The organism is Rhizobium sp. AP16 (assembly GCF_000281735.1).
GTDB lineage: Bacteria > Pseudomonadota > Alphaproteobacteria > Rhizobiales > Rhizobiaceae > Rhizobium > Rhizobium rhizogenes.
Genome location: NZ_AJVM01000074.1, coordinates 1 through 57,671, shown reverse-complemented (window position 1 = coordinate 57,671; position 57,671 = coordinate 1). Strand labels below are relative to the sequence as shown.

Annotated in this window: 38 protein-coding genes (1 of these 38 running past the window's edge); 8 read left to right on the top strand and 30 right to left on the bottom strand. The window is 60.8% G+C overall.

The window, feature by feature from the left end; genetic code table 11:
* From PMI03_RS25320 to PMI03_RS25290, 7 genes are all read right to left on the bottom strand, one after another.
* Positions 1-414 carry the 5' portion of a proline/glycine betaine ABC transporter permease gene (locus PMI03_RS25320; RefSeq protein WP_007700345.1) on the bottom strand. 435 nt of this gene lie to the left of the window's left edge, so only the first 414 of its 849 coding nucleotides appear in the window; the start codon lies at positions 412-414; the stop codon falls past the left edge of the window.
* Positions 415-442: 28 nt separating this feature from the next.
* Positions 443-1,534 carry a glycine betaine/L-proline ABC transporter ATP-binding protein gene (locus PMI03_RS25315; RefSeq protein WP_007700342.1) on the bottom strand — a complete coding sequence of 364 codons (1,092 nt, stop codon included), beginning with the start codon at positions 1,532-1,534 and terminating at the stop codon, positions 443-445.
* A gap of 94 nt (positions 1,535-1,628) precedes the next feature.
* On the bottom strand, positions 1,629-2,480 hold the full coding sequence (locus PMI03_RS25310) for a glycine betaine ABC transporter substrate-binding protein (RefSeq protein ID WP_007700339.1): 852 nt from the start codon (positions 2,478-2,480) through the stop codon (positions 1,629-1,631).
* Positions 2,481-2,560: 80 nt separating this feature from the next.
* Positions 2,561-3,907 (bottom strand): FAD-binding oxidoreductase, encoded by a 1,347-nt coding sequence (locus PMI03_RS25305; RefSeq protein ID WP_007700336.1) that lies wholly within the window; start codon positions 3,905-3,907, stop codon positions 2,561-2,563.
* The gene (locus PMI03_RS25300; protein WP_007700332.1) at positions 3,904-5,421 is read right to left on the bottom strand and encodes an aldehyde dehydrogenase; all 1,518 of its coding nucleotides are present in this window, start codon (positions 5,419-5,421) and stop codon (positions 3,904-3,906) included. Before PMI03_RS25300 ends, PMI03_RS25305 begins: the two co-directional genes overlap by 4 nt.
* A complete protein-coding gene (locus PMI03_RS25295) occupies positions 5,414-6,325 on the bottom strand; it encodes a dihydrodipicolinate synthase family protein (protein ID WP_007700329.1) in 912 nt (303 codons plus the stop codon). Before PMI03_RS25295 ends, PMI03_RS25300 begins: the two co-directional genes overlap by 8 nt.
* Positions 6,322-7,032 carry a GntR family transcriptional regulator gene (locus PMI03_RS25290; RefSeq protein WP_007700326.1) on the bottom strand — a complete coding sequence of 237 codons (711 nt, stop codon included), beginning with the start codon at positions 7,030-7,032 and terminating at the stop codon, positions 6,322-6,324. Before PMI03_RS25290 ends, PMI03_RS25295 begins: the two co-directional genes overlap by 4 nt.
* Positions 7,033-7,482: 450 nt before the next feature.
* On the opposite strand from PMI03_RS25290, the gene PMI03_RS25285 reads away from it, so the two are divergent.
* The 3 genes from PMI03_RS25285 to PMI03_RS25275 all read left to right on the top strand — a co-directional run bounded on the left by PMI03_RS25285 (position 7,483) and on the right by PMI03_RS25275 (position 9,822).
* Positions 7,483-7,860: a nuclear transport factor 2 family protein gene (locus tag PMI03_RS25285; RefSeq protein WP_007700323.1), complete on the top strand. Its 378-nt coding sequence runs from the start codon at positions 7,483-7,485 to the stop codon at positions 7,858-7,860.
* 265 nt (positions 7,861-8,125) lie between these two features.
* Positions 8,126-9,058 carry an NAD(P)-dependent alcohol dehydrogenase gene (locus tag PMI03_RS25280; RefSeq protein WP_007700319.1) on the top strand — a complete coding sequence of 311 codons (933 nt, stop codon included), beginning with the start codon at positions 8,126-8,128 and terminating at the stop codon, positions 9,056-9,058.
* 62 nt (positions 9,059-9,120) lie between these two features.
* Positions 9,121-9,822: a YafY family protein gene (locus tag PMI03_RS25275; RefSeq protein ID WP_007700316.1), complete on the top strand. Its 702-nt coding sequence runs from the start codon at positions 9,121-9,123 to the stop codon at positions 9,820-9,822.
* Positions 9,823-9,891: 69 nt separating this feature from the next.
* Here PMI03_RS25275 and PMI03_RS25270 read toward each other — a convergent pair whose 3' ends face one another.
* From PMI03_RS25270 to PMI03_RS25235, 8 genes are all read right to left on the bottom strand, one after another.
* Entirely contained in the window at positions 9,892-11,856 is a 1,965-nt protein-coding gene (locus PMI03_RS25270) for a methyl-accepting chemotaxis protein (protein ID WP_007700310.1), read from the bottom strand.
* Positions 11,857-12,428: 572 nt separating this feature from the next.
* The gene (locus PMI03_RS25265; protein WP_007700307.1) at positions 12,429-13,328 is read right to left on the bottom strand and encodes a carbohydrate ABC transporter permease; all 900 of its coding nucleotides are present in this window, start codon (positions 13,326-13,328) and stop codon (positions 12,429-12,431) included.
* Between the two features lie 15 nt (positions 13,329-13,343).
* Complete coding sequence (locus PMI03_RS25260; protein WP_007700304.1) at positions 13,344-14,279, bottom strand: carbohydrate ABC transporter permease; 936 nt, start codon at positions 14,277-14,279, stop codon at positions 13,344-13,346.
* A gap of 66 nt (positions 14,280-14,345) precedes the next feature.
* Positions 14,346-15,659 carry an ABC transporter substrate-binding protein gene (locus PMI03_RS25255; protein WP_007700301.1) on the bottom strand — a complete coding sequence of 438 codons (1,314 nt, stop codon included), beginning with the start codon at positions 15,657-15,659 and terminating at the stop codon, positions 14,346-14,348.
* A 153-nt stretch (positions 15,660-15,812) separates the two neighbouring features.
* Positions 15,813-16,880 carry an ABC transporter ATP-binding protein gene (locus PMI03_RS25250; protein WP_007700298.1) on the bottom strand — a complete coding sequence of 356 codons (1,068 nt, stop codon included), beginning with the start codon at positions 16,878-16,880 and terminating at the stop codon, positions 15,813-15,815.
* Between the two features lie 104 nt (positions 16,881-16,984).
* Positions 16,985-17,761 (bottom strand): SDR family oxidoreductase, encoded by a 777-nt coding sequence (locus tag PMI03_RS25245; RefSeq protein WP_007700294.1) that lies wholly within the window; start codon positions 17,759-17,761, stop codon positions 16,985-16,987.
* Between the two features lies 1 nt (position 17,762).
* Positions 17,763-18,746 carry a D-erythronate dehydrogenase gene (gene denD, locus PMI03_RS25240; protein ID WP_007700291.1) on the bottom strand — a complete coding sequence of 328 codons (984 nt, stop codon included), beginning with the start codon at positions 18,744-18,746 and terminating at the stop codon, positions 17,763-17,765.
* 5 nt (positions 18,747-18,751) lie between these two features.
* On the bottom strand, positions 18,752-19,519 hold the full coding sequence (locus tag PMI03_RS25235; RefSeq protein WP_007700288.1) for a FadR/GntR family transcriptional regulator: 768 nt from the start codon (positions 19,517-19,519) through the stop codon (positions 18,752-18,754).
* Between the two features lie 594 nt (positions 19,520-20,113).
* On the opposite strand from PMI03_RS25235, the gene PMI03_RS25225 reads away from it, so the two are divergent.
* On the top strand, positions 20,114-22,285 hold the full coding sequence (locus PMI03_RS25225; protein ID WP_309574482.1) for an adenylate/guanylate cyclase domain-containing protein: 2,172 nt from the start codon (positions 20,114-20,116) through the stop codon (positions 22,283-22,285).
* Positions 22,286-22,321: 36 nt separating this feature from the next.
* Here the strand turns inward: PMI03_RS25225 and PMI03_RS31205 are convergent, their stop codons facing one another.
* From PMI03_RS31205 to PMI03_RS25195, 6 genes are all read right to left on the bottom strand, one after another.
* The gene (locus PMI03_RS31205; RefSeq protein WP_007700279.1) at positions 22,322-23,347 is read right to left on the bottom strand and encodes a FecR domain-containing protein; all 1,026 of its coding nucleotides are present in this window, start codon (positions 23,345-23,347) and stop codon (positions 22,322-22,324) included.
* A gap of 638 nt (positions 23,348-23,985) precedes the next feature.
* Positions 23,986-24,936 (bottom strand): aliphatic sulfonate ABC transporter substrate-binding protein, encoded by a 951-nt coding sequence (locus PMI03_RS25215; RefSeq protein WP_007700278.1) that lies wholly within the window; start codon positions 24,934-24,936, stop codon positions 23,986-23,988.
* Entirely contained in the window at positions 24,933-25,679 is a 747-nt protein-coding gene (locus tag PMI03_RS25210) for an ABC transporter ATP-binding protein (RefSeq protein ID WP_007700276.1), read from the bottom strand. Before PMI03_RS25210 ends, PMI03_RS25215 begins: the two co-directional genes overlap by 4 nt.
* Positions 25,676-26,509, bottom strand: coding sequence for an ABC transporter permease (locus tag PMI03_RS25205; RefSeq protein ID WP_007700275.1), 834 nt, complete (start codon positions 26,507-26,509; stop codon positions 25,676-25,678). The genes PMI03_RS25210 and PMI03_RS25205 overlap by 4 nt, the downstream gene beginning before the upstream one ends.
* The gene (locus tag PMI03_RS25200; protein WP_007700274.1) at positions 26,502-27,635 is read right to left on the bottom strand and encodes an LLM class flavin-dependent oxidoreductase; all 1,134 of its coding nucleotides are present in this window, start codon (positions 27,633-27,635) and stop codon (positions 26,502-26,504) included. The genes PMI03_RS25205 and PMI03_RS25200 overlap by 8 nt, the downstream gene beginning before the upstream one ends.
* A gap of 2 nt (positions 27,636-27,637) precedes the next feature.
* Positions 27,638-28,489 carry an ABC transporter substrate-binding protein gene (locus PMI03_RS25195; RefSeq protein ID WP_007700273.1) on the bottom strand — a complete coding sequence of 284 codons (852 nt, stop codon included), beginning with the start codon at positions 28,487-28,489 and terminating at the stop codon, positions 27,638-27,640.
* Between the two features lie 58 nt (positions 28,490-28,547).
* Here PMI03_RS25195 and PMI03_RS25190 point away from each other — a divergent pair, with 58 nt between their 5' ends.
* Positions 28,548-29,024, top strand: a complete 477-nt coding sequence (locus PMI03_RS25190) for a metalloregulator ArsR/SmtB family transcription factor (RefSeq protein WP_234906946.1) — start codon at positions 28,548-28,550, stop codon at positions 29,022-29,024.
* 120 nt (positions 29,025-29,144) lie between these two features.
* On the opposite strand, the gene PMI03_RS25185 is transcribed toward PMI03_RS25190, so the two are convergent.
* From PMI03_RS25185 to PMI03_RS25175, 3 genes are all read right to left on the bottom strand, one after another.
* On the bottom strand, positions 29,145-30,419 hold the full coding sequence (locus PMI03_RS25185) for a tetracycline resistance MFS efflux pump (RefSeq protein WP_007700266.1): 1,275 nt from the start codon (positions 30,417-30,419) through the stop codon (positions 29,145-29,147).
* Positions 30,419-42,904 carry a hybrid non-ribosomal peptide synthetase/type I polyketide synthase gene (locus tag PMI03_RS25180; RefSeq protein WP_007700263.1) on the bottom strand — a complete coding sequence of 4,162 codons (12,486 nt, stop codon included), beginning with the start codon at positions 42,902-42,904 and terminating at the stop codon, positions 30,419-30,421. The genes PMI03_RS25185 and PMI03_RS25180 overlap by 1 nt, the downstream gene beginning before the upstream one ends.
* 113 nt (positions 42,905-43,017) lie before the next feature.
* Positions 43,018-47,355 carry a non-ribosomal peptide synthetase gene (locus tag PMI03_RS25175; RefSeq protein WP_007700260.1) on the bottom strand — a complete coding sequence of 1,446 codons (4,338 nt, stop codon included), beginning with the start codon at positions 47,353-47,355 and terminating at the stop codon, positions 43,018-43,020.
* 223 nt (positions 47,356-47,578) lie between these two features.
* On the opposite strand from PMI03_RS25175, the gene gntB reads away from it, so the two are divergent.
* From gntB to PMI03_RS25160, 3 genes are all read left to right on the top strand, one after another.
* The gene (gntB, locus tag PMI03_RS25170; RefSeq protein ID WP_007700257.1) at positions 47,579-48,589 is read left to right on the top strand and encodes a guanitoxin biosynthesis L-arginine gamma (S) hydroxylase; all 1,011 of its coding nucleotides are present in this window, start codon (positions 47,579-47,581) and stop codon (positions 48,587-48,589) included.
* Positions 48,590-48,667: 78 nt separating this feature from the next.
* Positions 48,668-49,423 (top strand): thioesterase II family protein, encoded by a 756-nt coding sequence (locus PMI03_RS25165; protein ID WP_007700251.1) that lies wholly within the window; start codon positions 48,668-48,670, stop codon positions 49,421-49,423.
* A 69-nt stretch (positions 49,424-49,492) separates the two neighbouring features.
* Complete coding sequence (locus PMI03_RS25160) at positions 49,493-49,879, top strand: tautomerase family protein (protein ID WP_007700248.1); 387 nt, start codon at positions 49,493-49,495, stop codon at positions 49,877-49,879.
* A gap of 42 nt (positions 49,880-49,921) precedes the next feature.
* On the opposite strand, the gene PMI03_RS25155 is transcribed toward PMI03_RS25160, so the two are convergent.
* From PMI03_RS25155 to nac, 6 genes are all read right to left on the bottom strand, one after another.
* Positions 49,922-51,067: an acyltransferase family protein gene (locus PMI03_RS25155; protein ID WP_309574481.1), complete on the bottom strand. Its 1,146-nt coding sequence runs from the start codon at positions 51,065-51,067 to the stop codon at positions 49,922-49,924.
* 171 nt (positions 51,068-51,238) lie between these two features.
* Complete coding sequence (locus PMI03_RS25150) at positions 51,239-51,940, bottom strand: HpcH/HpaI aldolase/citrate lyase family protein (RefSeq protein ID WP_007700242.1); 702 nt, start codon at positions 51,938-51,940, stop codon at positions 51,239-51,241.
* Between the two features lie 10 nt (positions 51,941-51,950).
* On the bottom strand, positions 51,951-52,760 hold the full coding sequence (locus tag PMI03_RS25145; protein ID WP_007700239.1) for an SDR family oxidoreductase: 810 nt from the start codon (positions 52,758-52,760) through the stop codon (positions 51,951-51,953).
* Positions 52,761-52,769: 9 nt separating this feature from the next.
* Entirely contained in the window at positions 52,770-54,446 is a 1,677-nt protein-coding gene (locus tag PMI03_RS25140) for a hydantoinase B/oxoprolinase family protein (RefSeq protein ID WP_007700235.1), read from the bottom strand.
* A gap of 10 nt (positions 54,447-54,456) precedes the next feature.
* Positions 54,457-56,520 carry a hydantoinase/oxoprolinase family protein gene (locus PMI03_RS25135; RefSeq protein ID WP_007700233.1) on the bottom strand — a complete coding sequence of 688 codons (2,064 nt, stop codon included), beginning with the start codon at positions 56,518-56,520 and terminating at the stop codon, positions 54,457-54,459.
* Between the two features lie 154 nt (positions 56,521-56,674).
* Positions 56,675-57,613: a nitrogen assimilation transcriptional regulator NAC gene (gene nac / locus PMI03_RS25130; RefSeq protein ID WP_007700231.1), complete on the bottom strand. Its 939-nt coding sequence runs from the start codon at positions 57,611-57,613 to the stop codon at positions 56,675-56,677.
* Positions 57,614-57,671 lie beyond the last annotated feature (58 nt).

The following is a 57,671-nucleotide window of genomic DNA, read 5'->3' as shown; positions in this document are numbered from 1 at the left end:
GGGAGGCATGGTCTGGATGAGATCGAGGACCGGCTCGAGTATCCGATCGAGCGCCGGTACAAACCCTGCAATAACACCCGCGGGAATTGCAACAAACAACGCCAGGAATGTCGCGGTAATGACGAGGGCCAGCGTGCTCATGGTCTCGGGCCAGAGGCCGATCGCTGCGCAGAACACCAAGGCCACGGCGGCGAATATGCCGAACCATACGTTGACCAACCGCCAACCCAGGGCAGCGATGACGATCGCAACGACGTAGAAGGGCGCAAATTGCAACGCCAAGAGGACACCATCGTACAATCCTTCAAGGACGGTTCGAAAGAAGTCGAAAACAAACCCGCCATTGTCGCTGACCCATTCGAGTGCGGCGTCCGTCGTCGTGTCGAAGGCATCTGCAAAACTTGAACTGTCCATCTCGGAACGCTCCAACTAGAGATACGGATTATGCCGCGCCAAGTTCGTCGGGTTGCGTGCCTTTGACGCCTCGCAGGAGACTTCGGGTGGTGACGACACCGATGATAGAACCGCTATCGACCACCGCGATGCCATCGCGATCGGATTGCATGGTGAGGCTGATCAGCTCGTCGATGTCCGCTTCCGGCGTCGTGGTCGTCAGCGTAGCGATGTCGGAGTTCAGATGTACCCGCTGATACTCGGCGACCGAACTCATGACCGAGTGGGCCTTTACGAGATGGAGACGGGATATCCCGGCAACGAATTCCGCCACGTAATCATCAGCGGGATTGAGCACGATCTCCTCGGCCGTACCAACCTGGATAATGACACCATCCTTCATGATCGCGATCCGGTCTCCGATGCGGATCGCTTCGTCCAGATCGTGGGTGATGAAAACCGCCGACTTTCCCAGCTCCTTCGTAAGCTGCCGAAACTCGTCCTGAAGCTGGCGTCGGATCAACGGATCAAGCGCGCTGAACGGCTCGTCCATCAGAATGATTTCCGGATTTGCCGCAATTGCACGAGCCAGGCCCACGCGCTGCTGCATGCCGCCCGACAGCTCTGCCGGGTAACGGGACAGCCAGTCGGCAAGGCCCACTTTCTCAAGTGCCTCGATCGCAATCTTGTTTCGCTCCGATTTGCCGATCCCCTGAACTTCCAGCCCAAAGGCGGCGTTCTCGAGAACCGTTCGGTACGGCAGAAGTGCAACGCTTTGAAAGACCATTCCGATGTGGCGGGCTCTCGTCTGGCGGAGGTCCGCGGCACTCAGCGTGGCAAGGTCATGCCCCTTTACGATCACCTTGCCAAGGCTCGGCGCAATCAGCCTGTTGAGAAGCCGGATGAGCGTGGATTTTCCGCTGCCGGACAATCCCATGATGCAGAAGATCTCACCGCGACGGACCTGAATGCTGGCATTGGAGACGCCGACCACGCAGTTGTAGTCCTGAAGGACCTGCTTTTTGGTCAACCCTTTTTCCACTACGGCTTTTACAGCCACGCCGGCCTTGTCGCCGAAGATCTTCCAGATCGACTGGCAGTCGATCAAAATGTCGCTGTTGCCGATATCCGATTTGTTCATCTCGATCCCCTGGAACCAGTTCAAAGCTGGCTTCTCTTGTCGACTGATGTTGGGATTGACCGCCCGGAAAAGGACCGGGCGATCAATCCGTCGGTTAGTTCTTCTTGATGTTCTCCCAACGCTTCAGGAGATCCGCGTGGCTGTCCGTCCAGTCCTTCACGGCCTGGTCCATGGTCTTGCCGTCCTTGACCTCACCGTTGATGGAGGTGATGTCTGCAAGCGGAATGTAGACGCTGGCCATCACTTCGCGCGCATGCGGGTAATCCGCCGAGAAGCCTTTGTGGCCGATCCAGTAGTAGCTTTGCGGCGGCGGGAAGATGCCCTTCGGATCCTTGAGGAACTTCACCTCGTATTTCTGGGCCATCCATGACGGCTCCCAGATCGTGGTGACGATCCATTCCTTGCGGTCGATCGCCGACTTCAGGGCTGCGGTCATTGCCGCCGTACTGCCTTCGACGAGCTGAAGCTTCAGGTCATAAGCTTTGACAGCGTTCGCCGCATCGCGCATCAGGCCGGATCCCGGCTCGATGCCGATGATCTTGCCGCCGAACTTGTCGGCGTTTTCGTTGAGTTGCTCTACCGAGTCGATCGGCACGTACTTCGGAACGACGAGTGCCTGATAGAGACCGTGCGAGACAGGCGAAATCTTCTCAAGGCGGTTCTTGTTCTTGTCCCAGTAGTCCTGGGCCACATAATCGGTTTGCGAGGCCAGGACCTGAATGTCGCCCTTGCTGAGCGCAGCATAGGCAATGCCCCATTCGGAGAATTCTGTCACCTTGACGGTGTAACCAGAGTCCTCGAGCACTTTCTTGGTGATCCCGGTGATCGGCGTCAGGTCTTCCCACGACAGGGTCCCCATCGTAATCGTCTTTTCTTCAGCGCGAGCGGGCAGCATGGTCATTCCGACCATCGCAGCGGCGCATAATGCTTTCCACAATGTCTTCACGGTTTCTCTCCTAGTTTTTGTTCCCATTTTTATCGAAGACCCGCAGCGTGCTCGGTCTTCGCCATTGCGCGGCTGAAAGGTCATCCTTCGCGGCCAGCACGCAATTCCTGCAATCGGATCACCGAGTTGATGCCGAGCCATGCGAACGGCTCCGGCGGTAGCCTCGCAGGCTGCGGGTGATCCATGTACTGTTCGAGATGCCGGGACGTGGTCCCGGTCGCCAGTTCGGCCGCCATCATGCCAGCCAGGGTGCTCTTCACGGTTCCGAGCCCGTTTTCACAGCAGGCGGAGTAAAGCCCTTCCTCGATCTCGCCGAAGGCGGGTACGTGGTTCCGGCTAAGGCAGAGACGCCCCGCCCAACTATGTGCAAACGGTATGCCCTTCAGACCCGGAAACCGCGCATCGAGCGAACTCCTGTGCTCTTCGGCCATCCTGGCCATGCGCCGATCCGTTACGCTGGTGGTCGTCTCGTAGGTGTATTTGGTGCGGATCGCGATGCGCGACTGTCCGCCGGAGGTGATCTTACGAACCGTCGCCCCCATCGCGTCAGCGGGAAGCAGCGCCCATCTGTCGCGCCCCGAGACATCGCGGCCGAAATCTTCCGCCGGAAACGGCGCAGTCATCGAGGCGTAGGCGAAGATGTGCATCAGGCGGCCGCGGAAATGGCCGAAATCTTCTATATGGCTGTTCACACCCAGTATCACCTTGGGCGCAGTGACCGTTCCGCGCGCGGATGCAGCCGTCCAGGTCCCATTCTCACGCCTCAACGAGGTGACGGGCGAACGCTCGAGGATCTCCACCTTGCTCAAAAGCCCGGCGGCAAACTGGCGGATATAGTCCGCCGGCTGGATCAGAACCGCACCCGGCGTGTAAAGCCCGCCGAGATAGTAGTCTGATCCGGTGATTTCGCGCATCTCGGCCGCGTTGAGGAAAGCGTGCTTCTCGCCCGCACCCTTCAGGGACTGGCCGAAACTTAGATTCAGCTTCATGCCCCGCGCCGTCGCCGCAGCATTGATCTTGCCCGAGGGATCGAAAGTCTCACGCGACATTCCGTATTCGTCAGCCGCCTGTGTGGCGAAGGCGATCGCAGAGCGGTTTTGGGCCATCTCCAGTCGAGTGGCATCCGTGCCGCCACTCGAATATTCGCTGGAAGAGAGATTGTGCGGAACATCAATCATGAAGCCCGAATTTCGGCCCGCGGTGCCCTTACCCGCTTCGCTCGCCTCCAGGATGACGATCCTGTCGTCCGAGCGAAGTTCGAGCAGACGACGCGCCGCGGATAGGCCCGCAAAACCCGCGCCGATGATCAGCCAGTCCGCCGTCACGTCGCCTCCCAGGCTCCGGACCGGAAACAAACGCTGACTGATCGCCTCCCAGCCCGAAATGCCGCTTTCCACCGGCAGGCGTTTGACGGACTTGGTGGTCATCTGACCGTCTCGTCCACCGACCGATCCGAGACGTCGATCCAGATCGTCTTCAGCTCGGTGTACTGGTCGTGTGCATGGATCGACTTGTCGCGGCCGCCAAAGCCGGACTCCTTGAAACCGCCGAACGGCGTGGTCGCATCGCCTTCGCCAAAGCAATTCACCGTCACCACACCCGCGCGGATTTCGCGGGACAGCTTGATCGCATTGCGAAGGCTGCCGGTATAAACCGACGCCGCCAGGCCGTAGGGCGTGTCGTTGGCCAATGCGATAGCTTCCGACAGGGTGGTGAAGGTGGTGACCGACAGGATCGGCCCGAAGATCTCCTCCTGGAACAGGCGACTGTTTCGATCGACGCCATCGATCACCGTCGGCTCCACGAAGATCGACTTGTCCGTCTGGCCGCCAAACACCACGGAGAGCTTCTCCTTGGCGGCGTGATCGAGATAGGATTTCACCTTCTCGAAATGCACGGGGCTCACCAGCGAGCCGACGCGGTTTTCCGGATCGAGTGGATCTCCCATCTTCCAGTCACGCAGATAGGCGCCGACACGCGTCAGCAACTCGTCCTTGATCGACGCGTGAACGATGAGCCTTGAGGTCGCCGAGCAGTTCTCGCCCATGTTCCAGAAGGCCCCGGCCACGACCTGTTCGGCAACGAGATCAATGTCTTCGCAATCGTCCATGACGACGGCAGGGTTTTTGCCGCCGCATTCAAGGACGACGCGCTTCAGGTTGCTGTCGGCGGCGTAGCGGAGGAACCGTCTTCCGGTCACCGTCGAGCCGGTGAAGCTGACCATGTCTACATGCTTGTGCAGGCCGATCGGCTCCCCGACATCTTTGCCGGTCCCGGTGACGATGTTAAGAACCCCCGCCGGAACGCCGGCTTCATGGGCCAGTTCGGCAACACGCAAGGTCGTCAGCGAGGTCTGCTCGGCTGGCTTCACGATCACCGAGCATCCCGCGGCAAGTGCAGGCCCGATCTTCCAGGCCAGCATCAGCAGAGGAAAGTTCCAGGGCAGAACACAACCGACGACGCCGATCGGTTCGCGGACGACAAGCGTCAAGGCGTTTGCGCCGACCGGAGCGGTGTTGTCGTAGATTTTGTCGATCAGTTCCGCATGCCAACGAATCGTGTGGATCGTATCCGGTACGTCCACCGTCTGGCATTCGCGGATCGGCTTTCCGCTATCAAGGCTCTCCAGGACCGCCAGCTCATGGCTGTTTTCTTCCAGGAGCTTTGCGAATTTGAGAAGGACCGTCTTGCGTTCTCCAGGCGAGCGCAGGTGCCAGCGACCGTCATCGAAGGCTTCCTTGGCCTTGCTGACGGCATAGTCGACATCTTCGGCATCGCAAGCAGCGACGGAGGTCAGGACTTTGCCGGTGGCAGGATTGATCGTCTCGTAGGTTCTTCCGGATGCGGCCGGACGAAACGCGCCGTTGATAAAGGCGTTTCCGGGAAGCTCAAGCGTCTGCGCTATTGCTGCATATTCACCCGCGGTCAGAACGTCATGCATGGTTGGCTCCCGATGTGATCTGCGCAACCGTGCGCTTGAGATTGGCGACGACGGTTTGAAACGCGCGTTTCTCTTCGGAATTGAGGGGACGAAGCGGCGCTCGGACCGGACCAACCTTCAGTCCGCTCAGCTCACAGCCAAACTTGATCGACTGCACGAACTTGCCGCCATCGAGGGCGTTCATGAAGGGAAGCATCGCGGACATGATCCGGCGACCCTTGTCGAAATTCTTTTCGAGAACGCATGCCTCATAGAGCGCGACGTGCTCCCGCGGCAGGAAGTTCGAGCCGGCGCAGACCCAGCTTTGGGCGCCCCAGGCGAAGAATTCGAGCGCTTGGTCATCCCAGCCGCAGGACAGGCCGATATGCGGAAAGTCGCGCGCCAGCATATGGACGCGCGCCATGTCACCGGAGGCTTCCTTGATGGCGACGACGTTCTTCGACTTGCCGACGCGGGAGAAGTACTCCTCGCCCATGGAGACGCCCATCCGGGCGGGATAGTTGTAGAGCATGATCGGCAGGTTGGCGGCCCGATCGATCGCAAGCGCGTGGACGGCATTTTCCCGATCGGTCGGCATGGCATAGGGCGGCGAGGAGACGAGAATTGCGTCTGCGCCGATTTCCCTGGCTGCCTTGGCGTACGCGACGGAGTCCTCGGTGCGCGTCGCACCCGTGCCGATAATCAGCGGCATCCGGCTTCCAAGGACATCCTTCGCATAGGCTGCGAGATCGAAACGCTCCTGCGCGGTTTGAGCATAATACTCGCCGGTAGAACCGCCGACGATGATGCCATGAACCTTGGCCTCGGCGAGGGACTCCAGGACATCGGCAAATGCCTGCCTGTCGATAGTGCCGTCGGCCGCATAGGGCGTAACCGCTGGCGGATAGATGCCTTCAAATTTCACGATTGTTTCTCCAACGATGCGGAGACGGCCCCGACGAGCGCGTCCGCCTTCAATCCTTCAGGTGCGATGAACATCTCCATGTTCTCGCGGGAGAGTTCCCAATGCTCGAAAACAAGATCGACCACGGCGTCTTCATCGTGGGCGGCGATCGCGGCAATGAAGCCGTCGTGATGTTCGACCGACAGCCTCAAGCGCGTATTCATGTTTTCGTTGCGTGGCCGGAAGAACGTATGGCCGATGCGGGCGTGATCGATGAGAAGCCGTCCGAGACTGGGCTGCAGGTAAACATTGCCTGACATCTCGCCCATGATCTCGTGAAAGCGATTGTTCTCCAGAACCATGGCAAGCGGGTCGGTGGATTGGCTTGCCGCGCGAAAGCGCTCCTGGGTATCCTTGAGATCGGAAAGCTGCTTGGGCTTGAAGTTCTGGACCGCCAGACGGCCGATCGCCGCGTAGATCATCGGAGCGACGAGAAAGAAGTTCCTGAGCGTCGAGTGGTTCATCGGGATGACCCGAGCACCTTTGTTCTCGCGGATATCGACATATCCTTCGCCCGCAAGACGGCGGAAAATCTCCCGCACCGGCGTGCGCGAAAGCCCATAGCGCTCACTCAGACTTGCCTCGTCCAGGTCCTCGTCCGGATCAAGTTCCATGGTCAGAATCTGACGCTTCAGGTCGTCGTACAGACTGCTCTTGCTGCTTTTCATCGAGAACCTCCGGACAATTCAGGGCCGCTCTGAGGCGAGTTTGGCGGCCGATGTCCGAAAGTTTGCATGCACTCAGGGGTGAGTCAACAAAATTGTATTTTCTTTGTACACATTCGCAATATTTATAAAATACAATTTTTCGATCGTAGACTTATGTGTGCCTACGGCGACGGAGTTTGTCGCCGAGGTTGTATCGGCGAAAATTGCAAGGTTACGGGAGAAAGACTCCTCCTATGCCGCTAGAGACGACAGAGGACCGCCGTCGCTGAACGACGGAAATGCCGGCGCCGGCTAGCTCACCTGCGGCGGGCAGCTATCCGGCAAGCGAAATCATCTAAAAGTTGTATAACTCAAATATACACAATCAGAAACCGTATCCTACTGACATTAGATGTCACTGGCCCAGCCTAGAACTGTTTCAGCCACACATCACTACGAAAGGATACAATCATGGCTGAACACAACGGAGCCGCCGCGAAGATCGCTCGCACCTACATCGAAGCAATGGCAAACAAGGACGTCGACGCCATTGTCAAGATCTCGGCTGAAGATGTCGTCTGCATCTCTCCGATCGGGACGATCACCGGTATGCAGGCATTTCGTGGCTTCCAGGACGGCTTTGCCCGCATGCTCAAGAAGATGGACGTCCTGGCCGTATATGGCGACGATGAGCAGGCCGCTATTGTCTATCAGGTTGAAACTCATCCCGTCCCGCATTCAATTGTCGCCGAGTTGATCAAGATCAAGGATGGCAAGATTGCATCCTCCCAAGTGATCTACGATCCGACGCCCTACGCCGCCTATATGGCGACAATCAAGCAGCCCTAGGCCGCCGCCGTCCAAGCGCATCCCAGGATGATCACATTGTAACGACGGGCCGCCATGGGCGGCTCGTGATTGAAACTCTAGTGCGCCGCGGCGTAACAACCAACGACATCGTTGCCGCTGTTTGCAATCGGCACCGCCAGCCACGAACTCTGTATCCGGCATGGTGAACGGCATACTGAAAGTGCCGATTTGCCGCGCCGTCTCGGACGACTGAGCACGCCGCTAGCCGAAGTCGTTGAAGCAACCCTCAAGAGAAATGCCGACTATGAAGCAGATCCAATATGACCAATATGGTGGTCCGGAAGTGATGAAGTTCGCAGATTTCGAGCTTCGCGTCCTGGGTAACCAGGAGGTTGCGGTGAAGGTCAACTTCGCCGCCATCAACCCGATAGACTGGAAGGTACGCAACGGTTACCTGAAAATGGTGACGGGGAAAAAGTTCCCCCGCGCCATGGGCAGCGATTTTTCCGGAACCGTGATCTCGGTCGGCCCCGGCGTGACCCGCTTCAAGCGTGGCGATGCGGTGTTCGGCTCCGCTCACATTAAGGATGGCGGAGCACTTGGCGAAGCCGTGATCGCTCCCGAAACCTTCCTTGCCCATAAACCGGAGGCTATATGGTTCGAGGAGGCTGCATGCCTGGGAACGCCGGGTGTGACCGCGTGGAACGGTATTGTCGACAAAGCGAAGGTGATGGCCGGCAACTGTGTGTTCATCAATGGCTGCACTGGTGCTGTTGGCGAGGCGGCTGTCCAGCTCGCGTTGATGCTGGGAGCGACGGTCGCGGGTAGCTGTAGCGCAGCCGCCATGTCGCGTGCCCGCGAATTGGGGGTAGAGCCGCTGTTCGACTATCGGACGACCGATCTATCGAAGATCCGCGACCGCTTCGATGTCGTCTACGACACCGCCGGCACCATGAAGGTGGCGACCGGATTAGGCCTCCTACGCCAGGGGGGTGTATTCCTCGACATCGACCCCACGCCCGGCAAGTTCATTCGCGCCATCTTCAATCGAAAACTCAAGCCAATCGTTTGCTCGGCAAGGGCCGATATCCTGGATGGCCTTGCTCAGGCGGCCGCCAAGCGTAAGCTGCAACTTCCAATCGGAGAAATCGTGCCGCTGATCGACGCAATCCGCGTGCTGACGGCCCTCGAAAGCGGTTATAAAGTCACCGGAAAGGTTTTGGTCCGTATGGATTAGGTCCGATCACACCCAATCTGCAGGTCGGTGGATTTCGGTACGATCTGTGCGAGGATGCCACAATGTCCCAAAGCCAGAGATTGTTCGAAATTCTTCAGATTCTGCGCCGCCATCGGCAAGCAGTGACCGGGAACTATCTCGCCCAGGAGACGGGCGTGTCGTTGCGAACGATCTACCGGGATATCATACTCCTGCAGTCCATAGGCGCGGAGATCGAAGGCGAGCCCGGTTTTGGCTATGTGTTGAGACCGGGTTTCATGCTGCCGCCGCTGATGTTCTCGCAAGAGGAGATCAAGGCAATTGCGCTCGGCGTGCAGTGGGTCAGCCGGCAAGCCGACGAGGAACTGCACTCCGCAGCGCAGGACGCCCTCTCCAAAATCGAAGCCGTACTTCCCTTAGAACTCCGGCGCAAACTGAACGACAACGACTTCCATATCTCACGCCCATCGCTTGCCGCACCCGCGATCGATCTCAAGATTCTGCGTCAGGCCATGCAGCAGCAGATGAAGCTCCGCATCGTCTATCGGGATGCCAAGGATGCCGACAGCGAGCGTGTCATCTGGCCGATCGCTGTCGCATTCTTCGATTCCAGGCGGATCATTGCCGGTTGGTGCGAACTGCGAGGAGACTTCCGGATATTTCGCGCCGACCGGATCCAAAGGGCTGAACTCCTGGCCGATCGCTATCCGGGGCAGCGGCGGGAACTGGTCAGGCAGTGGCGCGCGCAGGTGGCGGAAACCGCCGCGAAGACCGAAGCACCATGACGGGTGCCGGGCTTGCGGCAAGACCTCAACAACTGCGAAATTACTGCTTTGCCGAAAGGATGGAGGTTATCAAAATTCCTCCCAGCTTCCGTCCGAGCTAGCCGCATTTCCCTGAAAAGCGGTAGCCAGCTTCGCGGTGAGGCGGCGTGCCGGCGACGTGATGGGCTTCGATGTCGTACCCGCAGCAGCAATAGCAGCGGGTTTGCCGCGATTGGAGATACTTTGACCGCTTATTCTGAACTCCGACAACAGTTGGAACAAGGCTTCTGCCTCGGACGCCAAGTTATGGGCCGCGGCCGTGGCCTGCTCGACCATTGCAGCGTTCTGCTGCGTACCCTGATCCATCGTATTGACGGAGGTGTTGATTTCCTTGAGACCCGTTGCTTGTTCCCGCGAAGCCTCCACGATAGCCCCGACATTGCCGTCAACCTGTTGAACCTGGACGACAATCTCTTCCAGCGCCTTTCCGGTTTCACCAACCAGGGAGACACCGTTTCGAACATGATCGTTTGACGTGTTGATCAGGTCCTTGATCTCTTTCGCGGCCTTTGCCGAGCGCTGGGCAAGCTCGCGCACTTCCTGCGCAACGACGGCAAAGCCTTTTCCCGCTTCACCAGCGCGCGCTGCCTCAACCCCTGCATTCAACGCAAGGAGATTGGTCTGGAAGGCGATCTCGTCAATGACGCCAATGATGTTTCCAATTTCGATCGCGGACGTTTCGATCTTGCCCATGGCTTCGACGGCGCTACGAACAACGCGGCCGGAGTGCTCGGCGCTTTCCTTTGTCTTGCGCACGAGATGACCGGCTTCCTGCGCGCGATTGCTCGACCCCGACACGGTGATCGTGATCTCTTCCAGCGCTGCGGCGGTTTCCTCCACCGAGGCGGCCTGTTGTTCCGTCCTCTTCGCAAGATCGTCGGAGGCGGAGCGAATTTCCTGCGCACCCGATGCGATGGCGCTCGCATTCGCGGCGACCTTTTGCATCGCCAGTCGCAGTCTCTCCACCGCCTGATTGAAATCGACGCGCAGCTGGTCGAGCGATGGAATGAACGGGCTCGTAATCTGACGTGTCAGGTCGCCGTCTGCCAACCCTTGAAGGCCATCGGCCAGCTGGTTCACAGCGGCATTGGTTTGTTCCGACAAGGCATTGCGTTCCGCAGCCTCAGCTTCGAGCCTCTTGCGTTCGCCAATGGCCCGCGTCGCCTCTGTATCCGCGTCTCGCTCGGCCTTGGCCGAGATTGCATCCCGAAGTGCAGCGACGGCGCGGGCCAGCATGCCGATTTCATCGCCACGCTTTTCCAGCTTGCGGTCGCCTTCCATGTTGCCTTCCGCCATCGACCGCAGCGAATTCTGGAGTTTGTCCAGCGGCCCGGTAATGGAGCGCGCCGTAAATGCGGCGGCCACAAATGCCAGGAGAATAGCAATACCGAGCGCAGTCAAAGCGAGCGAATGGAAGCCGCCGGCAGCGCTTTGAACCTCGCTTCCGATCGATTTGTTCAGGGCTTCCTGATAGTCGATGAACTTGTTGATCGCTTTCAGCCAGGCGACAAATTGAGGTCTGGCCTGTTCCAGAAGGATCTTGCGGGCTGCGTCTCCATCGCCTTTTTCCTGAAGCCCGATGATCTCGGCAACCAACGGATTGGTCTTGGCCTGAACTCCGGCGATTTCGTCGAGAATCGCCTTCTCCTCCGCTGTCGCACCGGCCGGCGAAGCGATCATCTCCGCCATCTTCTTTTCATTTTCGGAATAGGTCGAGGCGAGCTTCTCGATAACCTTCACAGCAGTTTGCCGTTCATCCGCAGATGTCACGAGCGTTACGTCCCGGATCGCAATTGCCCTATCGTGAACGCTGCCTCGGTAATTGATCGCGTAGCGCTGCTTTACGCTGTTGATGTCATTGATCAATCCGAGATTGTGATCGATCTTCCCGACCTGACCGGTTGAGTAAAATGTCAGACCGATCATCAGAATGAGCAGGAAGCCAAATCCTGCCGCCAAGCGCGTAACGATGCCGAATGCTTTCAGACTTGCCATGAAGGTTCCCCACCCGAGATTTTGAATTTTTGCTGCTGACGCCAAGCTTCAGCGGCAAACAGGGCAAGGGAACGTTGCACCGGATGAGGGCCTGATATTACCGACCCTCAATCATCCCGAAATTTCCGGGCGCTCAATCATCCGCCCACACCCCGGTCTCCACCTGATGCTACATTGCTGCGACAATATGGTTTACATTGCGTAAACATCATCAGTAATCCCGAGAATAATCGCGGAGAAATACCGGATATCATAATATTATGTAAATTATATATTACATCATACTTTGCTACTATGCTTGCAAAACTATGACTGAAGAAGACAAGTTCTATTGAATGCTCCCAGACCACCGTCAAGCCAAACGCCACCAACTGTGAACCGCAGGAATGTCCCCTCTCCTTGCGATGCCTGCGGACGATTTTCCGGCGAAATCAGTGTGCAATCCAAACAGAGACAACCCGCCGGCAACTTACCGCCGCCGACGGGTGATGGGCCTGCATATTAAACGATCACAGACGCTTAGATCCAGGGCTTGGGAGCAAAACCTGCACCTTCGCCCCTGTCGGCCTTCCTCATTCCTTCACCGCACCTGTCATCGACGAAACGTAGTAGTCGACGAAGAAGGAGTAGAGAATGACGACCGGCAATGAGCCGAATAGGGCACCGGCCATCAGCGAGCCCCATTCGAACACGTCGCCGCGCACCAATTCCGTCAGAACGCCAACCGGAATGGTCTTGTTCTCCGAGGATTGGATGAAGGTGAGCGCATAAATGAACTCGTTCCAGGAAAGCGTGAAGGCGAAGATGCCCGCCGATATGAGCCCTGGCACGGCAAGCGGCAGGATGATCTTCATAAGGATCTGCCACCGGCTGGCGCCATCGACCAGCGCGCTTTCTTCCAGCTCGAAGGGTATCGATCTGAAATAGCCCATCAACAGCCAGGTGCAGAACGGGATGAGGAAGGTCGGATAGGTAAAGATCAGAGCCAGTCTGGAATCGTAGATCCCCAGCTTGAAGACGATGAAGGCCAGGGGAATGAAGAGGATCGACGGCGGAACGAGGTAGGCCAGGAAGATCAGCAGCCCGATCGAACGCGAGCCGGTAAAGCGTATGCGCTCGATGGCATAGGCGCCGAAGACGGAGGCGATCAGCGACAGCGCCGTCGATCCGACCGCCACCAGGATCGTGTTCCAGAGCCAGCCTGGATAGGAGGTCTCGAAGAACAGGTATTTGATGTGATCGAGCGTCGGCTCGACGACCCAGAAGGGGCTGTAATTGTCGTAATCGGTCAACTGCGCGTTCGGCTTGATCGCCGTTATGGCCATCCAATAGAAGGGAAACAGCAGCACGAAGACGAAGACCGCCATCGGCAGATAGAGCACGACGATGCGTCGAGGCAGTCGGTTGAGATAGCTCATGCCTTCGACATTGTCGGTCAGGACCGGAGTGGCGGTGTTGGGTTTGGTGTTCATGGCGTTCTCCCGAACTCAGTCCTGTCCGCCCTGCTGCCATTTGCGGCGCTGCAGACCGAAGAAGCTGAACATGATGGCGGCAAGCAGGAAGGGGATCATTGCGACGGCGATCGCCGCACCCTCGCCGAGCTGACCGCCGGGAATGCCGCGCTGGAAGGAAAGCGTCGCCATCAGATGCGTCGCGTTGACCGGTCCACCCTTGGTCAGAACATAGATGAGCTGGAAATCCGTAAAGGTGAACAGCACGGAGAACGTCATCACCACGGCGATGATCGGCGTCAGCATCGGCAGCGTCACATGACGGAAGCGCTGCCAGCTTGTAGCGCCATCCAGAGATGCCGCTTCCTGAAGCGAAGCAGGAATGGTCTGCAGACCGGCAAGCAGCGAAATCGCCACGAAGGGAATGCCGCGCCAGACATTGGCGACGATGACCGAGATGCGCGCATTGATCGGATTGCCGAGGAAATTGATCGGGCTATCGATCAGGCCCATCTTCATCAAAGACCATGAGAGAATGGAAAACTGGGCATCGTAGATCCACCAGAATGCCAACCCCGACAGCACCGTCGGGACGACCCAGGGCAGAAGGACGATCGCCCGGAAGAACGACTTGAACGGCAGATGCTGATTGAGAAGCAGAGCCAGCCAAAGGCCGAGCACGAATTTCAGGATGGAGGCCACGAAGGTGTAGAGTAGCGTATTGAAGACCGACAGCCAGAAGACGGAGTCCTGAGCCAGGAATTCATAATTCTCCAATCCGACGAAATTGCCCGTGCGCCCGATCCGCGTGTCGGTGAAACCGAGCCAGACCCCAAGCCCGAGCGGATAGGTGAGAAAACAAACGAGAAAGATGGCGGCCGGCAACATGAAGAGGAAGCCGAGCATATTATTGTTTCGCATGAGCGATCTGATCGGACTGCGCGTCGTATCCCCGGATGTCACGGTCGACATGGTATTACCTCCTGATGGGCGGTCGCAGCATGCCGTCGCCGGCATGCTGCAGATCTTCGCGCGGGATCAAACCTTGTAGTAACGGTTCGCCCGGCGCTCGGCTTCCTTCATCGCATCCTCCGGCGTCAGCTGGCCGGTCACGGCGGCGGCGAACATGTCGACAAGCACGTAATCGGCCATCACGCCTGCAGACGCATAGCCCAGGGGACCGGCATAGCCGTTCGGACGCAGCGTTTCCGAAGCGCGGGCATAGGGCGCATGCACCGGGTCGGCGGTCCAGACAGGGTTGTTGGCAAAGGCCTTCAGGGGTTGGCAGCAATAGGCGCTCGATCCCTGTATCCAGGCGTTCATCTGGTCGCCTTCCATCATGAACTTGATATAGGCTTTGGCGGCTTCCGGATATTTGGTATGGCTGAAGAGAAGCAGCGAGCTCGTCTGGTGCAGCTCGACGCTCTTGCCGATGGGGCCGATCGGGAAGTTTGTGCTGCGGATGTCTGCCGCGATCTCGGCAAGTTTCGGATCTTTCTTGGCCGCATAATAAACCGACACACCGTTGGCGATCAGCGATACCTGTCCGGCAAGAAAGGCCCGGTTGTTGTTGATGTCCTGCCAGCTTTCCGTGCCGGGGATGAAGGTGGCATAAAGCTCCTTCGCATAATGGATGGCCTCCAGCGTCTCGGGACTGTTGATCGTCACCTTGCCGCTTTCGTCCACCATCTTGCCGCCATGGCTCCAAAGCAGCCAATGGGCGTAGTTGTTGCCGTCGCCGACAGCCTTGCCGTGCGGGAAGCCGGCAGGCGTGCCCTTGGCCTTCATTGCCTTGCAAAGCTCAAGGAAGCCCGCGGTGTCCTTGGGGAATTCGCTGAAGCCCGCAGCCTTCACATGACTATCGCGATAGACGACGGCATTGCCGATCGCGGTCAGCGGCATGGCGATAAACTTGTCGCCGCGGGTTGCATAGCCGCGCAGGCCGTCATACCAGCCGCCATATTTATTGCCGAGATAGTTGGCCAGTTCCGTCAGATCGACCAGCTTGTCGGGATACTGGTGGGCATCGTCGAACCAGCACATCACCATGTCCGGGCCGGAACCGACATTGGCGGCGACGGCCGCCTTCGGTCGAATATCCTCCCAGCTCTCCTTGTCGACACGAACCTCAACGCCCGTCGCCTCGGTGAACTTCTTGGTATTTGCAATCCAGGCATCCTCGTCCCCCTTGACGAAGGGCGTCCAACGAAGAAGCCTGAGACTGGCGCCTTTTTCGGGCGTGTAGTTGGGTTCGGCCTGGGCGAAAGCCGGGCGGATACCGAGCGGCGAAAGGCCGGCGATACCGGCTGCTGCCGCCGAGGCGGCAAGAAAGTCACGTCTCTTGAATGTCATGATATTCTCCTCCTTTGAAACGGGAGCAAATCCCCCGGCGCCCACCTTCCCGCTTGGTGAACGACGACCATTGCATCCGAGCGTGCCGGATGCCTCCGCATCGACGGATGAGCAGAAAGACTCCTCTTCCTCCCGCTCACCGTTGAAGCGGCATCAGATACTTAATCTCTGCCCGCCTTCGGCATCGAACAGATGGACATGCGGCGCATCGATGGAGATGCGCAGCGTATCGCCGGGTCGGGCATCGATCCGCTCCCGGAAGATGCAGTTGACGTCGCTGCCGCCAAACCGGACAATCATCTGCGTCTCATAGCCGGTCGGTTCGATCACGGTGATCTCCGCCGGCAGGCCGTTGGGGTCGAGCGCAATATATTCCGGGCGCAACCCATAGACGAGATCGCGACCCTTTGCGCTTGCAGGCGGGTTCGCGACCGGCAGGACGGTTCCGTCCGAGGCGATGAACTGGCTGCTATTCTCCGAATTGAGCCGGCCCTTGATCATGTTCATCGCCGGCGAACCGATAAAGCCGGCGACGAAGAGATTGGCGGGCGTATCGTAGAGGTCGAGCGGCTTTCCCACCTGCTCCACGACACCATCATGCATGACGACGATCTTGTCGGCCATCGTCATCGCCTCGATCTGATCATGCGTGACGTAGACGGTCGTGGTGCCGAGACGCTGGTGAAGCTCCTTGATCTCCGCGCGCATGGCGACCCGAAGCTTGGCATCAAGGTTGGAAAGCGGTTCGTCGAAGAGGAAGACCTGCGGATCGCGCACGATTGCCCGGCCCATAGCGACACGCTGGCGCTGGCCACCCGAGAGTTGGCGCGGATAGCGGTCGAGAAGCTTGGTAAGACCCAGGATTTCCGCGGCCTTGTTGACGCGCTGATCCATGTCGGCTTTCGGCGAGCGTTTGAGCATCAGCGAGAAAGCCATGTTCTGCGCCACCGACATATGCGGATAGAGCGCATAGTTCTGAAACACCATCGCTATGTCGCGGTCTCCTGGCGGGATCGCGTTGACGGCACGATTGCCGATACGGATCTCGCCGGCGGAAATATTCTCAAGCCCGGCAAGCATTCTCAGAAGCGTCGATTTTCCGCATCCGGACGGCCCGACGAGGATCACGAACTCTCCGTCCGCGATCTCGATGTTCACGCCCTTGATGACCGGGAACGCCCCGAATGATTTCCTGACATCGACAAACTCGACACCTGCCATAAAAGCCCCTCCCAGAACTTGTCCCCATTTTTGGCTTCATCTACCGGTCGCCCCCTCCTCCGGGATATTCACCGCCAGAATGCACGCCAATTCGACTTCACATTCTATCCCCTGCCGACGAGCGGCATCTTCGTCGCCATCACCGTCATGGTCAGGACATTTGCCTCCAGCGGCAGGCCTGCCATGTAGACGACCGCGCGAGCAACATGTTCGGCGGAGATGGTCGGTTCGCTGGCGATTTCCCCGTTCGCCTGCAGCACGCCCGAACTCATCCTCGCGGTCATGTCGGTCGCGGCGTTGCCGATATCGATCTGGCCGCAGGCGATATCGTATGGCCGTCCGTCGAGCGCGGTCGATTTCGTAAGGCCGGTGATCGCATGCTTGGTCGCCGTATAGGGGGCGGAATTCGGCCTCGGCGTCGTCGCCGAAATCGACCCGTTGTTGATGATCCGGCCGCCGCGAGGCTCCTGCGACTTCATCAGCCTGAATGCCTGCTGCGTGCAAAGAAAGGCGCCGGTAAGATTGGCCGCGACCACGCCGCTCCACTGCTCGAAGGTGATGTCTTCCAGCGGGATTGCCGGAGCGCCGCTGCCGGCATTGTTGACGAGAAGATCGAGCCGGCCAAACTCGGCTTTGACCTTGCCGAAGAGGTCAGCGACCTGCTCGGCGGCGCCGATATCACAAGCGATCGCCCGTATCGTACCGCCGGTCTCGGCAGCAAGTTCACTGGCGGCTTTTTCCAGCACATCGCTGCGGCGGCCGGTGATGACAACGGCATAGCCCTCGGCGCTCAGCGCCCTGGCGATGCTGCGGCCGATGCCGGTGCCTCCGCCGGTGACAAGAGCGATCTGGGGTCCTTGCGCGGTTGCGGATTGCGGCATCTCAGATATTCCCTCCAAGCTCATCGTCGATATGGATCCGGATGATCTCATCGAAATTGGTTTCCGCCCTGAAACCGAGCGCCGTCGCGCGCTGCGCATCGAAATCCGTTGCCCATCCCGAAACGATTGAGCGGATGACGGGATCGCTCTCGCGGCGGATGAGTTTGACCGCTTTTTCGCCCGCGACGCGGCGCAGCGCCTCGATCTCCTCGCCGACAAGCGCGGACAGGCCGGGCATGGTGAGATTTCGGCGCGGCCCGATCCTGTTGCTGTCGATCCGCGCGGCGTGGATGAAAAAGCCGACCGCGGAACGGGGGCTGGCAAACCAGTGTCGGACATTCTCATCCACCGGCAGCACGGCTTCCTGATGGACAAGAGGCTCGCGCAGGATGTTCGAGAAAAAGCCCGAGGCTGCCTTGTTGGGCTTGCCGGGCCGGATGCAGATCGTCGGCAGGCGAATGCCGATGCCGTCGAAGATCCCCCGCCTCGAATAATCGGAAAGCAGGAGTTCGCAGATCGCCTTCTGCGTACCGTAGCTCGTCAGAGGCGTCGTGAAGAAATCGTCGCCGATCTTGTCCGGAAAGGGCTGCCCGAAAACAGCGATGGACGAGGCAAAGATGACGCGGGGACTGTAAGGTTCCTTCTGCCCCTCGTGCCGGATGGCTTCGAACAGCGACCGCGTGCCGTCGAGATTGGTGCTGTAGCCCTTGTCGAAATCCGCCTCGGCCTCGCCGGAGACGATCGCCGCGAGATGGAAGATCATATCCGGCCGCATGCCGGAAAGCCTGGTCGCACTGCCGGCGTCGGAGAGATCGACCGTCAGGGCGGTGGAAATGGATGCAAGCGCGGCCGGCACCGGCGGCGCAATGACATCGACGAGCGTCAACCTGTCGATCTCGCGGCCGAGCACTTCCGCTTCCAGAGCGATCTTTTCCACCAGCTTGCGGCCGATCATGCCGGCCGCCCCGATAACCATCACATGCATATCAGTCAGATCTCCTCATGCTCGCTGGCTCGAACCGCCTTGTCGGTGGCCAGCAGAATCCTGGTCGTTTCATAAATGCGCGTCAGATGATGCTCGAACGCCGCGACGACGGCCTCCCGGTCATGCTGCGTGAGGGCCTCGAAGATGGAGAGATGATCGCTATAGCTCGCCTCGATGGCGCCCGGCTTGGACATGGCGTTGCGCCGGTAATGCATCATGTAGGTGTATAGATCGGTGACGAAAGCGGCGAGGAGCGGGTTCCCACAGGCGCGATAGATCGCAACATGGAACTCGCGGTCGCAAATTAGGAAACGCATCGCATCGTCTCCGCCGAGACGCTGCGCCTCCAAGAGCGCCTGCAACTTTGCCAGCGTCGCCTCATCGATCCGCTCGGCGGCATCGCCGACGACCTTGAGTTCGATGTGGAGACGCGCTGCGTGAACCGATTCCAGATCGTAGCTGTCAATGGCGTTAGGAGAAGCGATCGTCACCGTGATGTGGCTGAGATCGACCTTGCAGACGCGGCTGCGGCTGCCATGCGAAATCTCGATGATGCCCTGCCCGGCGAGCGTCTGGATCGCGCCGCGCACCGTTTCGCGGCTGACATGGAGAACATTGGCCAATTCGCGCTCGCCCGGCAACTCGTCGCCCGGCCGCAACATGTTGGTGGCGATCAGGACCATCAGCTTCTCGGCGATGACGTCACGCGCCGTCCGGCGGGCGAGGCTCCGCGCGATATTCGGTACCTCGCTTAAGATCGGACTTCCGTCCATCGCTCCCCTCCGGTCCACTGGTTGGTCCAGCAGATCAGTTTATTAAGGGTTGTGAAGTCGAATCCGTCAAGACGATTTCGTCGCCGCAGCGCAGCAGAAATATGGCCAATTCCCTCGCACTGCCGCAATCTGAGCGGGAAGGATGGAAACAGCAGCTTGGGACACGCCGCGGCAAGGACGGCACTAGGAGACTTCGCACGCAGAATCTCGGGCGGGGTTTCGACCTCGCCCGCGTTGACAAGGACAAGGTCGAACAACTTGGCCAGTACCCGAGATGGTTCAGATGATGCGCAAGCGGCAAGGGCGTTTCGCTTTCAACCCAGCGCCAACCCTCAAAGAGCAATTCGAGGCAATGGCCGCCTGAAATTCGTCCAGCGTAAGGCGTTTTCTATCCGCGAATAGGATTTGTGACAGAACCGGATATTGCCGTGCAAAAATTCTGTTCCCTATCTCTTCGATATTTTGATCATTGCATCGTGCCTGGGAACAAGGCAGCGTATTCTTCCTTGGCGCAGCAGCAGACCAATAGATTTTTGTATTTCTTCGAATCGTTACTTATTGCCGGGGATGCAGGGCAAAGGGGCTGACACCATAATGGTGACGCGTGCGCAGCAAATTGGCGTCGTTATCGGCCTGGCCTTCGTCACAGCATTGACGATCCTGCGCGCAAGCGATCCTCCGTTGCTAAGGCTCGCCCGCGATTTGACATTTGACCAGTATCAGCGCCTGGTGCCCCGGACCTTCGAGAACCAACCTGTCCGGGTCATCGATATAGACGAAGCGTCGCTACGCGAATTCGGTCAATGGCCTTGGCCGAGAAACCGGATTGCCGCCCTTGTGGACAGGCTTTCCGATATGGGCGCCTCCGCTATCGCTTTCGATATCCTCTTCGCCGAGCCCGACCGCCTGTCGCCGCGCAATGTCGTTCGCGATGTCACCGGCATCGATCCCTCACTGCTGGGTAAGCTACCGGATAATGATGAGATTTTTTCCCGATCGCTATCGGGAAGGCCGGTGGTGCTGGGCTTCGGCCTCTCCAACGAGGGAAACTATCTGCCATCGGTGAAGGCAGGCTTTGCCTATACCGGCGAAAATCCCTTCGATGCGCCGTCCGCAATCAAGGCCGCGACGCCGCTGCAGCCGCAATTAGAAGCCAATGCCGCAGGCCTCGGTCATATCAGCCTCAATCCGGGTGCATCATCGGCAGTGGTGCGCGCGGTTCCGCTTTTCCTCAGCGACGGCAAGCAGCTTTACCCCAATCTTGCGCTCGAAGCGCTCCGTGTCGCACAGGGAGCCTCCACCTACGTACTCGACGCAGCGCCTGACACGCCGAATACACTGACCCGGGTCAAGATCGGGAATTTCGTGGTACCGGTAACGGCGGCAGGAGAGCTCTGGCTCTATGTCAGCCCCGACACTACGGAACGGTATATTTCGGCAAGCAAGGTACTTGCGACCGAAGACGTCTCCGCCGATATCAGAGCCGCCATCGAAGGCAGTATCGTTTTCGTCGGAACCTCTGCTTCAGGACTCCAGGATGTCCGCACAACGGCCCTTGGTGAAAACGTGCCGGGTGTCTCCATCCATGCGCAGATCGTCGAGCAGATCCTTTCAGGCCGCTTCCTTTCCCGGCCGGATTGGGCAGACGGGCTGGAAATCCTGTCCATCGCCGTGCTGGGCGGCCTTCTGGTGATCCTCACCACCTTCGTCAATCCGGCCGTCGCACTTGCGTGCGGCCTGCTGATTACCTCTTTTGCCCTTGTCGCCTCCTGGCTCGCCTTCCTTTATGGGGGGCTTCTCTTCGACCCACTGGCACCGATCGTCGCCGGATCGATCACGCATTTCGCCGCGACGGCATTCCGCTTTCTCGTGATCGATCGGGAGCGGCGCGACGTGCGGCGGGCTTTCGGCCACTATCTCTCACCATCGCTGCTCCATCGCATCGAGCATACGCGCAATGCCCTGCGCCTTGGAGGAGACGAGCGCGAGCTGACCGTCATGTTCGTCGATGTGCGAAACTTCACCCAGATCAGCGAGGAGATGACCCCGAGCGCCGTCGTCGCGTTTCTGAACACGCTGCTCGATGCGCTGAGCCACCATGTCATCGTCAATGAAGGGACGCTCGACAAATTCATCGGAGACTCAATCATGGCCTTCTGGAACGCTCCCGTCGATGTCTCCGACCACGCCGGCAAAGCCGTGCAAGCAGCCCTGGGCATGCGGGAAACGCTTGCCCGCCTCAACGACAGCGATGCATTCGGATTCGGAGACGCCCGGCGCGTCGGAATAGGGATCGGCATACATACGGGGCTTGCATGCGTCGGCAATATGGGTGCCGAGACACGCTTCAATTACACCGCAGTCGGCGATGCAGTGAACATTGCCGCGCGTATCGAATCCGCCTGCAAGGATATCAATTTTGACATTCTGGTATCCGAACCGACAGCAAGCTTGCTGCCCGATTGCGCTCTGCTCGAGGCGGGAGCGCTGACGCTGAAGGGTAAGAGCAGGCGAACCGAGCTCTTCGCGGTGGTCGGTGATGCGCGCCTGGCGAAAACCGCTGATTTTGTCGAACTTCAGGCCATGCACAGGCGGCTTGTCGCTGCCCTGCGAACACGGTCAACGACCAGCCGCAAACTTGTCGGCGCAGCAAAACTCAAGGCGCAGGTCGCGACGACAGGACTGTTGCACGAGTTTTACAGCCAGATTTCGCGCCGAGCCGGACACTTCGTCGACGAGCCTGCAGACAAAGCGGCCGACATCTAGTTGATTTTGTAGCCATCGCTCGCAACTCCTCCTGTGCTACCGATGGTGGTGCCCGCCGCCGTGATCGCCACGATCGCCGTCATGGCCATCGCTGTCTTGGTCACCGCGGTTGTGATCCCCCCACCCATGGTCGCCTCTGCCATGATGATGGTCATGATGATTCTGATGCTTGCCCTCATCGCCATCGTGCTTGTCCGGTTTGTCGGGCGTGCTTGGCGGATTTGGGAGATTCGGCGTGCTGGGAGTTTCTCGCGGACTAGGTGCAGCGGGCGTCTCGGCGCGTGGCGATTTCGGCGTGCTAGGTACGCTAGGCGTATCGTGCTGTGTCGGAGCAGGATTGTTTGCCGGAGCGCTGCGCGGAGATATCCCGTTGGGCCGATCTTTCATCGCCGTCGACAGACCGCAGCCGCCAAAAAAGCCCATTCGTCCCGAAAGTCGTTGATCCCCAGACAGAAACGGCAAAGCTCGCTGGTTGCCGAGCGTCTTGAGAACGCCGCGGTTGACCCGGCTAGGATCACTTATCTGGCCATTGCGTTTAGCAACAACGCAGTCGCATTGCTGTTTCAACTGCCTGCAGCCACCCGCGCCGCAAAACTGCGCGGCGCCATTCAAAAGAACGATCGCAGTCGTGCCGTTCGCCCCGACATAAAAATCAAATGCCGTCCCGCGCACGCCGATCGTTCCGGCGGGCGTCACGATTTGATACGCAGAAGAGTTTGAATTTCCGCTCATCCAGCGAAAAGTGCCCTTTGCGGCCCTTATGGTGAGCTTTTTGACTGAGCCCGAGTCATCGAAAACGAATTTGTCGATGACGACAGACGAGCCGGCTCCAACAGCCAATTTCGTGCCGTCTCGAAATGTGAACTGTCCAAGGCCCGAAAGGGAGGTGCGGATTCGCTCGTCCCGGTGGACGGGGTCATCGACTGTCAGTGGACCTCCTGCGCCCGTAACTTCGGTTTTAATCAGCACCGCCTGGCCGACCTTCTCGGCGGCTTTCGAAGACACCGGTGCGAGCAGCATCGCGCTCAACACAACGGTCACGGCGTGACGCAGATATAACATCCCACCCTCCAAGCTTATCTATGTTCTATCATAAGATATTCTTGGATACAAATCACAATCCATGGGTATAAACCGTGTAGAATTGGTTATTGCCGAATTAAATTTCGCCGAAACACAGACATATTCTACCAAAAGTATTCTTTATAAATCTTCAAAAAGAACATTTATACAGCGATTACAATAATATGAATTACCATATCTCTTCTGGAGCGCTCGGGAAGGAAGGTAATATCTACTCCAGGTTGCCGAACTCAAAGAATTTGAGGCAGGCTCCTTGCCGACGCAACCTGCATCACGCGATTTGCAGTCCCCTTGGAGAGGATGGGAAACAACACGAACAAACATAATGTCGATTTCCGCTGGGAACTGACCCCTTATCGGCGTCCAATCTTCGCCCCCGTGTAAACGATCAGCCTTTGTCACGATTTCAAAACAGATTGAAGAAAGGTTCCCGCCCGCGGATGCTTATGACCTCCAAAAAAATCATTCGGCTTGGTGGTCTGTAGCAGTCGTCCGTCCGCCATGAACCAGATGGCAGCAGACAACAACAGCAACGAGCGGCTAACTGCTCGCTCAATCCACAAACATTCGGCAGGAGCACCTTTGGTGCCCCCGTCGAGACAATTTGAAGGTGCGGCCTACTTCAGGGTGATCACCCCGGCGGCGATATCCGGCGTTGCCGGGATGATGCCGCTCTTCACATACCATTCAGCTATATTGCCGATCTGCTTGACATCGGCATCGGTGACGGCGGTCGTCGGCACGGCGTTATTCTCGCCGATCTTTGCACCAAGTTCGGCCGGAATATTCATTTCTTTCGCCCAGATCGCGCCCGCCTCTGCCTTGTTTGCCCGCGACCAGGCGTTCTCGCTCTTCACGACATCGAATATGGCTTGCAGCTGATCCAGCTTCTTGGATGCAAACTCGCGGCTTGCGACGAGCACGACGGCATTGTCAGACCCGATCGCCGCGCCGTCGGCAAGGACTTTACCGTCATAGGTTTTCTCGGCAATCGTGAGGAAGGGATCCCAGGTCGCCCAGGCATCGACATGGCCTTGAGTGAAGCTCGGTCCGCTGTCGCTGGGGCTCAGATAAACGCGCGTGACGGTCGATGGATCGACGCCGTTCTTTTCGAGGCCACGCATCAGCAGATATTCGCCGGTCCCGCCCCGGTTCACGGCGACCTTCTTGCCGGCAAGGTCCTTCAGCGACGAGATGCCGGCGCCATTCTTCACCACTACACCTTCGGAGCCGGCCGCCATCTTCTGGTAGGCGAAGACGACAAGCGGAATCTTGGCGGCAAGTGCCGCGATCGACGATGTCGAACTGCCCGCAGTGATATCGATGCTTCCGGCATTCAATGCTTCAAATGCCGGAGCGGCGGCCGGAAAGGGACCGGCCCATTCGACCTTGATGCCCTTTTCGGCCAGCGCCTTTTCCAGCGTGCCCCGCGACTTGGCAAGGGTCAGATCGTTCGGACCACGCAGCCAGCCGATCCTGACGACCTGATCCGCGGCCTGTGCCATCGGCGCAAGCAGGGACAGGAGGGTGGCGGCCGCAAATGCCTTAAAAAAAGAACGCTTCTTCATGGATGTGTCATCCGTTCCGCCCGAGGGGCTTGATGGTGTTTAAGGTGGTTTTGTTCGACGCCAAGCTGCGACAGCAGGTCGGATTCGATTTGGGTGGCTCGCGGGTCGCTTCGCTGCCGAGGATGAGGAATATCGACGTTGATTTCCAGACTGAAGCGCCCCTGATCGATGACGAGAATCCGATCGGCCAGCGCCACGGCTTCCCAGACGTCATGCGTCACCAGGAACACGGCCGGCCGATGCTTGCGCCACAGCTCATCGACAAGTGCATGCATCCTGATCCTCGTCAGCGCGTCGAGCGCTGCGAAAGGTTCGTCGAGCAGCAGCAATTGCGGCGTTCTGACCAGCGCGCGTGCGAGTGCCGCCCGTTGCGCCTCTCCACCCGACAAGGTCAGGGGCCACGCGTCGCGGCGATGCGACAGTCCGACATCGGCAAGCGCCTGTTCGGCCGCTTCGCGAGCGTTCGGGGACTTCACGCCGAGAGCGACATTGTCGATAATGCGCTTCCACGGCATCAGCCTCGGCTCCTGGAAGACGACAGCGCGCCCGACTGGGATCTCGGCTTTCTCCGCACATGCCTCGTCGAGCCCGGCCAGGACGCGCAGAAGCGTGGATTTTCCGGAGCCGCTGCGTCCGAGCAGCGCGACAAACTCTCCCGGTTTTATCTGAAGATCGATGCCATCGAGCACCGCCGGACCGCCGAACGATCGGCTCAGGCCCTGAATATCGACAAGCGCGCTCATGCGGTCACCACTGGGCGCCAGCGCAGCGCATAGGCCTCGATGATCCGCACCAGCCCATCCGTCAAAAGTCCCATCGCAGCGTAAACCAGAAGGCAGACGACAATCACATCCGTTTGCAGGAAGTCACGCGCATAGGTCATGATGTAGCCAATCCCGCTCGATGCGTTGATCTGTTCGCCGACCACGAGACTGAGCCAGGCAACGCTGAGACCGTAACGGACACCGACGAGCAACGACGGCAGCGCACCGGGGATCACGATATGGCGCACGATCCCGAACGTTCCGAGACCAAGTGTCTTTCCAGCCTCGATCAGCTTGCGATCAATGCCGCGAATGCCGCCGTGCAGAGTGAGATAAATCGGGAAAACGCAGCCGAATGCCACCATGCCGACCTTCGGCACCTCGCCAATGCCAAACCACAGGATGAACAGCGGCAGAAGCCCTAGAAACGGCATCGCCTTCAGCATCTGGATTGGCGGATCGATCATCGTTTCCCCAAAGCGGGAAAGCCCGGAAATGAGGCCGAGCAATACCCCCACCACGAGAGCGATGGAGAAACCGACTGCCACACGCAGAAACGACACGCCAAGGCCAATGACGAGCTCGCCCGATGCCGTCAGCTTTGCCCCGGCGGCCAGTATCTGAACCGGAGATGCCAGGATGCGCGGCGGCAACAGGCCGGCGACGCTCAAAAGCTGCCAGAGAACGAGGATGGCCAGCGGTGATGCCAGACGGCGGAGGGAACCGAGGCGAACCTTGCGTCCTTGGCCCCCAATCTGCGGGTCGGCAGGCCGGTCCAGCGCCTGCCCGGTAGAGCGGGTATCAACCATTCGCCTTCTTTCCCGAGAGGTCGCGGTCGAACAGCGTCGACCAGGTGAACTGCTTCTTCTCCGGGATCAATCTCTCGACCGGTAATCTCGGCAGGACCGTCTCGCCGAAGCGATAGGCTTCCTCAAGCAGTGGCATGCCGGACAGAATGAAGGTGTCGACGCCGACGGCCTGATAGGCCTCGAGCGTGCGGATGACGGTGTCGGGCGATCCAACGATCGCGGTTCCCGGGCCGGGACGGACAAGACCGATACCCGCCCACAGGTTCGGCGATATCTCCAGGTCTCGCAGATTGTCCGGCTTGATACCACCGTGCATACGGCTCATGCGCTGCTGGCCGATGGAATCGGTGTTCGACACGAAACGCTGATTGGCGGCAATGGCGGCATCATCCATCTGTTCGTAAAGGTCGGCAGCGGCCTCCCAAGCCTTCGCATCGGTCGACCGCACGATGACATAGAGCCGGATGCCGTAGTTCAGCTCGCGCCCGTGCGCGGCGGCCCGCGCTTTCACCTGTAGAACCTTTTCGCCCATCTGTTCAGGCGTTTCGCCCCAGGAGAGGTAGGTGTCGACATGTTTGGCCGCCACCTCGATGGCGCTGTCGGACGAACCGCCGAACCAGAGCGGCGGCGCCGGGATGGAAGAGCCTGCCGGAAGCGCGAGCTTGGCGCCTTCCGTCTGGAAATACTTGCCGTGATGGGTCACGCTTTCACCAGCCATCAGGCGGTGCCAGACCGTAAGATACTCGTCGGCCATGTCATAACGTTCGTCGTGCGGCAGCGTCATGCCGTAAGCGCCCAGCATCTTGGCGTCGCCGGATACCACGTTCAGAAGCAGTCGCCCGTTGGAAAACTCCTGGAACGTCGCGGCCATCTTGGCCAGCAAGGTTGGGGCTATCAGACCGGGATGGAATGCCAGAAGAAACTTCATCCGCTCTGTATATGGCAGCAGCGCCCCCGCCAGCGGCCAGACATCGTGGGCACCCGTTGCAAACAATGCGCCGGTGAAACCGAGATGATCGTAAGCTTGCGCCAACTGCTTGTAGTAGCCGTAGTCGATCGTGCGTGACCCCTCGGGCTTCCACGGATAAGCGCCGTCCGGCGCGCACATGTACCAAAGAACGTTCATGGCTATGAATTCCCCGCGATGGTGTTGGTTGCGATCTCAAGCCTGGTCGCCAGGTCCTTGTGACAGAACAGGGTATCGGCCTCCGCCTGCTGCTCGCGAAGGATCACGTCGCTGGCCGGAACGACATGCCAGTCCCGTTCATTGACGACGCGCGTCCAGGCCCGCCGCTCCACCTCAGTCCCATTCTCGGACAGAAGTGCGGCCGCCTTTTCCGGATCGGATTGAATTGCGTTGCCGATCCGCGCCAGCTCACTCGCAAAGCCATCGATGACATCGGCACTCAGCCCACGCTCGCTGATCGTCCAAAAGGTCGACCGGTTCGGGATGGTCGCGCCGCAATGGGCAAGCACCCGGAACTCCCCTGATGACAGCGACTGCTCAAGATGCGGGGCCATCGCCACCCAGGCGTCGATCGCACCGGATCTCAATGCGTCGCGAGACGGCACCGGCAATAGGTCGTGGCGATGCACGTCCGGCAGTTCGAAGCCGGCCTCCTCCAGACCTTTGGCAAGAAAATAGGTCAAGAAAGAGCCGTCGACGAGAGCGACCGACCGACCTTTCAAATCCGCCAGGCTTTCAATTTCGGATTGGCGATTGACCAAAATCGCCCCATTGGCGGGCCTTGGCGACGAGCCGGCGACATAGATTACCGACAGGCCGGAGGCAGCCGCCAGGATCGGCGGCGTCGACCCAGTGCCACCGATGTCGAAAGCGCCGGCGGCAAGCTTGGCGGCCGTCTCCCGCCCCTCCTGGTAGGGCACGAATTCGGGATCGAAATCCGCAAATGCCCCTGGCCAGCGGGCCGCGAGACTAAGATGCAGATTGTTCGGATGAAACCCGATCCTCAAGGCCATGAATATTTCCGCGATCGTTGAAATTCTCAATATATAAAATTATATAATGGAAGCCCGATTGCAATCGAAGAACGTTTCGATCAAACTTTTTCGGGTCGAGAGAAAACTATTTCACGGCAAACGCTGCATGATGAAGAACGTCACGATGAATGTCATGAAAGCCGAGAGGCACGAAGCCAGGGACCGGCAGAAGGTTAAATGCCGCGCCATCGGCGCCGCATCGGATTTCCTGAAGGCAATGGCGAACCCGGTCCGCCTTTCGATATTGTGTGCCCTGGTGGAAGGAGCGCGTTCGGTAACCGAACTGGAAGCCATGCTCGACGTGCATCAGCCGACATTGTCCCAGCAATTGGGCGAGTTGCGGGAAGCTGGCATCATCGTGGGTAAGCGATCAGCCCGCGCCGTTATCTATCGCCTGGCCGATCCCAGAGCCGGACAGCTCATAGGCCACCTCAGGCTATTGTTTGCCGATCCCGATGCGTCTGCGATTTGGCGGGGAACACCGGTTGACGCGGTGTTTAATCTCCAGATGTAACATTCTGGCCAAGGCGCAATGCTGTCATGTCCGAATACATATGGGGCGGTCGCGCCTGGAGCGGAACGCAAGCATTTTTTGGTGAAATCCGATGCCGAGGAATTTTTATTAGGTAGCCGGCTAATCATTTGTGTGCCAAAGACTGCCAATTGCCAGCGCATACATCGCAACGCCAATCACGAAAGGCCACCCAACCGTCGCCGGATCGCCCGTTCCTCCCCCCGCAACGGTCAAGGCGTAGGAACCAAGCAAAGGCGCAATCGCGCCGACGAGGCTCAGCATCGATGTGAGGCCGCCTTGCAGTTCGCCGTGATGACGTTCGGTGGCACAACGCGACAACTCGCTTCGCATCGCCGGCTCCGCGACTAGACCCAACGCCTGCGCCGCGATCCCGGCATAAGTGAGCCATGGCGACGACGCAGCGAAATAGCAAAGATACGCGACACTGCAACATCCGTATCCGATCGAAATGATCCATCGGTTTGAAAAATGGGCCGTCAGGCGGCGGACCAGATAGCGCTGCGACAATGCCATGCCGAGCGCCAAGGCGGCGAGCGCCCAGGACGCATCAACGACGTTCCAGCCATAGCGCACCTGGTTGGCCAGCACGAAACAACTCTGAAACACGCCATATGCGAACCATGTGCAGATGGCAGCGAGCAGATAGGGACGCATCGAGCCGTTACGAAACAGCGCGTACAAACTGCCGATCGGATTCGCTCTCCGCCATTCGAACGGCCGACGGTTTTCCTGCCGCAAGCTTTCGGGAAGATAAAACCAACCATACAGCAGATTGAGTGCTGCGAGCGCACCGGCAACGATGAACGGCAGGTGCGGATTGATCGACGCGAGCCAGCCGCCCGCCACCGGTCCGACAACGAGCCCGACGGCGATCACGCTCCCCGCGCTTCCATAGAGATGCGTGCGGCGCTCGCCGTCGCTGACGTCGGCGATATAGGCCATCACCGTCGCAATGTTTGCCGCCGACGCGCCACCGAGCGCGCGGCCGATCAGCAGCGATACCAGCCCGCCGGCAAGCGCGACCATCCAGTTGCTGGCCGCCATGCCCGCCAATGCGACAAGCAGGACCACGCGGCGCCCGTACCGGTCGCTCAACGCGCCGAGCATCGGCGCGAAAAGGAACTGCGTCGCCGAGTACGACGCGATCGCCGCTCCCAGCACGAGCGACACCCGCTGCGCGGGCACCGTCGCAAACTCGGCGATCAGCGTCGGCAACACAGGCATCGCCAGCCCCATGCCGAGCACGTCGAGCGCGAGGATCCACAGGATGAACCCCACCGGCAGCGCGCGATCTCGACCGGCGGCATACAAAGCCGCGCCTTCGGAGCATACAGGCGCGCCGCCCGCGTCGGTAAGGTTCGGTTTGGTGCCCATCAGTCGAACTCCACCAGGCGCCGTTTCAGCGTGCGCGCGATCTCGCCCGCATACTCCGCCGACAGGCAGGTGAAGTGGTCGCCCGGCACGTCGTGGCAATCGACCGGCGCGGCGCTGAAGTCCTCCCATCCCCAGGCCGGCGTCTGCCGGATTTCCGGTAGATTGATGCCCGCGGGCATAGAGTCAACGGCGCGGAAAAGCAGCAGCGACGAACGCAGCGGAGCCTTCGGCGGATCGTAGTTCATCCCGAACGCTGCCGCAGCCTTGTAGACGTTGAAGATACCGCGGATGCTGCCCTCGTCCGCGCGCGCGTCGATCAACCCGAGCGATTGCAGCTCATCCTTCAGGTAGCGGATCCGCTCCTCATGTCCCAGCGTTTCGAGCCGATCGAGCGTCTCGCGTGTCACCTCGACCGGCTTGCCGGAGTAACGCCCGAAGATACTCAGCAGCGAACCGACCACCTGCGCATCACTTGGCGTCGCTAAGCGCAAGTAGGGCGGCGCTGCGGAATCGAACAGCGCGAGCAGGCCGGGGACCTCACCGTTCGCCTCAAGCCGGCGTACCATCTCGAGCGCGACCTTGCCGCCGAGCGAGTGCCCACCCAGCAAATACGGCCCTTCCGGCTGGACCGAACGGATGCAACGGATGTAGAGCTCCGCCATCTCCTCGACGCTGCCATGCGGCTCGGCATTGCCGTCCAGTCCGAGGCATTGCAGGCCGTAGAACGGGCGTTCGCTGCCCATCGCCTTCGCAAGCGCCAGCACCTGGTTCACGTTCCCCCCCATGCCAGGCAGGCAGAAGAACGGCCGGCCTCCGCCTGCACGCTGCACCGGAACGAGGCAGTAGCGCATGCCGTCATCCGGCGCATCGCCGGTTTCCTCGACGGTACCCAGCGAAGCCGCCATCCGTTCGATCGTCGGCTCGTCGAGAAACTCGGCAAGCGTCAGGCACTCAGGGAAGCGTTCCCGGACACGGGAGATCAACTGTGCACCAAGCAGCGAATGACCACCGAGAGCGAAAAAGTCATCCTGGACGCCGGGTAGCTCGCCGCCCAGCAACTCGCGCCACAGCTCTGCCAATTGCCGCTCGAGCGCGTTGCGCGGCGCGACATGCTCGGCCGTTGTCGCAGATGATGCAACACCGCGCGACCCGGCTCTGTCAGGCTCGTTCGCGAGCGACCGGATCAACGTTTCAATATCCTGCGCCTTGTGCACGACGATTTGCGCGTCGGCATGCGCGAGCGCAATGTCGAACAGTCGGCAGCCCTCGGCGTTGAGCAAGCCGCTGGTCGCGTCGATCGGCGCCTGGTTCGGATGCGCGCGGTCGTATGCGACTCGCATGCCGACCTCGGCCCATGCGTCCCAATTCACCGCGACCACCGGTAGTCCCTCGCGGCGCGCCGCCTGTGCCGAGGCGTCGACATAGGCGTTTGCAGCCGCGTAATCCGCCTGGCCAAGGCCGCCAAGGACGGCGGCGAGCGATGAGCACAGCAGGATAAAATCGGGCTGCTCGTCGCGCAGCGCATCGATCAGCACATCCGTGCCGATCGTCTTCGGCGCGAGCACGCAGGTCCATGCGTCAGACTCGGCGAGCTGAATGAGCCCGCTCGCCTCGACGCCCGCCGCGTGGATCGCGCCGTCGATCCGGCCGCAATGGCTCTTTATATCGGCAAGTGCCGCCGCGAACGCATCGCGGTCGCCGCAATCCGCTTGAACGACGGTCACGACCGCGCCAAGTGCGCTGAGCGCGGCGATCGATGCTTCGGCACTCGGGTGCGATACTCCCGAACGCGACACGAGAAACAAGCAAGGCGCTGTGGCGGATGTCGCGACATGCGTAGCGAGCGCGAGGCCGATCCCGCCGAGGCCGCCGGTGATTACATATGCACCACCGTCTACGAAACGTGGCGCGGTTGCAAATGCGGGCAATGAGCGGAAATATGGCTCGTAGAACGCACCGTCGCGCACCGCGACGGTCGGCGCGAGCGGTGAATGGTTGTGGTGATCGTGCCGGGCAAGCGCGTTACGAAGCGCAGCTTGATCGGCACTCCCCGCCCCCACCGGCAGATCGATATGGCGGCAGCGCAGGTTTGGAAACTCCCACATCGCGGCTCGCACCGCACCGAGCAGCACCGCCTGTGCCGCTCGTGGTTGCTCGTCGGCGAGCACCGCGCAGGCGCCGGCCGTGACGAGCGTCAAGACCGTGCCATGCGGCGCCTTCGGCGCGGCGGCCCGCAACAGCCGCATCAGATCGCCGAGCAGCGCATTTGCCGGATGTCCCGCGCCATGCGGAACGCTGTCGCCGACGATGTAGACGATCTGCGTCGGCTGTGCAGCAGCTTCGAGTTGCACAGCGTATCCGTCGGTGTCGCCGATCCATAGGCTGCCCGGCGGCACGGCCGTCGCGATCGACGTGGGGTCGGTGGTTCCCCGTGCAACGATTATCCACGGCCCTTCCGGCATCGGTTCGCCCCGCGGAGGCAACGCCGGCCGCCACGCCGGCCGCGTGCACCAGCTGGTCGGATCGGTGCGATCCGCCGTGTCGGGTGCAGCACGCTCGTCGCGCAATGTGAAGCCCTCGATCTCGACTAGAGCCAGCCCGACTTCACCGGCATCGTCCACCGCGAACAGCGTCACGTCATAGACGTTCTCGCGCACGCGGCGTGCGTGGCTAAAGAGCTCTGCCGTCAGCGGCGCATGGATCTTGAGCTTGCCATAGTGGAACGGCAGCCGCGCGCCACGATTTTCCATCGCCGACAGGAAGCCGGTCGCCATATCGAGCAACGCGGGATGAAGCGGAAAAGCCCCGATATCCGCCACGAAATCCGAGGCAAGCGAAAGATGCGCGACACCTTCGTCCTCTGCAAGCCAGAGCGAGCGGAAGCAGTGCCAGCGCGGGCCGAACAGCCCGAGCCGCTCATCGAGCGACTGGCGTGCCGACGCGTTCGCGAGCGTGTCCGCACGACCCGCGCGAACGCGCTCAAACGCGGATGACACTACGGGCGAATGCTCGTGCGCGGTGATCCTCCCCTGCGCGTGGATCGTCAGCTGGCCATTATCGCCAACGAGTGCGGATGCGAGCACGAATTCCTGCGCGCCGCCCTCATCACTCCGGAAGGTGACACGGACGATCTGGACGCTGCTGTCGTCGTCAAGCACGAGCGGCGCCGGAAAATATACGTCGCTGAACTCAATCCGCGAACCGTGGCCCATTCGTTCGAACGCGCCGCGCACCAGTTCCAGGCAGCCAGTGCCCGGCAGCACCGGCTTGCCGTCGAAGACGCGATGCTCGTCGACAAGCCACAGCGTCGGCGACAGCGCGAGTTCGTACTCCCAGCGCTGCCCGCTCAGCTGCCGCCAATGGCGATATACCGCAGGCCTCGCCCGCAGCTCCGCGCCCTCCGCATCGATCCAATGCCGGTCGCGTGCGAACGGATAAGTAGGCAGCGGCACCCGCCGGCCGTTCTCGTCCCCACTCGCGCTCTGCCAGTCGAGCGCAGCTCCGAGACGCCAAAGGGCCGCGATCATGTTTGCAAACGTCTGCGCATCGTCCGCACGATCGCGCGGATGACGGCCGCAGCCAGTCGTCGTATATGCATCAGGATCGGACTGAAGTGCGTTTCGCAACGCCTGCCCGGGACCGACCTCGACCAGGATCGGCGCATCCAATTCGTCATGCAGCATCGCGATGCCGTCCGCAAAGCGTACGGTATCGCGCAGATGCGAAGCCCAGTAAGCAGCATGGTTCGCCTGATCGAGCGATAGCCAGATACCGCTGCGGTTCGACACGATAGGAACCGTGCCGGCATGCACCGGAATTGCCGCAATAGCGACCTCGAGCTGTTGCGCCGCGTCCTCCATCATCCGCGAATGAAACGCATGCGATGTCTTCAGCGGATGGCTCTGCACGCCGGCTTCAGCCAGCGCGAGCTGCAACCGTGCAATCGCGTCGATGCTGCCCGCAAGCACGCATTGGCGGCTGCCATTGACGGCCGCGAGCTCGACGTCGGTGCCTAGCCAGCGTTCGCACGCTTGTTCATCGAGAGTAACCGCCAGCATCGCGCCGCGTTCGGCGCGCTGCATCAGCCGGCCGCGTTCGACGACGATCGCCAGCGCATCCTTCGGCGTGTAGATGCCGGAGACACAAGCGGCGACCAGTTCACCGAGACTATGTCCGATCAGCGCTTTCGGTCGAACGCCGCGCGCTTGCAGCAGCATCGAGCAGGCGTATTCGACCGCGAACAGGGCCGGCTGCGCAACCGCCGTCTCGCGGAGCGCGGCGGCAGCCTCGGCCTCGCGCGCCGGATCAGGATACAGATAGCCGAGGATGTCCGGGCCACCTTGCGCGGTAAGCAGTGCCGCGCATTCGCGCAGCACATCACGGAACACCGGCTCTCTTTCGTAAAGCCCCCTCAGCATGCCAACATGCTGCGCGCCTTGCCCCGGAAACATGAAGACGACCGGACGGTCCTGACTGGACTCGCGGGTTGGCACGGCGAGCGGTGCCTCGAGCGCGGCAATTGCCTGTTCGCGCGTCTGGCACACAAGCACATCCCGGAAAGGGAAGCGCGTGCGACCGGCACCCAAGGTGAATGCGATATCCGGCAGATGCGCGCTCGTCGCACGCAGATGGTCGGCGAGCCGGCGGCGCGTACGCCGCAGCGCTTCAGGCGACCGCGCCGATAGCGGCAGCACATGCCAGCCCTCGTCATTCGGCTCGCGCGGCAACGGCTCGGGCGGCTGCTCGACGATAATGTGTGCGTTGGTGCCGCCGATCCCGAACGAGCTGATGCCGGCGCGGCGCGGCCATGGCGACGCGGGCCACGGCTGCCGCTCGGTGTTGACGTAGAACGGGCTGCCCTCAAGGTCGATTTCGGGATTCGGCTGCGAGAAGTTCAGGCTCGGCGGCAGCACATCATGTTCGACAGCAAGCACCGCCTTGACGAAGCCGGCGATGCCGGCGGCGGCGTCAAGATGGCCGATATTGCTTTTCACCGAACCCAGCGCGCAGCGGCGGCCCTCAGGCCATGGCGCGGCGCCTGCATAGGCTGTCGCGAGCGCGCGAAACTCGACGGGATCGCCGAGCCGTGTGCCGGTGCCGTGCGCCTCGACGTAGCCGATCGATTCCGCCGGCAGGCCGGAGCACTCGAGCGCTGTGGCAATGACCTCGGCCTGCCCGGTGACGCTCGGCGCGGTGTAGCTGACCTTGGCCGATCCGTCATTGTTGATCGCCGAGCCACGAATGACCGCGTGCACATGGTCGCCGTCCTCGATCGCCTTTGCGAGCGGCTTGAGCATGACGACCGCGCAGCCGCTGCCGCCCGTCGTGCCGCTGGCATCCGCGTCGAACGGCCGGCAACGGCCGTCGTTGGAGATGATGCTGCCCTGCATCGGCCGATAGCCGTAATATTCGGCTTCGATCGATACGCCACCGACAAGCGCCATCTCGCACTCACCCGCAAGCAGGCTCGTACATGCATTATGCACGGCCACCAGCGACGACGAGCACGCGGTCTCGATCGTCACCGCCGGACCGGACAGGTCGAGCTTGTACGCAGTGCGCGTCGCGAGAAAATCGCGCCCGTTGCCGAGCAGCCACTGGATGTTTTCAAGCTTTAGTTCACGGCGGCGCGGATAGACGTGGTCGAGCAGATAATGGCTCGTGCTTGCGCTCGCGAACACGCCGACCCGCCGCCCGCCAGCACCGCCGCCATAGCCGGCCGCTTCCGCTGCCGCCCAGGCGCATTCGAGAAAGAGCCGCTGCTGCGGGTCCATCAGCGCCGCCTCGCGTGCCGAGTAGCCAAAGAATTCGGCGTCGAACTTGTCGACGTCCTCAAGCCGATTGCCAAGCTTTACGAAGTCCGATTGCGCGAGCTTCGCAGGATCCGCGCCATATTCGGCAAGCAGCTCATCGCTATAGTGCAGCGTGGATTCGATGCCTTCAACCAGATTGTCCCAGAACGCCTGCAGATCGGGCGCGCCGGAAAAGCGCCCGGCCATGCCGACCACTGCGATAGCGCCATCGGCGACGGGCGCTGGTAGAGGTGCCGGCACATCGACGGGCCGGTCGTCGACCATGACGTCGACCTGAAGTCGCTTGAGATGTGCGACGAGCCCGCTCAGCGTCGGGTGCTCGAACAGATCCGTCATCGCGACCCGCATGGAGAATGCATCCTCAAGGTGTTTGCGCATCTCGACGATACGCAGCGAATGCCCGCCGAGATCGAAGAAGTTGCTGTCCGGCTCGATGTCGTCCCGTTCAAGCACCTGTTGCCAGATCGCTTTCACGCGCGCCAGCAGCCTCTTGCCGCTCGATGGTGCACGAACGGGCGGCGTGGCCGCTATGACGACCTTCGGCTCGACGACTGCCGGTTCACTGGCAATCGGCTCGTCAACCCCGGTCGCCAGCGCCTTGCGATCGACCTTGCCGGTCCGGCCCAGCGGCAACTCGGGCAGCTTCACCAGCCGTTCCGGCACCATATGCGCGGGCAGCTGCCGCGCGAGCAACACGCGTACCACATCCTCCGCTGGCTCACCGACGTAATAACCGATGAGAACCCGGTGGCCGCGCGCGTCGAGCGGCGTGACGATAACCGCCTGCTCGATACCGGGCAACGAGTTGAAGCGCGCCTCGATCTCGCCGGGCTCGACACGGAAGCCGCGGATCTTCACCTGCGAGTCGGCGCGCCCGACATAGGCGAGGCTACCGTTCGGCTGCCGGATCACATAGTCGCCGGTTCTATAGAACAATGCGCCCGGTTCAGACGAGAACGGGTCCGACAAGAAGCTACACGCGGTCACTTCATCAAGGTTCAGATAGCCCGCCCCGACCCCGTCGCCGCCGATGTAGAGCTCACCCGGCACGCCAGAGGGTACCGGATTCCGGTAGCGGTCGAGCACATAGAAGGTAACGTTCGCCATCGGCCGCAACACCAGTGCGCCGCGCGCGTCCCAATAGTCGGTCGCCGATGCGTAGATTGTCGTCTCGGTCGGTCCGTAGCCATTGATGAAGCGCCGGCCCATCGCCCACATGTGCGCGACGTTCAGCGGGCAGGCTTCGCCCGCGGCCACGATCACCGCCAGATCCGGCAAATCGCGATAGGGCAAAAGCCTGAGTGCGGTCGGCGTGATCTGCAGGTGCGTGATGCGCGCCGTGCGCAGCAGGTCGAGCAGTTCGGGGCCGGGCAGCAATTGCCCGGTGTGTGCGAAGACCAGCGTTGCGCCGCTGACAAGGACCGGAAAGACCTCGCCGCACACGCCGTCGAACACGGGTGAGAAATACTGCAATTGCCGCGCGCCGGCGTGATGCCCGACGCACTCGGCAAATGCGTTGGCCGTATTGTGCAGATTGCGCTGCGTGATCATCGCGCCCTTCGGCCGGCCGGTCGAACCGGAGGTGTAGAGCACATAGGCCAGGTCCTCAGGCTCGCGCACGCAGCGCGGCGGCGGCGCGGGCGTATCGTCGTCGAACTCGTCGGCAAGCAGCGTTGCAAGCCCGAGCGGCTCGCAACGTTCCGCGAGGCCGCGGTGCGCGATGATGAGCCTCACACCCGCGTCGCTGATGGTGTAACCGAGTGTGCCCTCCATCGAATCCTCGGGATTGAGTGGCACAAACGCGCACCGCGCCTTCAGCGCGCCGAGCATACCCGCCACCAGATATGGGTGGCGCCCGGTGAACAGGCCGACGCGCGTGCCCGGTGTCGTGCCGCGCGCAATCAGCTCGTTGGCAAGACGGTTCGCCAGCCGATCCAGTTGTGCATAACTCCAATGCCGGCCGTCGAACTCGAGCGCAACGGCGTCTGGCGCCAACGCCACACGCGCTTCGAATTGTGCGATGACGTCCCTCGTATCCCTGTAATCGCGCCGCGTTTCGTTGCTGACACGCGTCAGAGCGTCATATTCATCCGCCGACAAAATCCCGACGCTAGCAACCGTCTGGTCGGCGTCAGCAAGCAGGTTTTGTAGTAACTCCCGGAAGTGCCGAGCGAGCCCTTCGATCAGCGAGCGATCGTAGCGCGATGCCCGGTATTTGAAGCCGCCGCCAAGCGGCACCCCGTCGATCGCCCGCAGCTCCAGCATCAGGTCAAGCTTGACGTCGCTCGACGCCAATCCGATCTCCTCGACGACGACGCCTGGCATATCGAGCGCGACAGACGGCCCGCTTTGCACGACGAGCCCTATCTGGAAGAACGGGTGCCGGCCCGGCGTGCGCTCAGGGTTCAACACTTCGACCAAATGGTCGAGAGGCACCGCCTGCGCGGCCTCAGCATCAAGCACCACACGCCGGCTCGCCGCAATCACATTGGCGAGCGATTGATGCCCTTCGACGCGCAGTCGCGCCGGCAGCAGGTTGACGAAGAAGCCGAGCAGCGCCTCGCTGTCGACATGATCCCGACCAGCGAATGGCATGCCAATGACGACATCGTCCTGACCGGTATAGCGATGCAGCAGGATCGAAAACGCGGCATGCGCGACCATCGTCGGCGTGCAGTTCAGGCGCTGGCAGAGCCGTCCCAACTGCACGGAATACGCCTCCGGCAACGCGAACGGCACGTAACCGCCGGCAGGGCCGTCTGTCGCGAGCACGCTTGCACGCTCCGGCAGTGGCAGCGCAGGCGGCAGATCGCTCAGGCGTTCCCGCCATGCATTTACGTGCTCGGTGAAGGCCGGCGTTTCGGTCTGCACACGCTGCCAGGCCGCGTAGTCCTGGTACTGCAGTGCAGGTTTAGCCGTTGCCGATACGCTGCCGGCAGCCGGGCGATAGCCGGCCGCAAGTTCCCGCCGCATCAACGCACTGGACCAGCCGTCATAGGCGATGTGATGCAGCACGACGCACAGAACATGTTCGTCATCGGCAATGCGAAACAACGTCGCGCGGATCGGCCACTCACGATCCAACGCGAACGGCCGCTGCACGTCGCGCGCAAGCCGTTCGGTCAGCTGCGAGCGGTCGAGCGGCTCGACAACAAGCATGACATGCGCCGGCGGATCGACCTCCGCAAGCGGCTCCTTGCGCGTGACGCCGGCAGCGTCGGTGAATGTCTGCACGGCTGCGGTAAACCGGGTGCGCAGCACCTCGTGGCGCTCGATCACGCGGTTCAACGCGGCTTTGAGCGCCGGCAGATCCAGCGCGCCGCGCAAGCGAAAAATCTCCGGCATATTGTACGCGGACGTCGGCTCCGATTGCTGCGCGAACCAAAGCCGCTTCTGCGCAAACGACAGGCGCTGGCGCTCGATCCCCTCAGCGCGCATAATCGGCTCCGGCACGTCCGCCGCAGCCAGCCCTCGCGTCAGTGTCATCATTTCCTGCATCACGCGTTCGGCGAGTTGCGCGATAGTCGGCCGCTCGAACAGGTCCGCCACCTTCAGCTTGACGCCGAACGCACTGTGGATGCGCGCGAGAGCCTGTGTGACAAGCAGCGAATGACCTCCCCGTTCGAAGAAGTTATCGTGCACGCCGACCCGCTCCGTTTGGAGCAGAGCTTCCCAGTCCTTCGCGAGTCGCGCCTCGAGCGGGTTCTGCGGTGCCGTATATGAGCGCGCGGTTGCCGCCCAGTCCGGATCGGGCAGGCGCTTACGATCGATCTTGCTGTTTGCCGACAACGGCAATGCTGGCAGCACGACGATCACACGCGGCACCATATGTGCCGGCAGACGCGTGCGCAGATAGTCGAGCAGCGCCTCTGCGCTTGCACTTGTGCCAGCGTAACCGACCAGTTCGAGATCGCCGCCGGGCGCCTGCCGCGTGACGACAGCGCATTCACGCACGGCCGGGTGGTCGGCGAGCACGCTTTCGATCTCGCCCAGTTCGATCCGGAAGCCGCGCACCTTGACCTGGTTGTCGAGCCGGCCGAGAAATTCGATCGTTCCATCGGCAAGATGCCGGCACAGATCGCCGGTGCGGTAGAATCGCCGGCCGCCCGGATCGGACACGAAGCCTCCGTCCGCGCCGAATGAACCGATCGGGAAGCGCTCTCCACTCAGCTCCGGCCTGTTCAGGTAGCCGGTCGCCACGGCGCCACCGCCAATCATGAGTTCGCCGGGCACGCCGAGAGGTACCAGGTTCAGCGCGCCGTCGACCACATACATTGCGGTATTCGGCAGCGGCGTGCCGATCGGCAAGCTACGCTCGGGCTCATAAGAGTCGTCACACGGCTCGAAGGTTGCACTTTCGCAGGTGGCTTCGGTGACGCCGTAGACGCTCAGCAGGCGCGTCTGCGGTGAGCACAGCGAGCGCAGCTTCCGGTATTCGTGCACAAACCACACGTCTGCGCCGCAGGTGATGGTACGCGGGCCGTTCAGGCGTTTGCCGGTGCGTTCGAGATACTGGATCATCAGACGCACGACCGCAGGCACGAACTCCATGATCGTCGCGCGCTCACGCTCGATCAAAGCGTACAGCGCCTCCGGATCGGTCAGGTTGTCGCGCGGGCACATGATCAACCGCCCGCCGCCGCCAAGCCCGCGTATCACGTCGCTCATGAACACATCGAACGTGTGGGTCGCCATCTGCAATACGGCGGTGACGCCGACTTCGCTGCGGCCATAAACTGCCTCGAACGCATGGAACAGCGATATCCAGCTGCCGTGCGACACTTCCACGCCCTTCGGCTGGCCGGTAGAGCCGGAGGTGAAGATTATGTATGCGATGTCCTCCGCCTCGGTTTGCGTACCACCCCAGTCCGGGTCGGGGGACAGCACCTCTGCGTCCCGACCAAGATCCTCGATTGCAACGAGATGATAGCCGAGCGCCGCACCGTCCTCCAGGCGGGCGACGAGTAGTGCGGCTGGGTTGACATCATCGATGAGCACCGCGTGGCGCGCATCGCTCGGTGATACTGGCACGAATGCCGCGCCGACCTTGTGGATCGCCAGCAGAGCGACAATGACATCCGGACCGTAATGCTGGAACACGACGACGCGGTCGCCACGGCGCACGCCGCAATCGAACAGCCGCGCGGCGAGTGCGTTTGCGCGCGCATCGACATACGCATAGGTCTGACGCGCGTCGGAATAGACCAGCGCCACGGCATCGTCAGCGCACGCGGCAACCGCCTCGAAAGCGCGGTGAAACGGCACGAACGCCGTGTCTGGATCATGCGCGCCGTCGTTTGCTATCGTCAGCATCGTTGCGGCAGTGTCCGGCGACAGCAGCGAGAACCCGTCGATCCGAGTATCCGGCTCGGCCGCGAAACGCTGCAGAATATGCACGAGACCGTCGCCCATGCGTTGCACGATCGCGTCGTCGAGCAAGTCGCTGTCATATTCGAATACGCCGTTCATCCCATCGTCGACGAGCTGTAGCGTCAGGCTGAGGTCGTATTTTGCGCTACACGAGTCGAGCGTATAAAAATGCGTATCGAGGGCGGCGCCGAACGACGCCGTGAAGCCTTCGGCGGCCAGGTCGAACTGAACCTGGAATATCGGGGCATGGCTGAGCGAGCGGGGCGGCTGAACGGCTTCGATGATCCTCTCGAACGGCACGTATGAATGCTGCAGCATCTCAAGCACGGCGACGCGGACGCGATCGAGCAAATCGGCGAAGGACGGTGCGCCGGATAGGTCGATGCGGTTCGGCAGGGTGTTGACGAAATAGCCGATGGCGTCCTCGCAATCGAGATCGTAGCGATTGGAGATCGGTGATCCGATCACCACGTCGTTCTCATGCGTGAACCGCTGAATGAGCACGGCAAAGGCCGTCAGCCCAACCATGTACAGCGACACGCTGCGCGCGCTCGCGATGCGCCTCAGTTTGTCGACCACATCGGAAGGCACGGCGAAGGCAACGCGCCGGCCCTTGAATTGTCGTGTGGCTGGACGCGGATGATTGAGCGGCAACGGCAGCACGGACGGCGCTCCCGACAGGCGCTGCTGCCAGTACTCGACACCTATCGCCAGATCCTCATCGAGCGCGGCGCCATCCGAATAAAGCCCCTCATCGACCGGTGACGCGTCGGGTTCATCGCCTTGCACGAGCGTCGCATAGGCGCTGGCAAGCTCGTTCAGGAAGACCTGTACGGAGCGGCCGTCAAAGACGATGTGGTGAACGATCACGATCAGCAGATGATCATCATCGGCGACGCGTACGAGCGTTGTGCGGATCGGCGCGGCGCGTTCGAGATCGAACACATGACGAGCCTCGGCGCTTTGCAGATCGGCAATGCGTGCTTCCGCATCCGAATCGCCCGACAGGTCCACCTGGTTCAGCGTGACGGTCTCTTCGCTCAACTGCGCGGATGGCTGCCCGTCGGCACCTGGGAAGCGATACCGGAGCGCCGGATGCCGTTGCTGCACGACATCAAGTGCGCGCGCCAGCGCGTCGGGATCGAGAGGGCCGGAGAAGCGCAGCACGAACGGAACATTGTACGTGACTCCGCCGCGCTCGAGCTGGTTCAGGAACCAAAGGCTTTGCTGAGCGGTAGACAAACCGGTCGAAGCTGCCGGGTCGGACTGATTGGGCGAAGCGATCAAATATAGGGAATCCATGTGTTGCTCCATGTGGAATGGGCGCGCATGCCGCGTGCCACGGTAATTCGGGACAGGAGGGAGGCCGGCGCGGACCGGTCGCTGCAGGACCGGTCCGCGCGGCGGGGCAGCGCTCAGAGATGCGCGACGTCGTGGCCATCTGTGATAGCTTCGGCGAACGACGCGACCGTCGGGTAGCGGAACAACATATCGAGCGGCAAACGACGGCCCAGCGTCTTACTCAGTCGCGACATGATCCGCATGCCGGCAAGCGAGTGTCCGCCGATCGCGAAGAAGTCCTGATGCCGCTCGACCTTGTCGAGCTTGAGGACGTCCGCCCAGACCGGTGCGATCAGCCCCTCCAGGGAACCGGCCGCGATGTCCGGCACATCGGCGGAAATGGCGGCCAGCTGCGGTGTGGGTTCGGACAGCGCGCGCTTGTTCGGGTTGTCGCTGGATGTCGTCGGGCTCGGTTCGATCGAGTGGCCGCGCACCGGCGAAGTATGGTCAGGCAACGATTGCCGCGATACCTCTCCACCGCTTTTTATAGCCTCGGCGAATGATGCGACTGTCGGATAGCGGAACAGCATGTCGAGCGGCAGGCGACGGCCTAGCGTCTTGCTCAATCGTGACATGATCCGCATGCCGGCAAGCGAATGTCCGCCGATCGCGAAGAAATCCTGATGTCGCTCGACCTTGTCGAGCTTCAGGACATCCGCCCAGATCGGCGTGATCAGTCTCTCGAGAGAAACGGCTTCAGTATCCGGCTCGTCGACGAAAACGGGGTTCGGCTGCGCAGCGAGCTCGAGCAGTGCGCGCTTGTTCAGCTTGCCGCTTGGCGTCGTCGGAAGCCGCTCGATCGAGTAGACGTTCAGGGGTACCATGTAATCGGGCAATGCCTGCCGCAATGCGTCGCGGATCGCCGACCCCGAAAGGGTTACGCCGCGCACCGGGGCAACGAAGGCGACGAGCTGCTTGTCCACGCCCTGTGCACGCACGATCACCGCGCAGTGCGCGACACCTTCGAGCCCTCGGATTGCCTGTTCGATCTCGCCCGTCTCGATGCGGAAACCACGGATCTTGATCTGGCTGTCGCGGCGCCCGAGGAACTCGACCTGACCGTCAGTCGTCCAACGTCCAACATCGCCGGAACGGAACAGCGTGTGCTCGGACAGCCATGGCAGCCGCACAAAGCGCTCCTTGCTCAGTTCAGGGCGTTTCAAGTATTCGCCGGTCACGCCGCCACCGACGTAAAGTTCGCCCGGCACGCCTTCTGACGCCAGATTGCCGAATACATCGACCACGTAGAGATCGCGATGCGCGATCGGGCGGCCGATGAGGGCACGGCCGCTCACCTCCTCCGCCGCGTCGAGCGTGTAGGCGGTGGTGAACACTGTCCCCTCGGTCGGTCCGTAGGCAATAGTCAGCTGGCGGCCGCCAGACGCGAAGAACGCACGCATGGCATCGGCGGACACCACGTCGCCGCCGGTCAGCACGCGCCGCGCACCCGCCAGCACCTCCGGATGCTGCTCCACCATCCCCTGGAACAGCGCCGATGTCAGCCACAGGATGCTTACCTGCTGCGTGGCAAGCGTATCGCCCAGTTCCTCGAGGCTCGCGAGTGCGCCGGGCTGGACGACGAGTTGCGCGCCATTCAGCAGTGCACCCCAAATCTCGAATGTGGATGCGTCGAACGCAAGCGGCGCGAACACTAGCAACCGGTCATCCTGACCGATCTTCAGGTAGTCGGTGTTGGTCACCAGGTTGATGACCGCGCGATGATCACTCGCAGTGGCCTTTGGCTCGCCGGTGGAGCCTGATGTGAACATGTAGTAGCACCGCGCGTCGGTATCGACGCGCGGTCGGCTCGCGGGCCGGACGCCGGCCAAGGATTCAACCAATGTGCCGTCAATGCGATGCACGGCGATGTGATCGGCGAATGCCGGCGCTGAGGCATCGACGAGCACATGCGCGACGTCTGCCTCGCGCAGCTGCCAGTCGCGGCGCGAGGCGGGCAGCGTGGCGTCGATGGACAGGTAGCAGCCGCCAGCCTTCAGGATGCCAAGCAGCGCCGCAATAAGCCATGGTGAGCGTGGCATGCACACCGCAACGGCTTCGCCGGGCTGCACGCCGTTGCTCAGTAGCCGCTCCGCGATTTCGTTCGCTCTCGCGTCGAGCTCCGCATAGGTCCAGACGCACACGCCGCTGCGCACGGCGACGGAATCGGGCTGTATCACCACCCAACTCTCGAAAATTTCATGCAGCGTCGACTGCCGGCACAGCGGACGCACGCCTTCGCTGATCGCGCGGAGGTGGTTGTCGTCGAGCGCGGCACCCGCCTGTTGGAGCGTCGTGTCCAACGACGCTGCGGCGGCATCGAGCATCCTCGAGAAGTCTTCCACCAGCAGTTTCACGGCATGTTCCGAGAACAGATTCGATGCGTAGCGGACACTCAGCACCGGGTCGTCACCCTCAGTCTGTACGATCATCTCGATGCGGGCGCGACCGCTAGCGGATATGCCCTCCACGTCGTCTGCGACGCCGAACGCCGATTGCAGCAGCGACGCGGCCGACCGCCCCGAGCTTTGCTGCCACGCATCGATTACGGCGGACAACACGTCCGGCGAGCGAGCATAGTGATCGCATGCGCGCCGGCACAGCTCCTCCGTCGTACGGAACGTAGCTGCAAACGAGGCCGTTGGATCTACATGCACAGCAACCGGCAGGAGCGTCTTTAGTGCCTGGACGTCGTTGTCGGCGACAAGACCGGCCAGCACATCGAGATTGCCTGAAAAGCGCGCGAGCGACGTTGCGTGCAGGGCGAATAGTGCTACGGCGGGTGTGATACCGACGGTCTCGCACGCCTGGCGCAGACGCTCAAGCGGTTCACGGGCAAGCGCGACATCAAACCGGTCGAAGCGAAGCTCGGTGCCGACGAGTGCGCCGAGTTGGTCGGGAATCAGTTCGCCGGCGTCGGTCTCGATTTGCGCCGCCCAGAACGCACCATCGTCGTCCTCGGCAGAAGCACGCTCATTGGTCGCCTCTGCGGCCGAGCTTGCATGCACGACATCCTTAAGATGCGTCTCAGGATTGGCGAGCCACGCATTGGCGAACGCAAAAAACTCGTCCATCAGCGAGACGACACCCGTCTCGTTCGTCGACGACGTCGAGTATTCGAGCAGGAACCGACCACCCGCTTCCGGCCGCGCTTCGTCGTCGAAAACGACGATCACGTTGAGGTCGAACTTCGCCGATCCGTTGCTGAGGCCTTCGACGATATCGACGTCGAGCCCGTCGAATTCAAGCTGACGGGTCATCGAATTATGGAAGCTGAACCCGACCTGGATATAGGGCAGCAGGTTCGCCACACGCGCGGGCTTGAGGTCGGCCACCATGCTCGAGAACGGCACATGCGAATAGGCGCATGCCGTGCGGATCTCATCCTTCACACGCTCGAGCAGCGTCGGCCAGCGCGTGTCACCTTGCAGCTCGACGCGCAGCGGCAACATGTTCACCAGCATTCCGATCGTGTTCTGAATGCCATGAATGTCGCGATTCGCGACCGCCGTGCCGACGATCTGCCGCGTGTTGCCGGACCGCGTTCCGACGACGGAGGCAAACAGCGAGAACATCGTTTCGAACAGCGTCGCCTTGTTTACCGATGCATAGTGCTTCAACCGGCTGGCAAGTTCGGCGGGGAATGGAACGGACACCGAGCTCCCGACGAAATCGAGCCCAGTGACACGCGCCTGCGCTTGCGGAAACGGCGAATGGCCGTGCGCAGACCAGTCGGTAAGACGACGCCGCCAGAACTCGCGGCCGACGCGTCCGGCAGACGAATCGAGCCATGCGCGCTCCCAGTTGCAGTAGTCGATGAACTGGATCGCGGGCTCCAGCGCCGCAAGTTCGGGACGGCCGCGTTCCTCGTTGTAGAAGTGACTCAGCTCGCCCAGGAACAGGCGGAATGACCAGCCGTCGTGAATGAGGTGGTGCTCGATGTGCAGCAGCGAATGGTCATGATCCCCATGTTTGAACAGCACCCAGCGCATCAGCGGCAGCGTTCCAACGTCAATCTTCTGTGCGGTCTCCATCCGGATCAGGGACGCGGCATAGGCATCGCGCATCGAGTCCGCCGTTTTCGACAGGTCGACGACCGGGAGCGTCACCTGCCACGCATCCTCGATCCGCTGCTGCGGCTCGCCGCCGTGGTCGACAAACACCGTTGACAGACTTTGATGCCGCTCCACGAGCCGCCCGAGGGCACGCTCGAGCGCGCCGATGTCGAGTTCGCCATGCAGGTTCAGCACGGCCTGGAAATTATAGGCGATGCTGTCCGGGACAAGCATTTCCAGAAACCACGCCTGCTCCTGCGACATCGACAACCGCGCCTCGGTACCTGTCGGGTACGTGCGTCCGGCTGCGTTGCTCAGTTGGTCGAAAGCATCGGCGCTTTCATCGACAAGATAGCTCATGAAGCACTCCTTATTCATCGGGCTGACGAGATTGCGGAATTGGTATTCGGCGCGAGCACAGGCTCGCAGCGAAGCGCAATGATTGGCCGTGGAAGGAAGACATCGGAGCGGCTACTCGCACAATCCGGGAAAAATCCCGCAGGAAACTTCCCGGACGATGAAGAAAAACCGATTTGTTAGCTTGCGAGCCACTTTAACGCGAAGTGTAAGCAAGGAGCTTGCCATGGAGAAAGAAGCGAAGGAAACACTGAATAAATTCAGGTTCAGCAGTGCGATAAAGGCCGATCTAAAACTTCTTTACGCGAATAACGACTGGCATTGGCTGCTCGGATGGACGGCCGATATCCTGGTCATCGCCGTCGCGGTCGGCCTTTTCAAGCTTTCCCCTTACGCCTATCCGCTGACTATTCTGCTCATCGGCTCACGGCAGCGTGCGTTTGCTTCCCTGTTGCATGAGGCGGCCCACATGACGCTCGCGCGCAATCGCCGGCTCAGCCGCTTCATCGGCCAATACTTGACCGGCCTGCCGGTGTTTCAGGACTTCGATTCATACCATCATTCACACGTCAAGATGCATCACCATTATCTTGGCGACCCGCACAAGGATCCGGACTACATCTACTACATAGAATCCGGCCTGCAGCGCGCGGAGGACCGGTTTGAATTCGTCTTCAAGCACCTTCTCAAAACCGTATTCCTGCTCAAGGTCATCAGCTATCTGAATTACCTTGTTCGCCATCGTCTGGCGGCACTGCTCGGCTCACCCATCGGCGCACTCAAGCTGCTCTCCGTTCATGCCATCATTTTCGCCATTTTCTTCGCGGCGGCGGGTCCAAGCGGATATGTCCTGTTCTGGCTAGTTCCCTATTTGACGACATTTCAGATCATTGGCTGGCTTTCCGAGGTGTCCGAGCATTTCGGCCTGTTGGGCAAGGAAGACGACGAACTCCTGGTAACGCGCAATCGCTTTCCCGCCTGGTGGGAACGGGCGTTCATCGGTATGCATGGTGACAATCTGCACCTCACGCATCACCTGCTCCCCGGCATACCCTACTGGAACCTGCAGAAAGCCCACCGGATCCTGATGCGCGACGAACGCTACGCGGTCGCCAACGGGCAAACCGGTGGTATTATTTCGCGCGGTAAGTATCCCCGTTCCGTCATGCGGCAGATTCTCGATGGCTATCGCGCGCAGCGACCGACCGCCCACAGCGCAGTTCGATCTGCGGCATGACGATTGGCGCGCGGCGAGCCATCGAAGCTCGCCGCGCCGGTTTGAAGGGCCGCACGTTCGTGTTCGAAAGGAAATATCATGAGTTCGTCCCGCTGGTTCGTTAACGGGCAATGTTCGTCCCCTCGGCTTCGCCTTTACTGCTTCAGCCATGCAGGAGGCGATGCAGCGTCCTATCTCGGCTGGCAAGCCGCATTGGCGCCTGACATCGAAATATCGGGCATACGGCTGCCCGGTCGCGGCAGCCGTTTTCACGAGGCGCCCTACCGGTCGCTCGACGATGCCGTCGCGGCCGTCACGCCAGTGATCGCCGCGGCGTCCGCCAGCATCCGCTTTGCATTCTTCGGTCACAGTCTCGGTGCGCTGATGGCATTCGAGGTCGCTCGGTCGCTCCGGCGCCAGCAGCTGTCAGAACCGACCGCGCTGATCGTATCGGGCGCGGACGCACCGGACACGCGCGATCCGCGACGACGCCTGAGCGCGCTCGGCGACGATGCGCTGCTCGACGCGCTGACCGCGTTCAACGGCATTCCCGCCGATCTCCTCGGTCAGCGCGAGTTGATGGAACTTTGCCTGCCGACCACGAGAGCGGACTTCGAAATGGTGGAAACCTATCGCTATGTGCCCGACGAGCCGTTGGCGATACCGATCGACGTGCTTGCCGGAAGAACGGACACGCACATACGCCTGGATCAGGTCGCCACATGGAAAAACCAGACGAGCGCGTCATGCACGGTGGAATGGTTCGACGGCGACCATTTCTTTATCGACGCGGAGAGGGATCAGGTCCTGCCTCACTTACGGGGCATCCTCGATTGCCGGACGCCGGCGCATTGAGCGCGATTTGCCGCAAAGCTTTCGGGCCGGCCAAAACGTGAAGGCCCATCTCGGCTTGAAAGGGAAATCATGCCCGCTGTCAGAATAGAAACGCGGCGCGGTTGGATTGGCGATCGTCGCCCCGACATTCTCGAGGCGGTGCAGCGGGCGCTTCTGGCGGGGCTGGAAGTCCCGAGTGACGACTGTTGCACCAGCCTTATCGAGTATGATGCAGACGCAATCATCGTGCCTCCCGGCAATGGACCGGCCTACTTGGTCATCGAAATCAAGCTGTTTTCCGGTCGCCCGCTCGACGCCAAGCGACGGTTGTATGCGGCGATGGTCAACGAGCTTTCAGCATTCGGCATTCCGGCCGGAGACATCGAAACCATTCTCGTTGAGATTGACCCGGTGAATTGGGGGCTGAGAGGCTTGCCCGCCTGCGAACTCGACCTCGATTTCAAGACCGATGGATGATCGCCGCAAAACTGACTGTTGCCCGGAGACGGAGACACCGAATTAAGCAACGCGAGCGCCGCTCCAGAGACGCCGGGAGACTTCCAGGCGCCGCTTCAGCTCATACGCCAGCGCACATATCGCAAGCGTCGCAACCACAATCGGAATGAAAGTCGAGGCCGACATCAGCCCGAGCTGATGCAACCCATAGGCAATAAGCAGCATGACCGTCTGGTGAAGCACGTAATAGGTGAGAATGGCCCTGTTCAAATAGCGAATAACGGTATTCTCCGAATTCAGCCACATTTTCGCATACCCGAGAATCGCGACGATCGCGCACCACTGGAAGGTACCGCCGAGCACCCTCCCCACAAGCCGTCGCCAGATTTCCGGCTCTCCACCAGGCAAGGTAGGAAAGAGTATCGAGAGAGACAACGCACATGCCAACGCCAGGATCAGGGCAGATTTTCGCATGCGGACAATCGTATCCCAGCAATCGCTGCGCGTGGCTATCACCGCGCCCAACAGGAACGACGCCAGATAGACCGCGTGGCTATACCAATCTGTCAGGATATCGAGCGTTGGGGGGAAAACTGGCCGCAAAGCGAGCCTCAGTAGAATGAATAATATGGCAGGCAGTATCAAGATCGACTTGCCCGCCAGCCAGGGCATTAACCAGTCCCCTGCTCGCCGCAACAGCCCCGGCCAGACCGACAGGGCAAGCGTCAGGATAGCCGTATACGCCCAGAGATAGGCGAGATACCACAGGTGCTGCATTCCCAGGAGATTGACCACGCCTCCATCCGGCAGCGGAACAGGCGTCAGGGTGAAATAATACCGGAAGACGTCCAGAAGACTGATATCCACGCCCAAACGGGCATTCAGGCAAACATACATCTGGGGCGGGATCAAAAGCAAAACGCCGACCAGCAATGGGGCCAGCAACTGCCTCGTTCGCGCACTCCTCAACGCTTCAGGAGCCTGCCGGGTCAGCAAAATCCCCGTTACAACGCCTGAGATCAGAAACAACAGCGACATGCGCCAAGGATGTGTCCACAGATAGATAACATCGAACATGGCAGAGCTATCTTGCGACTTCAGCAGAAAACCCCTGGAGTTGTACATCAAGCTGACATGATAGACGATCAGCAGCATGAATGCTGCGACCCTGAGAAAATCCAGATCATGCCGACGTGACATCGCTTCCATGGATTAGCATCTATATCGCAATCATTAATACACAGTTCATAAAAGCTGTTGAAATCTAACCGTGTAGTAGAAATGCGGATTTCATCTCCTCGATCAACGAAAAATTGCCATCAAATGCTCGCTTCGACAGGCTTCTAACCCAGATCGTAGCGAGCATGACCCCTGCTCCGATTATCGAGCCAGCGTCTGCTTGATACCAGCCAGACCACGGCGTAGGAACGGGTCCGAGTGGATATAAAAGAACTGGACGCCCTTATCGAGCCAGTGCAGCAGCTCCTCGGCAGTCGCAAGGGTCCCCGCGATCTTGCCGGCAGCCCGTATCTTCCCGACCGCGTAGGCCACTTTTTCGATGACTTCCGTCGGACGTGGCTCACCGAAGGGCGGGGCTGGCGGAAAGCCCATATTCTGCGAGAGATCGCCGGGTCCGATGAAGAAGACGTCGATGCCCTCCACAGCGAGCATTTCGTCAAGGTTGTCGATCGCCTCGAGGGTCTCGATCATGCTGACGACCAGACGCTTTTCATAGTCGGACGGCAAAGCGTATCGGACGGCGTCGACGACGGCGCGGGCCTGCTCGGCCGTGTCCACCATCGGCACCATGAGCCCATCGGCGCCGGCGTTCAGATAGCGGATGAGAACCGGCCGCTCATGCGAATGAGGGCGAACGATTGCAGCGCCGCCGACCGAACGGACGATCTGCGATGTCGCACGGACATCCTCGAAGCTCCAGGTGCCGTGCTCGCAATCGACGAAGATGGAGTCCGCGCCGAGCTCGACCAAGCGGGCTGAAAGGCCCGACGAAGAGTGGTGCGGGGTGAACATGGTGATGGTTTCGCCGGCTTGAAGCCGGGCGCGCAATTTGGCACCGTTCATGATGTTCCTCCTATTTCTCTTTCTTGGGCAGATCAGGCGTGTCTGCCGGCGCTCCCACCCAGCGCGCGGTCTCGATGTCGGCCGAGGTGTCGCGCATGAATGTCGGGCAGATATGGAGCTCTGGTATCATCGCTCCCTTCTGCAGGCTGGCGCAGAGCAGGATCGCTCTCGCAACGTCGTGCGGATCGAGCATGATGGCACGCTCAGTCTCCAGCGGCGGTCGTGCCCGGTTGTCCATGATCGGCGTATTGGTCTCGCCTGGAAGAATGGTCGTCGCGCGGATGCCCTGATTGCGGTAGGTGTTGTGAACAAAGGTCATGAAGTTCTTCACGCCCGCCTTCGCCGCGCCATAGGCTGCACCACCGAGCAGGTTCGGATTGAGTGCCGCCAGCGACGAGACCGTGATGACGGTGCCTTCTCCCTTGGCGATCATGTCGGGCAGGACCGCCTGCGTCAGATTGAAGACTGCGGTCAGGTTCACATTGACCGTTGAGTTCCATTCATCCTCGCCGAGGAAGCGTGCGTTCAGGACCTTGCTGGCGCTGCCTGCATTGTTCACCAGAATGTCCACCGGTCCGATGCCGTCGCGGATCCATTTCACCGCCGCGAAAATCTCCTCGCGGGATTCGATGTCGAGCGCGCGGGTAAACGCACTGCCGCCCTTTTTTTCGATCCTGGCGGCGACTTCGCGCAGTGGCGTCAGGCGTCGGCCGGTGAGGACGACACGGGCACCTTCTTTGGCGAGAAGGATGGCGGCCTCCTGGCCGATACCTGTCCCTGCCCCGGTGATCAGTGCGATTTTTCCGTCAAGCAGACCCATGACTTTCTCCTATTCAGCTGCGGCGGCAGACGTAGCCTTATAGCCATAAACGGCCTTTGCTGCCTTTGGCGTGATTAAGCCCTCGGCAAGGTCCTGCTCGATGATCTCAACGGACCGTTCCCTGGCGCGGCCCCAGCCACCGCCACCCGGCGTTTCGACCTCAAGGCGCTCGCCGGTCTTCAGAACGACCTTCCCCTTTGGGAACTGCGGCTTGCCGTCCTTCGATACTTTGCCGGCGGTGCCGTTCTGCCCTTCGACAACGCCGAAGCAGGGATGCCGGACGCGCTCGGAAGCAAGATAGATATTCATCGGGGTCTTGCCGAGATTGCGAAGGACCACCCGCTGCCCGAGGCCACCGCGATACTTTCCGGCACCGCCGGAGTCGGCGATCAACTCCTTGCGCTCCGTCAGCACGGGCACGGCAATTTCGAACATCTCGATTGCGGTTACCTTGCAGTTGGACGGGAAACTCAGCGTGTCCAGGCCGTCGAGCTCGGCACGCGCACCCTGGCCGCCATGGAAGTTCTGCACGGAACCATATTGCGAACCGTCGTTGCGCTGACCGACGCAATTGGCCGCCCAGATCGGTGCGCCGCCGCTATCGCCCATGACCTTGTCCGGAACGACGCCCTCCAGCGCCTTGAAGATCAGCGAGGGAATGACGTGACCAATCAGGTTGCGCGAATTGCCCGCGGTCCACTGCTGGGGGTTCAGGATGCTGCCAAGCGGCGCTTCGTCGGTGATCGGGACGATGCAACCTTCGTTGTTCGGCGTCTCGGGGTCGAGCAGGCACTTCAGCGCATAAACCGAATGGGCATAGCGGTAGTTCGTCCGGCAGTTGATCGAATGCAGAACCTGATCGGATGTGCCGGCATAGTCGACATGGATGGAATCGTCCCTGACGATGACAGAGGCCTTCAGCTTCACATCGACATCGTAGCCGTCGAGAAGAACTTCGGCGCTATAGGTGCCGTTCGGCCATTCGCCGATCGCCTTGCGGGTCTGGGCTTCTGAGCGGGAATGAATCGCCTCGGCAAGACCGTCGACGTCATCGAGACCATATTCATCGAGAAACTTCAGAAGCTCGCGACCCATGACGTTGTTGGCTGCGATCATCGATTCAAGGTCGCCCTTCACCTCCGTCGGCAGACGAACGGAGGCGGCGATGATATCGAAGACATCCTGATTGGGGACCCCCGCTTTCAGCAGCTTCACGATCGGGAAGCGGATGCCCTCCTCGAAGATGTCGCTCGCCTCGGAATGTAGCGGTGCGCCGCCAATATCGGGAAGATGCGCAATCGAGCCGGCATAGGCGACGACCTTGCCATTCTTGAAGATCGGCGTCAGCATCGTCACGTCGGGAAGGTGGCCGGTGCCGATCTCCGGATCGTTGGTGGCCAGCACATCGTCCTCTTCCAGAGCCTCCGCCGGGAATTTCGGCAGGAAGTATTTTTGCGCGGCGGCCGGAAGCGAGGTGATGAAGACCGGGATCGACCAGGTGCATTGCGCAAGTGCACGACCCTTGCTGTCGAGAAGGACGGTCACGTAGTCATGGTTCTCGCGCACGATCGGCGAGAACGCGGTCTTGCCGAGGACGTTGTCGGCCTGGTCCGCGATGAAGATCAGGCGATTCCACATGACTTGAAGATTGATCGGGTCGTTGAAATCGGTAGCGGGCTTCGACATCTGGGCCTCCTTAGAGAATATTGATCACGAGGTTGCCGTGGGCATCCACATGGAAGACGCCACTTGGGCCGACGACCGCGGTTGATTCACGCTGCTCGACGATCGCCGGGCCCTTCAACTCCTGACCGACAGGGAGCTTGTAATGGTCGTAGACCGAGGTCTCGGTATATGTCCCCAACTCTTGAAAGTAGACCTGACGGCTTCCCTTCCTCGCATCGGCAACCTCAGTCTCATGCGGACGGGTGACCTGATCCTTCTCACCACTGGCACGAAGACGCCAAGTGATGACTTCGACGGAGGCCGCGACCGTACGTCCGAAGAGCTCCCGATAAAGCTTGAAGAAATTGTCGAGAAGCTGCTTGAGGAATTCCTCTTGCGGCAGGCTGCGGTCGGGCAATGCGACCGTGATCTCGTGGCCCTGACCGACATGGCGCATGTCGACAGTATAACGGTTGGTGATCGTCTCCTTGGCAATGCCCACGGCGGAAACAACCTCCGCTCCCTGCGCTGCCAAGTCATCGAGCAGCTTGTTCATGCCGTCCAGATCCCATGCATCCACCGCCATCGGATGGCTTACGGACAAATCGACGGCAACGGGAGCGATCAGGAGACCGATCGCAGATGTCACACCAGCGCCGGTCGGGCAGATGACGCGCTTGATGCCAAGCTTGCGGGCGATGCCATAGGCATGGACGGGGCCGGCACCACCGAAGGCGACCATCGGCAGGGATCTCGGATCGACGCCGAGGTCCGTGGCGTGCATCGCGGCCGCCTTGCTCATGGATTCGTTGACAAGATCATGGATACCCCAGGCGCAGCGATCGACGCTGACATCCAGCGCATTCGCCAGCTTGGTCATGGCTCCCCGCGCGGCATCCTTTGATACCTTGAAGGAACCGCCAACGAAGGACTCCGTGCCCATATAGCCGAGCAGAATGTCGGCGTCGGTAACCGTCGGTTCGGTGCCGCCGCGCTGATAGGCGGCAGGTCCCGGAAGGGCGCCGGCGGAACGCGGGCCGACATCGAGCAGGCCGAGCGGGTTCTTGGCGGCGATCGAACCGCCGCCGGCGCCGATTTCGATCATCTGGATCGACTGGATCTTCAGGGGAAAGCCGGAGCCCTTGCGGAAGCGCTGGTAGTGCGCAACCTCGAGATCGGTACCGACCGTCGGCTCGCCATTTGGAATGAGGCAGAGCTTCGCGGTGGTGCCGCCCATGTCGAAGGAGAGGACACTGCCCTCGCCTGCAATGCGTCCGAATTCGGCGGCGGCCACGGCTCCGGCTGCCGGGCCGGACTCGATCAACCGAACTGGAAGCTCGGCCGCGCGACTGCTTGGAACCAGACCGCCGGACGACGTCATCCAGAGAACCTGGCGATCGATGCCCTTCTTCGCAAACTCGCGCTGAAGATGCGCGACATGGCCCGCCATTTGCGGCCGGGTATAGGCATTCACGACCGTCGTCGACGCGCGATCGAATTCGCGCATTTCGGGACAAACTTCCGAGGAAAGCGAGACGAAGATATCAGGGTCTTCCTCGCGCAGAAGGGCTGCGACGCGCTGCTCATGCTGCGGATATTTATAGGCATGAAGCAGGCAGACTGCGACGGAGCGGATCCCCTTTTCCTTCAACCGTCCGGCAATCTCGCGGACGGTTTCTTCCTTGAGTTCCGTCATGACCGAGCCATCGGCGGCGATACGCTCTTCCGCGCCGAAACTATTCGCGCGGGTGACCAGCGGATCGGGATACTTGATGTTCAGATCATAGAGATCGTAACGGCCCTCATTGCGGATACGCAACATATCCCGGAAGCCATCGGTGGTGATGAAGCCCGTCTCGACGCCCTTGCGTTCGAGGACGGCATTGGTCACGACCGTCGTCGCGCCCAGCACCTGCAAGTTCTCGATGGCGATCGATCCGGAGAACTGCTCCAGCAGTTCCGAGACGCCTTGCACGACGGCCTCCGCCGGGTTCTGCGGCGTGCTGAGGACCTTGTGAAGATGCAGTTCGCCGGTGTCATCCAGAAGAGCGAAATCGGTAAAAGTACCGCCGGTGTCGAAAGCCAGTTTTGCCATGTTTCCCTCAAAGCGACTGTGCGGCGCCGAAGCGCCGTTGTGCCTGGGTCCAACCTTGCGAACCCATTATCTGCTTAGAGGTTAGGGGACGGGGACTTGTGTTGGCCAACACAACTACAGTCTGCCGCCATAGGGTTTGCTTATGGCAAAACCTCTATACTGCGCGAATGCCTGGATGGTGACCGGCCATCAGTTTGCCGACAATTTCCAAAAGCACGGACCGTGCGGCAAGCGCAGGTTCGGAAAGTGGGAGATGGTCGGAAATGCAAAGCGATACGGTCGCCTCGATCACCGGCCGAACAAGCGCGCGAACCTCAGCACCCGCAAAGCCGGATGTCTCGGTGACCACCGAGGCGGGCAGGATTGTCGACCCCAGCCCGTCGAGAACGGCGGCACTGAGCGCGGGAACCGATTCAATTTCCGAAACCACGTCCGGCTCGGCTCGGGCTCTCGCCAGCGCCTCGTCGATAAGCCGGCGGAGAAGGTGGCCCTTGCTGGGTAGAAGCAGGGGGATCTGGTTCAGGGCTGACAATGGCAAGGGCTCACCCGCAGCGCCGGGAAGCGTTGAACCCGGCGGAGAAACGAGGAACATTTCTTCCCGAAAGAGCGGCTGCAGCGTCACGCCCTTGATCGGATTGGCCGAGTAGATCAGCGCCATGTCCATCTTGCCGGTCATGATCAATTCGCTGAGGATATGGCCGAAGCTGTCGTTGATATGAACGACGATCTTCGGATGCTGCGCCTTCATTTCCTTGATGATCGGCAGCGATAGCGCACTCGACGTCGAATACGTCGCCAGGCCGATGGACACGCGTCCGGCAAGAGATTGCGTGGATTGATTGATGTCGGTTTGCGCCTGCTCGATCTGCTTCAACAGCAGTTGCGCATGGCGATAGAGAATAAGCCCGGCTTCGGTCGGCGCGATACCGACATTGCTGCGGATCAGGAGCTTGTGCTTGAAATGCGCCTCAAGCGCCGCGATCTGCTGCGATAAAGCCGGCTGTGCGGTGCGCAGAATGCTGGCGGCGCGCGAAACGCTACCCGTATCGACGATCTTGACGAAGCTTCGCAGTTTTCTGAAATCGACGCTCATGGTTCCTGGCTTATTGTTTCGTGGAACCTAAGGCCTGTGGCAGGGGCGGCGCAAGCCC

Excerpts from the sequence above, each read along its gene's own strand:
- PMI03_RS25185 (WP_007700266.1), bottom strand. The coding sequence starts at position 30,419 with ATGGGCACCAAACCGAACCTTACCGACGCGGGCGGCGCGCCTGTATGC.
- PMI03_RS25155 (WP_309574481.1), bottom strand. The coding sequence starts at position 51,067 with ATGGAAGCGATGTCACGTCGGCATGATCTGGATTTTCTCAGGGTCGCA.
- PMI03_RS25205 (WP_007700275.1), bottom strand. The coding sequence starts at position 26,509 with ATGGTTGATACCCGCTCTACCGGGCAGGCGCTGGACCGGCCTGCCGAC.
- nac (WP_007700231.1), bottom strand. The coding sequence starts at position 57,613 with ATGAGCGTCGATTTCAGAAAACTGCGAAGCTTCGTCAAGATCGTCGAT.
- PMI03_RS25235 (WP_007700288.1), bottom strand. The coding sequence starts at position 19,519 with ATGGACGGAAGTCCGATCTTAAGCGAGGTACCGAATATCGCGCGGAGC.
- PMI03_RS25305 (WP_007700336.1), bottom strand. The coding sequence starts at position 3,907 with ATGACCACCAAGTCCGTCAAACGCCTGCCGGTGGAAAGCGGCATTTCG.
- PMI03_RS25150 (WP_007700242.1), bottom strand. The coding sequence starts at position 51,940 with ATGAACGGTGCCAAATTGCGCGCCCGGCTTCAAGCCGGCGAAACCATC.
- PMI03_RS25245 (WP_007700294.1), bottom strand. The coding sequence starts at position 17,761 with ATGCCGCAATCCGCAACCGCGCAAGGACCCCAGATCGCTCTTGTCACC.
- PMI03_RS25160 (WP_007700248.1), top strand. The coding sequence starts at position 49,493 with ATGCCCGCTGTCAGAATAGAAACGCGGCGCGGTTGGATTGGCGATCGT.
- PMI03_RS25300 (WP_007700332.1), bottom strand. The coding sequence starts at position 5,421 with ATGCATGACGTTCTGACCGCGGGTGAATATGCAGCAATAGCGCAGACG.
- PMI03_RS25135 (WP_007700233.1), bottom strand. The coding sequence starts at position 56,520 with ATGGCAAAACTGGCTTTCGACACCGGCGGTACTTTTACCGATTTCGCT.
- PMI03_RS25175 (WP_007700260.1), bottom strand. The coding sequence starts at position 47,355 with ATGAGCTATCTTGTCGATGAAAGCGCCGATGCTTTCGACCAACTGAGC.
- PMI03_RS25200 (WP_007700274.1), bottom strand. The coding sequence starts at position 27,635 with ATGAACGTTCTTTGGTACATGTGCGCGCCGGACGGCGCTTATCCGTGG.
- gntB (WP_007700257.1), top strand. The coding sequence starts at position 47,579 with ATGGAGAAAGAAGCGAAGGAAACACTGAATAAATTCAGGTTCAGCAGT.
- PMI03_RS31205 (WP_007700279.1), bottom strand. The coding sequence starts at position 23,347 with ATGTTATATCTGCGTCACGCCGTGACCGTTGTGTTGAGCGCGATGCTG.
- PMI03_RS25215 (WP_007700278.1), bottom strand. The coding sequence starts at position 24,936 with ATGAAGAAGCGTTCTTTTTTTAAGGCATTTGCGGCCGCCACCCTCCTG.
- PMI03_RS25250 (WP_007700298.1), bottom strand. The coding sequence starts at position 16,880 with ATGGCAGGTGTCGAGTTTGTCGATGTCAGGAAATCATTCGGGGCGTTC.
- PMI03_RS25285 (WP_007700323.1), top strand. The coding sequence starts at position 7,483 with ATGGCTGAACACAACGGAGCCGCCGCGAAGATCGCTCGCACCTACATC.
- denD (WP_007700291.1), bottom strand. The coding sequence starts at position 18,746 with ATGCATGTGATGGTTATCGGGGCGGCCGGCATGATCGGCCGCAAGCTG.
- PMI03_RS25165 (WP_007700251.1), top strand. The coding sequence starts at position 48,668 with ATGAGTTCGTCCCGCTGGTTCGTTAACGGGCAATGTTCGTCCCCTCGG.
- PMI03_RS25280 (WP_007700319.1), top strand. The coding sequence starts at position 8,126 with ATGAAGCAGATCCAATATGACCAATATGGTGGTCCGGAAGTGATGAAG.
- PMI03_RS25210 (WP_007700276.1), bottom strand. The coding sequence starts at position 25,679 with ATGAGCGCGCTTGTCGATATTCAGGGCCTGAGCCGATCGTTCGGCGGT.
- PMI03_RS25270 (WP_007700310.1), bottom strand. The coding sequence starts at position 11,856 with ATGGCAAGTCTGAAAGCATTCGGCATCGTTACGCGCTTGGCGGCAGGA.
- PMI03_RS25140 (WP_007700235.1), bottom strand. The coding sequence starts at position 54,446 with ATGTCGAAGCCCGCTACCGATTTCAACGACCCGATCAATCTTCAAGTC.
- PMI03_RS25290 (WP_007700326.1), bottom strand. The coding sequence starts at position 7,032 with ATGAAAAGCAGCAAGAGCAGTCTGTACGACGACCTGAAGCGTCAGATT.
- PMI03_RS25255 (WP_007700301.1), bottom strand. The coding sequence starts at position 15,659 with ATGACATTCAAGAGACGTGACTTTCTTGCCGCCTCGGCGGCAGCAGCC.
- PMI03_RS25275 (WP_007700316.1), top strand. The coding sequence starts at position 9,121 with ATGTCCCAAAGCCAGAGATTGTTCGAAATTCTTCAGATTCTGCGCCGC.
- PMI03_RS25260 (WP_007700304.1), bottom strand. The coding sequence starts at position 14,279 with ATGTCGACCGTGACATCCGGGGATACGACGCGCAGTCCGATCAGATCG.
- PMI03_RS25195 (WP_007700273.1), bottom strand. The coding sequence starts at position 28,489 with ATGGCCTTGAGGATCGGGTTTCATCCGAACAATCTGCATCTTAGTCTC.
- PMI03_RS25225 (WP_309574482.1), top strand. The coding sequence starts at position 20,114 with ATGGTGACGCGTGCGCAGCAAATTGGCGTCGTTATCGGCCTGGCCTTC.
- PMI03_RS25265 (WP_007700307.1), bottom strand. The coding sequence starts at position 13,328 with ATGAACACCAAACCCAACACCGCCACTCCGGTCCTGACCGACAATGTC.
- PMI03_RS25315 (WP_007700342.1), bottom strand. The coding sequence starts at position 1,534 with ATGAACAAATCGGATATCGGCAACAGCGACATTTTGATCGACTGCCAG.
- PMI03_RS25180 (WP_007700263.1), bottom strand. The coding sequence starts at position 42,904 with ATGGATTCCCTATATTTGATCGCTTCGCCCAATCAGTCCGACCCGGCA.
- PMI03_RS25145 (WP_007700239.1), bottom strand. The coding sequence starts at position 52,760 with ATGGGTCTGCTTGACGGAAAAATCGCACTGATCACCGGGGCAGGGACA.